73 protein-coding genes (1 of these 73 cut by a window edge) are annotated in these 55024 nt (G+C 38.9%); 30 read left to right on the top strand and 43 right to left on the bottom strand.

The window, feature by feature from the left end; genetic code table 11:
* The 20 genes from RFX69_RS17830 to RFX69_RS17740 form a co-directional block, all read right to left on the bottom strand.
* Window positions 1-444, bottom strand: partial view of a hypothetical protein gene (locus tag RFX69_RS17830; RefSeq protein WP_289332343.1) — the 5' portion only. 21 nt of this gene lie to the left of the window's left edge; the window shows 444 of its 465 coding nt (coding positions 1-444); it begins with the start codon at window positions 442-444; the stop codon falls past the left edge of the window.
* A gap of 54 nt (window positions 445-498) precedes the next feature.
* Window positions 499-777 carry a hypothetical protein gene (locus RFX69_RS17825; protein WP_309169540.1) on the bottom strand — a complete coding sequence of 93 codons (279 nt, stop codon included), beginning with the start codon at window positions 775-777 and terminating at the stop codon, window positions 499-501.
* A complete protein-coding gene (locus tag RFX69_RS19440; protein ID WP_130631291.1) occupies window positions 728-931 on the bottom strand; it encodes a hypothetical protein in 204 nt (67 codons plus the stop codon). The genes RFX69_RS17825 and RFX69_RS19440 overlap by 50 nt, the downstream gene beginning before the upstream one ends.
* Before the next feature lie 2 nt (window positions 932-933).
* Window positions 934-1179, bottom strand: a complete 246-nt coding sequence (locus RFX69_RS17820; RefSeq protein WP_001080486.1) for a hypothetical protein — start codon at window positions 1177-1179, stop codon at window positions 934-936.
* Window positions 1180-1241: 62 nt separating this feature from the next.
* Entirely contained in the window at window positions 1242-1517 is a 276-nt protein-coding gene (locus tag RFX69_RS17815; protein WP_000780218.1) for a hypothetical protein, read from the bottom strand.
* A 212-nt stretch (window positions 1518-1729) separates the two neighbouring features.
* Entirely contained in the window at window positions 1730-2032 is a 303-nt protein-coding gene (locus tag RFX69_RS17810; RefSeq protein WP_309169539.1) for a hypothetical protein, read from the bottom strand.
* Between the two features lie 199 nt (window positions 2033-2231).
* Window positions 2232-2693: a hypothetical protein gene (locus RFX69_RS17805; RefSeq protein WP_000990565.1), complete on the bottom strand. Its 462-nt coding sequence runs from the start codon at window positions 2691-2693 to the stop codon at window positions 2232-2234.
* A 10-nt stretch (window positions 2694-2703) separates the two neighbouring features.
* A complete protein-coding gene (locus RFX69_RS17800) occupies window positions 2704-3378 on the bottom strand; it encodes a metallophosphoesterase (RefSeq protein WP_272384303.1) in 675 nt (224 codons plus the stop codon).
* Window positions 3378-3830 carry a hypothetical protein gene (locus tag RFX69_RS17795; protein ID WP_309169538.1) on the bottom strand — a complete coding sequence of 151 codons (453 nt, stop codon included), beginning with the start codon at window positions 3828-3830 and terminating at the stop codon, window positions 3378-3380. Before RFX69_RS17795 ends, RFX69_RS17800 begins: the two co-directional genes overlap by 1 nt.
* Window positions 3827-4339: a hypothetical protein gene (locus RFX69_RS17790; protein ID WP_309169537.1), complete on the bottom strand. Its 513-nt coding sequence runs from the start codon at window positions 4337-4339 to the stop codon at window positions 3827-3829. The genes RFX69_RS17795 and RFX69_RS17790 overlap by 4 nt, the downstream gene beginning before the upstream one ends.
* Window position 4340: 1 nt before the next feature.
* Window positions 4341-4706 carry a hypothetical protein gene (locus RFX69_RS17785; RefSeq protein ID WP_309169536.1) on the bottom strand — a complete coding sequence of 122 codons (366 nt, stop codon included), beginning with the start codon at window positions 4704-4706 and terminating at the stop codon, window positions 4341-4343.
* A gap of 10 nt (window positions 4707-4716) precedes the next feature.
* Window positions 4717-4971, bottom strand: coding sequence for a hypothetical protein (locus tag RFX69_RS17780; protein WP_309169534.1), 255 nt, complete (start codon window positions 4969-4971; stop codon window positions 4717-4719).
* Window positions 4968-5423 (bottom strand): DNA N-6-adenine-methyltransferase, encoded by a 456-nt coding sequence (locus RFX69_RS17775; RefSeq protein ID WP_375143712.1) that lies wholly within the window; start codon window positions 5421-5423, stop codon window positions 4968-4970. The genes RFX69_RS17780 and RFX69_RS17775 overlap by 4 nt, the downstream gene beginning before the upstream one ends.
* The gene (locus tag RFX69_RS17770; RefSeq protein ID WP_309169530.1) at window positions 5386-5934 is read right to left on the bottom strand and encodes a hypothetical protein; all 549 of its coding nucleotides are present in this window, start codon (window positions 5932-5934) and stop codon (window positions 5386-5388) included. Before RFX69_RS17770 ends, RFX69_RS17775 begins: the two co-directional genes overlap by 38 nt.
* Window positions 5921-6307 (bottom strand): hypothetical protein, encoded by a 387-nt coding sequence (locus RFX69_RS17765; protein ID WP_309169527.1) that lies wholly within the window; start codon window positions 6305-6307, stop codon window positions 5921-5923. Before RFX69_RS17765 ends, RFX69_RS17770 begins: the two co-directional genes overlap by 14 nt.
* On the bottom strand, window positions 6304-6600 hold the full coding sequence (locus RFX69_RS17760; protein ID WP_106465402.1) for a winged helix-turn-helix domain-containing protein: 297 nt from the start codon (window positions 6598-6600) through the stop codon (window positions 6304-6306). Before RFX69_RS17760 ends, RFX69_RS17765 begins: the two co-directional genes overlap by 4 nt.
* Entirely contained in the window at window positions 6597-7388 is a 792-nt protein-coding gene (locus RFX69_RS17755) for a hypothetical protein (protein WP_228202684.1), read from the bottom strand. Before RFX69_RS17755 ends, RFX69_RS17760 begins: the two co-directional genes overlap by 4 nt.
* Window positions 7369-8427: a hypothetical protein gene (locus tag RFX69_RS17750; RefSeq protein ID WP_120754950.1), complete on the bottom strand. Its 1059-nt coding sequence runs from the start codon at window positions 8425-8427 to the stop codon at window positions 7369-7371. The genes RFX69_RS17755 and RFX69_RS17750 overlap by 20 nt, the downstream gene beginning before the upstream one ends.
* Before the next feature lie 57 nt (window positions 8428-8484).
* Window positions 8485-8841, bottom strand: a complete 357-nt coding sequence (locus RFX69_RS17745) for a hypothetical protein (RefSeq protein ID WP_057047854.1) — start codon at window positions 8839-8841, stop codon at window positions 8485-8487.
* A gap of 10 nt (window positions 8842-8851) precedes the next feature.
* A complete protein-coding gene (locus RFX69_RS17740) occupies window positions 8852-9037 on the bottom strand; it encodes a Cro/CI family transcriptional regulator (protein ID WP_017725177.1) in 186 nt (61 codons plus the stop codon).
* Between the two features lie 77 nt (window positions 9038-9114).
* Here RFX69_RS17740 and RFX69_RS17735 point away from each other — a divergent pair, with 77 nt between their 5' ends.
* From RFX69_RS17735 to RFX69_RS17675, 13 genes are all read left to right on the top strand, one after another.
* Entirely contained in the window at window positions 9115-9879 is a 765-nt protein-coding gene (locus RFX69_RS17735) for a LexA family transcriptional regulator (protein WP_038405699.1), read from the top strand.
* A gap of 14 nt (window positions 9880-9893) precedes the next feature.
* Window positions 9894-10109: a hypothetical protein gene (locus RFX69_RS17730; RefSeq protein WP_000370479.1), complete on the top strand. Its 216-nt coding sequence runs from the start codon at window positions 9894-9896 to the stop codon at window positions 10107-10109.
* Between the two features lie 102 nt (window positions 10110-10211).
* Window positions 10212-11153 (top strand): hypothetical protein, encoded by a 942-nt coding sequence (locus RFX69_RS17725; RefSeq protein ID WP_140987276.1) that lies wholly within the window; start codon window positions 10212-10214, stop codon window positions 11151-11153.
* A 202-nt stretch (window positions 11154-11355) separates the two neighbouring features.
* Window positions 11356-11547, top strand: a complete 192-nt coding sequence (locus RFX69_RS17720; protein ID WP_309169522.1) for a hypothetical protein — start codon at window positions 11356-11358, stop codon at window positions 11545-11547.
* Window positions 11547-11774 carry a hypothetical protein gene (locus tag RFX69_RS17715; RefSeq protein ID WP_000380112.1) on the top strand — a complete coding sequence of 76 codons (228 nt, stop codon included), beginning with the start codon at window positions 11547-11549 and terminating at the stop codon, window positions 11772-11774. Before RFX69_RS17720 ends, RFX69_RS17715 begins: the two co-directional genes overlap by 1 nt.
* A gap of 69 nt (window positions 11775-11843) precedes the next feature.
* Entirely contained in the window at window positions 11844-12227 is a 384-nt protein-coding gene (locus tag RFX69_RS17710) for a hypothetical protein (RefSeq protein ID WP_031983586.1), read from the top strand.
* Window positions 12227-12823, top strand: a complete 597-nt coding sequence (locus RFX69_RS17705) for a hypothetical protein (protein ID WP_289333173.1) — start codon at window positions 12227-12229, stop codon at window positions 12821-12823. The genes RFX69_RS17710 and RFX69_RS17705 overlap by 1 nt, the downstream gene beginning before the upstream one ends.
* A gap of 9 nt (window positions 12824-12832) precedes the next feature.
* A complete protein-coding gene (locus RFX69_RS17700) occupies window positions 12833-13684 on the top strand; it encodes a PD-(D/E)XK nuclease-like domain-containing protein (protein ID WP_289333174.1) in 852 nt (283 codons plus the stop codon).
* A gap of 2 nt (window positions 13685-13686) precedes the next feature.
* Window positions 13687-14586, top strand: coding sequence for a hypothetical protein (locus RFX69_RS17695; protein WP_289333175.1), 900 nt, complete (start codon window positions 13687-13689; stop codon window positions 14584-14586).
* Between the two features lie 9 nt (window positions 14587-14595).
* The gene (locus RFX69_RS17690) at window positions 14596-15000 is read left to right on the top strand and encodes a hypothetical protein (RefSeq protein WP_289333176.1); all 405 of its coding nucleotides are present in this window, start codon (window positions 14596-14598) and stop codon (window positions 14998-15000) included.
* The gene (locus RFX69_RS17685) at window positions 14997-15188 is read left to right on the top strand and encodes a hypothetical protein (RefSeq protein WP_001288762.1); all 192 of its coding nucleotides are present in this window, start codon (window positions 14997-14999) and stop codon (window positions 15186-15188) included. The genes RFX69_RS17690 and RFX69_RS17685 overlap by 4 nt, the downstream gene beginning before the upstream one ends.
* A gap of 1 nt (window position 15189) precedes the next feature.
* On the top strand, window positions 15190-15459 hold the full coding sequence (locus tag RFX69_RS17680) for a hypothetical protein (RefSeq protein ID WP_000927770.1): 270 nt from the start codon (window positions 15190-15192) through the stop codon (window positions 15457-15459).
* Complete coding sequence (locus tag RFX69_RS17675) at window positions 15460-15750, top strand: hypothetical protein (protein ID WP_034129350.1); 291 nt, start codon at window positions 15460-15462, stop codon at window positions 15748-15750. It begins immediately after the preceding gene.
* On the opposite strand, the gene RFX69_RS17670 is transcribed toward RFX69_RS17675, so the two are convergent.
* From RFX69_RS17670 to RFX69_RS17655, 4 genes are all read right to left on the bottom strand, one after another.
* Window positions 15747-16766 carry a site-specific integrase gene (locus RFX69_RS17670; protein ID WP_110958237.1) on the bottom strand — a complete coding sequence of 340 codons (1020 nt, stop codon included), beginning with the start codon at window positions 16764-16766 and terminating at the stop codon, window positions 15747-15749. The two genes, RFX69_RS17675 and RFX69_RS17670, sit on opposite strands and share 4 nt — an antisense overlap.
* Before the next feature lie 227 nt (window positions 16767-16993).
* On the bottom strand, window positions 16994-17449 hold the full coding sequence (locus tag RFX69_RS17665) for a histidine phosphatase family protein (protein WP_001177595.1): 456 nt from the start codon (window positions 17447-17449) through the stop codon (window positions 16994-16996).
* Between the two features lie 56 nt (window positions 17450-17505).
* Entirely contained in the window at window positions 17506-18579 is a 1074-nt protein-coding gene (locus tag RFX69_RS17660) for an NAD(P)H-dependent glycerol-3-phosphate dehydrogenase (RefSeq protein ID WP_000807316.1), read from the bottom strand.
* Window positions 18580-18612: 33 nt separating this feature from the next.
* The gene (locus RFX69_RS17655) at window positions 18613-19188 is read right to left on the bottom strand and encodes a nitroreductase (RefSeq protein ID WP_271055775.1); all 576 of its coding nucleotides are present in this window, start codon (window positions 19186-19188) and stop codon (window positions 18613-18615) included.
* A 203-nt stretch (window positions 19189-19391) separates the two neighbouring features.
* Here RFX69_RS17655 and RFX69_RS17650 point away from each other — a divergent pair, with 203 nt between their 5' ends.
* Window positions 19392-19772, top strand: a complete 381-nt coding sequence (locus RFX69_RS17650) for a hypothetical protein (protein ID WP_000720482.1) — start codon at window positions 19392-19394, stop codon at window positions 19770-19772.
* A 37-nt stretch (window positions 19773-19809) separates the two neighbouring features.
* On the opposite strand, the gene rhlB is transcribed toward RFX69_RS17650, so the two are convergent.
* Window positions 19810-20961 carry an ATP-dependent RNA helicase RhlB gene (gene rhlB / locus RFX69_RS17645; protein WP_000200418.1) on the bottom strand — a complete coding sequence of 384 codons (1152 nt, stop codon included), beginning with the start codon at window positions 20959-20961 and terminating at the stop codon, window positions 19810-19812.
* Between the two features lie 103 nt (window positions 20962-21064).
* Entirely contained in the window at window positions 21065-21277 is a 213-nt protein-coding gene (locus tag RFX69_RS17640) for a cold-shock protein (RefSeq protein ID WP_000126912.1), read from the bottom strand.
* 374 nt (window positions 21278-21651) lie between these two features.
* Between RFX69_RS17640 and RFX69_RS17630 the strand changes: the two genes are divergently transcribed.
* From RFX69_RS17630 to RFX69_RS17610, 5 genes are all read left to right on the top strand, one after another.
* Complete coding sequence (locus tag RFX69_RS17630) at window positions 21652-21897, top strand: sulfurtransferase TusA family protein (RefSeq protein WP_350499282.1); 246 nt, start codon at window positions 21652-21654, stop codon at window positions 21895-21897.
* Between the two features lie 133 nt (window positions 21898-22030).
* Window positions 22031-22897 carry an RNA polymerase sigma factor RpoH gene (gene rpoH / locus RFX69_RS17625; RefSeq protein WP_001285359.1) on the top strand — a complete coding sequence of 289 codons (867 nt, stop codon included), beginning with the start codon at window positions 22031-22033 and terminating at the stop codon, window positions 22895-22897.
* A gap of 110 nt (window positions 22898-23007) precedes the next feature.
* A complete protein-coding gene (locus RFX69_RS17620) occupies window positions 23008-23373 on the top strand; it encodes a DUF423 domain-containing protein (protein WP_238816255.1) in 366 nt (121 codons plus the stop codon).
* A gap of 13 nt (window positions 23374-23386) precedes the next feature.
* Window positions 23387-23584, top strand: a complete 198-nt coding sequence (thiS, locus tag RFX69_RS17615; RefSeq protein ID WP_001167820.1) for a sulfur carrier protein ThiS — start codon at window positions 23387-23389, stop codon at window positions 23582-23584.
* A 13-nt stretch (window positions 23585-23597) separates the two neighbouring features.
* Window positions 23598-24383, top strand: a complete 786-nt coding sequence (locus RFX69_RS17610; RefSeq protein WP_001154366.1) for a thiazole synthase — start codon at window positions 23598-23600, stop codon at window positions 24381-24383.
* A gap of 136 nt (window positions 24384-24519) precedes the next feature.
* Here RFX69_RS17610 and RFX69_RS17605 read toward each other — a convergent pair whose 3' ends face one another.
* Both RFX69_RS17605 and yaaA read right to left on the bottom strand, forming a co-directional pair.
* Complete coding sequence (locus RFX69_RS17605) at window positions 24520-25143, bottom strand: metal-dependent hydrolase (protein WP_000908221.1); 624 nt, start codon at window positions 25141-25143, stop codon at window positions 24520-24522.
* Between the two features lie 19 nt (window positions 25144-25162).
* A complete protein-coding gene (gene yaaA / locus RFX69_RS17600) occupies window positions 25163-25936 on the bottom strand; it encodes a peroxide stress protein YaaA (protein ID WP_000880398.1) in 774 nt (257 codons plus the stop codon).
* Between the two features lie 126 nt (window positions 25937-26062).
* On the opposite strand from yaaA, the gene RFX69_RS17595 reads away from it, so the two are divergent.
* Together RFX69_RS17595 and RFX69_RS17590 are read left to right on the top strand one after the other, a co-directional pair.
* A complete protein-coding gene (locus RFX69_RS17595; protein ID WP_271055777.1) occupies window positions 26063-26695 on the top strand; it encodes an alpha/beta hydrolase in 633 nt (210 codons plus the stop codon).
* A gap of 198 nt (window positions 26696-26893) precedes the next feature.
* Window positions 26894-27850, top strand: a complete 957-nt coding sequence (locus tag RFX69_RS17590) for a ribonuclease Z (protein ID WP_271055778.1) — start codon at window positions 26894-26896, stop codon at window positions 27848-27850.
* Between the two features lie 93 nt (window positions 27851-27943).
* On the opposite strand, the gene RFX69_RS17585 is transcribed toward RFX69_RS17590, so the two are convergent.
* From RFX69_RS17585 to pheA, 4 genes are all read right to left on the bottom strand, one after another.
* On the bottom strand, window positions 27944-29404 hold the full coding sequence (locus RFX69_RS17585; protein WP_271055779.1) for an aminoacyl-histidine dipeptidase: 1461 nt from the start codon (window positions 29402-29404) through the stop codon (window positions 27944-27946).
* 170 nt (window positions 29405-29574) lie between these two features.
* Window positions 29575-29958 (bottom strand): hypothetical protein, encoded by a 384-nt coding sequence (locus RFX69_RS17580; protein ID WP_000735997.1) that lies wholly within the window; start codon window positions 29956-29958, stop codon window positions 29575-29577.
* A 127-nt stretch (window positions 29959-30085) separates the two neighbouring features.
* Complete coding sequence (locus RFX69_RS17575) at window positions 30086-32332, bottom strand: bifunctional prephenate dehydrogenase/3-phosphoshikimate 1-carboxyvinyltransferase (protein WP_000082052.1); 2247 nt, start codon at window positions 32330-32332, stop codon at window positions 30086-30088.
* Window positions 32333-32439: 107 nt separating this feature from the next.
* On the bottom strand, window positions 32440-33549 hold the full coding sequence (pheA, locus tag RFX69_RS17570; RefSeq protein ID WP_000606364.1) for a prephenate dehydratase: 1110 nt from the start codon (window positions 33547-33549) through the stop codon (window positions 32440-32442).
* A gap of 185 nt (window positions 33550-33734) precedes the next feature.
* Here pheA and RFX69_RS17565 point away from each other — a divergent pair, with 185 nt between their 5' ends.
* The gene (locus RFX69_RS17565; protein ID WP_165353612.1) at window positions 33735-34679 is read left to right on the top strand and encodes an alpha/beta hydrolase; all 945 of its coding nucleotides are present in this window, start codon (window positions 33735-33737) and stop codon (window positions 34677-34679) included.
* A 44-nt stretch (window positions 34680-34723) separates the two neighbouring features.
* Here RFX69_RS17565 and RFX69_RS17560 read toward each other — a convergent pair whose 3' ends face one another.
* Both RFX69_RS17560 and RFX69_RS17555 read right to left on the bottom strand, forming a co-directional pair.
* Window positions 34724-35869 (bottom strand): acyl-CoA dehydrogenase family protein, encoded by a 1146-nt coding sequence (locus RFX69_RS17560; protein WP_000881868.1) that lies wholly within the window; start codon window positions 35867-35869, stop codon window positions 34724-34726.
* Window positions 35870-36032: 163 nt separating this feature from the next.
* Window positions 36033-37391, bottom strand: a complete 1359-nt coding sequence (locus RFX69_RS17555; RefSeq protein ID WP_001085436.1) for a dicarboxylate/amino acid:cation symporter — start codon at window positions 37389-37391, stop codon at window positions 36033-36035.
* A 498-nt stretch (window positions 37392-37889) separates the two neighbouring features.
* Here RFX69_RS17555 and RFX69_RS17550 point away from each other — a divergent pair, with 498 nt between their 5' ends.
* Complete coding sequence (locus RFX69_RS17550) at window positions 37890-38900, top strand: glycosyl transferase family protein (RefSeq protein ID WP_289332341.1); 1011 nt, start codon at window positions 37890-37892, stop codon at window positions 38898-38900.
* 205 nt (window positions 38901-39105) lie between these two features.
* Here RFX69_RS17550 and RFX69_RS17545 read toward each other — a convergent pair whose 3' ends face one another.
* Both RFX69_RS17545 and RFX69_RS17540 read right to left on the bottom strand, forming a co-directional pair.
* Window positions 39106-39378, bottom strand: coding sequence for a YeaC family protein (locus RFX69_RS17545; RefSeq protein ID WP_024439862.1), 273 nt, complete (start codon window positions 39376-39378; stop codon window positions 39106-39108).
* Entirely contained in the window at window positions 39375-40283 is a 909-nt protein-coding gene (locus RFX69_RS17540; RefSeq protein WP_001167242.1) for an NAD(+) kinase, read from the bottom strand. Before RFX69_RS17540 ends, RFX69_RS17545 begins: the two co-directional genes overlap by 4 nt.
* A 185-nt stretch (window positions 40284-40468) precedes the next feature.
* Between RFX69_RS17540 and mrcB the strand changes: the two genes are divergently transcribed.
* Both mrcB and RFX69_RS17530 read left to right on the top strand, forming a co-directional pair.
* Complete coding sequence (mrcB, locus tag RFX69_RS17535) at window positions 40469-42865, top strand: penicillin-binding protein 1B (protein ID WP_272276328.1); 2397 nt, start codon at window positions 40469-40471, stop codon at window positions 42863-42865.
* Between the two features lie 20 nt (window positions 42866-42885).
* Window positions 42886-43437: a tetratricopeptide repeat protein gene (locus RFX69_RS17530; RefSeq protein ID WP_000913439.1), complete on the top strand. Its 552-nt coding sequence runs from the start codon at window positions 42886-42888 to the stop codon at window positions 43435-43437.
* Between the two features lie 21 nt (window positions 43438-43458).
* Here RFX69_RS17530 and RFX69_RS17525 read toward each other — a convergent pair whose 3' ends face one another.
* Window positions 43459-44358: an NUDIX domain-containing protein gene (locus RFX69_RS17525; protein WP_289332340.1), complete on the bottom strand. Its 900-nt coding sequence runs from the start codon at window positions 44356-44358 to the stop codon at window positions 43459-43461.
* 136 nt (window positions 44359-44494) lie between these two features.
* Between RFX69_RS17525 and hemP the strand changes: the two genes are divergently transcribed.
* Entirely contained in the window at window positions 44495-44665 is a 171-nt protein-coding gene (gene hemP / locus RFX69_RS17520; protein ID WP_000993415.1) for a hemin uptake protein HemP, read from the top strand.
* Window positions 44666-44730: 65 nt separating this feature from the next.
* Here hemP and RFX69_RS17515 read toward each other — a convergent pair whose 3' ends face one another.
* The 4 genes from RFX69_RS17515 to RFX69_RS17500 form a co-directional block, all read right to left on the bottom strand.
* Complete coding sequence (locus RFX69_RS17515; protein ID WP_001257353.1) at window positions 44731-46089, bottom strand: cell wall metabolism sensor histidine kinase WalK; 1359 nt, start codon at window positions 46087-46089, stop codon at window positions 44731-44733.
* Window positions 46086-46748: a response regulator transcription factor gene (locus RFX69_RS17510; RefSeq protein WP_001221449.1), complete on the bottom strand. Its 663-nt coding sequence runs from the start codon at window positions 46746-46748 to the stop codon at window positions 46086-46088. The genes RFX69_RS17515 and RFX69_RS17510 overlap by 4 nt, the downstream gene beginning before the upstream one ends.
* A gap of 107 nt (window positions 46749-46855) precedes the next feature.
* Entirely contained in the window at window positions 46856-47215 is a 360-nt protein-coding gene (locus RFX69_RS17505; protein ID WP_000783090.1) for a NirD/YgiW/YdeI family stress tolerance protein, read from the bottom strand.
* A gap of 81 nt (window positions 47216-47296) precedes the next feature.
* On the bottom strand, window positions 47297-49054 hold the full coding sequence (locus tag RFX69_RS17500) for a GspE/PulE family protein (protein ID WP_289332339.1): 1758 nt from the start codon (window positions 49052-49054) through the stop codon (window positions 47297-47299).
* Between the two features lie 287 nt (window positions 49055-49341).
* Between RFX69_RS17500 and RFX69_RS17495 the strand changes: the two genes are divergently transcribed.
* Entirely contained in the window at window positions 49342-50610 is a 1269-nt protein-coding gene (locus RFX69_RS17495; RefSeq protein WP_272429852.1) for a DUF4010 domain-containing protein, read from the top strand.
* Window positions 50611-50619: 9 nt separating this feature from the next.
* Here the strand turns inward: RFX69_RS17495 and tsaA are convergent, their stop codons facing one another.
* A complete protein-coding gene (gene tsaA / locus RFX69_RS17490) occupies window positions 50620-51348 on the bottom strand; it encodes a tRNA (N6-threonylcarbamoyladenosine(37)-N6)-methyltransferase TrmO (RefSeq protein WP_001985377.1) in 729 nt (242 codons plus the stop codon).
* A gap of 104 nt (window positions 51349-51452) precedes the next feature.
* Here tsaA and RFX69_RS17485 point away from each other — a divergent pair, with 104 nt between their 5' ends.
* Window positions 51453-52232: a ferredoxin--NADP reductase gene (locus tag RFX69_RS17485; protein ID WP_000718711.1), complete on the top strand. Its 780-nt coding sequence runs from the start codon at window positions 51453-51455 to the stop codon at window positions 52230-52232.
* Between the two features lie 54 nt (window positions 52233-52286).
* On the opposite strand, the gene RFX69_RS17480 is transcribed toward RFX69_RS17485, so the two are convergent.
* Window positions 52287-53156 (bottom strand): PhzF family phenazine biosynthesis protein, encoded by an 870-nt coding sequence (locus RFX69_RS17480; protein WP_005131231.1) that lies wholly within the window; start codon window positions 53154-53156, stop codon window positions 52287-52289.
* Between the two features lie 229 nt (window positions 53157-53385).
* On the opposite strand from RFX69_RS17480, the gene RFX69_RS17475 reads away from it, so the two are divergent.
* Together RFX69_RS17475 and RFX69_RS17470 are read left to right on the top strand one after the other, a co-directional pair.
* On the top strand, window positions 53386-54852 hold the full coding sequence (locus RFX69_RS17475) for a PLP-dependent aminotransferase family protein (RefSeq protein WP_289332383.1): 1467 nt from the start codon (window positions 53386-53388) through the stop codon (window positions 54850-54852).
* A gap of 56 nt (window positions 54853-54908) precedes the next feature.
* On the top strand, window positions 54909-55024 hold a 116-nt coding region (locus tag RFX69_RS17470; RefSeq protein WP_309169608.1), incomplete at its 3' end, for a hypothetical protein.

The following is a 55024-nucleotide window of genomic DNA, read 5'->3' as shown; positions in this document are numbered from 1 at the left end:
ATCACTTCTTGATGTATAGACCTGTGCTATATGACGCAAAGCAGCTTCTTCAGTATCAAACATCATTGAGAATGTTTTAAATTGAATCTTTTTGCCATTTGAAAGAACTTGATATGTGTATTCATATTCTTCGAACTTGCGACCTGTTCTCTTTTCAAAATCCTGAAGGAAATAACTTAATTTTTCACCAAACCGGTAAATTTGATTCTCTGGAATGAAGCGCAGTCGATCCCGTATTAACTCACGACAAAACGGATGTCGAACATGCTGATGGTTAGAGTTAATAATCCATTCAATCTCATCAAGGCGTTGCAGATATTCAATTAAACGACCAATTTCTTTAACTTCTTGTATGTCACTAAACTCACCAATTGGCGTTCTATATAGTGTTGGAGTATCAATCCAATCAAACTCTGGCACATCAATTTCTAGGCTAATTTTCATTAGAATTTACCATTGATTTATAGAGTTAAATTATACCATAACCACATGATTTAATTAGAAAACATCTGAATTTGTATCTATTTTTAACATTAATTCGGTCTTTTCTAACCACTGATCAAACAATGCTTCCGATTCTTGTCTTGTGCCTAATTGGTATGTGTCAAATAGGAAATGACACTTGTAGCATAACGGAACTGTAAACTCATCACTGGCTTTGATTCCTCTACCCTTACCATGCTTCGAGCTATTTGAATGAGCGGCTTGACTAGGACTCTGACCACATCTAACGCAGGGTAGCGCTCTTATTTCGCTTAGCCTCTTTTTCGAACGCATTTTCTAGATTCTCTATTCTGGTTCTGAGAGTATTTACTTCACGCTGACATTCAGTCTTAAACGTATGGCTGCTGAATAAATGGTTATAGTTTTCTAACCGGCTAAGATTACGTTTATAGATTTCTAAATTCTTCTTCGCTTCGATTGTGTCCATGTTCACCCCAAGAAATGCCAGAATATCCAAATTATTGCAGCACAGAATGCAAGCCAAATGCCGACCTTAAAGCCCTTAATGAACTGAGGCTCTTCAAAACCTTCCATGAATTCTTCATGCAGTTCATTGTGAGCAGTGTTCCACTCATAAATGTCTTGCTTCTCTTTTGGAGTCATATAGATCTGAGCTTGCTTTTTTGTATGTGCCTTGGCAACCAATCGTTTTGCTTTCTTTTGTTTTCGATTCATAAATACCCCAAAAAAGAAAACCCCATCAAACGACAGGGCTGTAAATAAATTCAGTTTAATTTTTAACTTTGCAGATGAGCATCTAATGCTTTTTCAAGACTTGGGATTTCTGTGCCATCTACTCTGCCATGGTAGCCTTTTAAATAAATTAAATATCTCGTGTCATCTCTATCTAAATGATGATAGTAAATAGAATCTACATTAACCTTACCTGATGCAACATCAACACCATCGTCATTGATAGTATTTGGATAAGATGGCGTAAATCCATCCTCATTAAATTGCAATTCAAATGAACCATCATTAAGTCTAATTGTTTCTAAACGAACTAGTTTCATACCACACCATTAATAAAGTAATTTGATTAATAATGCGGCATGTTAATTGGAAATACAACGACTTGATTTAATATAAGTCATTGTATTCTCAATAGTTAATTATATTTAATCTTTCCACACTTTCTGCATTCTTTCTGATTGAACATGTCGGGTTCATATTCCCAAACATGTATGCAAAAGACCTGCTTAATTATTCGGAGCATGTGAACCTCCTACAATCTGGTATTCCAGATCTTAACTGCAAGATTTACAACTTCCCTTTCATTTTCCCAGTCCACATAAATGCTTTCTTCACTTAAAGGATGATTGGGCCAGTTTGTAATATGCGTGCTAGGGCTTTGCGAACCGCACTCATGACAAAATGCACGAGCAGACCAAATCACACCATGTTCTTTCAAGTCGTGAGAATCTGAATCTACAGCTAAGCCATGTGCGTATCCACAAAATGGACATGGTAAGCCTTCAATGTCAGGGCGCATATTATTGTCTTGATCAGCATGCCAAGTATTGCCCATTTCAAATGCTCCAAAAAGCAAAAAGCCCTACGTTTAAGCATCGACTAGAAATCCAGTCCAGCACATCGGAATCCGATGTTCTAAGCTTGTAGGGCATAAAAGCAAAAAGCCCACGATTAAGTGAGCTTTTTAAATAAGGCAGTGAACCACATACACTACGGTCACTATAACATGAATATATCAAAGTACACCCTGACTTTCAAGCTCCTATTATGCGACTTTTGAATTGATATTTAGTAGCCAAGCGAACCATGCCTAACATTTTGTCGCGAGCTACTGAGAATTCAGACACTCCAAGCTTCTTAGCAATTGTCTCCTCTGACTTGAATTCAACATAAAACATTATGACAATTCTCATCCATTGCTTTGTTTTAGTTGTTTCATTCTGCATTAAGTGAGTAAGCATATCTGCCACTGCATCGGCATGCTCATCATTGATTTTACATAGTGGGGCAACACGTTGACGACGATCAACTACAACACCATTAGCAGTATCAATCAAATGACCTAGTACACTTGATTCACCAAGACTAAAATAATGATCATCCAACAATAACCATGACCCATATTGCTCTAGATGCCATTCAATTGGCTTCTCATGCCAGTTGATTGCCACTGAGAAATGTTTTCTTTTCAATTGTGTATTCACTGCCGCATTCATGCCGTCACCCTCAAATAGTTTCTAAATCTAAGATTGTTATAGTTCCCCAATGAACTGCACCGGTATCAATCCAATAGCAGTTGTCACGCTTACATGGTTTTTGAGTTACTGTATGCCCCATAATCACTGCATCTACACCATTTACATGCGTGTATTGCTGATTGTCAGTATCAAGACGCTCACGACCCCACATAGCTAAATCTGATGGAGCACGGTTTTTAGATGGCTGACTAAACGAGTCCTTAAACTCATTCCAATCATTCTGTTCGATATGCCCATGCACAATTCCAAACTTCTTGCCTTTGTGGTTTATCTCTAAAACAATTGGTAATTCAGAGAATACTTTTGCAATGTTGTACATAGCTTGCCCATCAAGCATGTAGAACCACTCACCTCCATTGTCTATGTGGCAACGCTTGTATGATTGATCATGCAGACCACCAATGCATAGATCCTCATGATTGCCACGAACTGATGTGAACCACGGCTTAGAAAGCAACTCGATACATTCAAGATTCTGAGCACCACGATCAACTAGATCACCAACAGCAACAAGAAGATCATTCTCAAAGTCAAAGCCAATTTCTTTGAGGCGATTCATCAACAAGTTGTAGCAGCCGTGAATATCTCCAACTGCATATAACTTGCCTTTAATGTCCTTTTCCCAAACCTTCACCAATCCCATCACGTCACCTTCTTTCCGTTCATTCCCCAAATCAACATGCCTGCATCACGCTGCTCTTGATTTGTACGACCTTGCCAACCTGTAATCTTGTTAAACTGCTCTGCATTGAGCTTTGATTTAGTAGGCTTCACCAGTAAAACTGCTAAGCCCAATGCCTGTGCTATCTCAGCCAATAAGATGCCAGTCGCGTGATTCATCCCAACGCGTCTAGCAATCTGCTCATTCACTTGTCTTGAGTGACCACCACCTACTCTGAAGTTAGCCTTCTTATTTTCCCAACCTGCTTCGATCACAACCTTTTTGATGCTGTCTTGTTCATTTCTGAATAGCTCAACAGTTTCAGGAAACGTCATATTTTTTAGTTGAAGATCATTCCCAAGAATGGCAACTCCCGACTTTTCCAAGTCAGGATCAATGCCAATGATGATTTGAGCCTCTTTGAATGTTGTCATAGCTCAATCCTATGGTTGGTTAGGCTTGCACCTTTTGAGATGGCCTCTTCTGCTTTCTTGCGATGTTCATCGTATTGATCCCCCTTGAGCGCTTGCTCTATCTCTGCTGCAATATTAAGCCCCGCGTTTCTTCCTGATTCTGTATAGTATTCGCCATGTCTTGCTCTTCTAGCGATACCAGCAATCTCTCTAAGCTTTAGTTCTAAAGCATCCACCCGCTTTTGCAGCTCTCCATTTTTCTTACTCTCAAGATCAATTACGTTATGCAAAATTCGACTATCTTCACTGATCTTTAATTGCAGCTCCTCCACTTTCGCTTGCTGGTGCTGCCATGAACCAAAAGCAATTTTCAAAACCTTTGCAGCATTTCCAGAATCAGGGTTATATGAACACTTCGATAAGAAAGTGTTTTTCTCTACATCAAAGTAAGTTAGATCTAGATAGTCCTTACATTCTGGATAGCTATCTATGAACCACCCTTTAAACATTAGTAGTTGTTGATTATCCATCTCAAACATCCTTTGATTTACACAGCGGGCTGATGTGGTTTTCTATGGGGTGGTCGTCGCCTAGGTCGTGTGTAATATCTCTGCCCGGGTCAAAACCCATAGTCACAACACCTAGATCATTTAGTTGGATGCCGTAGGTCACTTGGATCTTTATATCGTCAAGTCGCTTTCCTGCTTCGATTTCTTCCTTAGTTGCTAAGCGAATTTCGCGTTTATGAACTGGACCACAAAGCTTGGTAGTTATGATCTTCACCCGATAGACGTCATCGGAGTATTTGTGGTCAATAACTTGAAGCAAGTCATCTGACGTGCCAGCCTCCACAAGAACAACGTAATCGCCTGTTTGAAACTCTTTAAACTCACTCATGGCTGGCTCCTTAAAGATCGACATATTTAAAGAAGAAGGTTGTTCCATCTTCTTGCTTAATTAAGATGTTTTCGCCACTCTCTAAATCACTGATTTGCTTATCAGTTAAAATCTTCCCAGCTCCTTTCATGAACTCAATCTTGTCGTTATATTTCGATTTGCTATAAATGTTCTTTCCATCTTCCTGCCAGTGTTCAAACAGCCAGTACTTGCCTCTTGAATAAAAAAACTGATCAATATCTTGAGCAAAGTTTTCTAGTTTCATTGTGCACCCCACTGAACATCTTTAAGGCTTGGACGGAATACGACAACACAACAACCGAATGGCGCATTAGATGACGAACCACCAAACTTTAAGCGTCCACGAATAAAGTGAATTTCCCTGCCTAAACAGTAATCTTGAAACCAGCGCGCATCAGTTCTAACCGGAACCAATGCAACAACTGTATGACCCTGATTTGCTGTTTGAACTGCCTTGTCAATCCATAAGGTAATCTCGCGCCCATATGGAGGATTCATCCAACAAGTGCCAGCCCATTCTTGCTTTAAACCATCAATTTCAGGTGTGAAAAAGCGTTCGCATTTGGCGTTTTCTGGTAGAGCACAAACATCTAAATCAAAGTTAAAAACTCGATCTAATTTTTCGAAAAAGTCTTGAGGCGTAGCCCATACATCTGTTCTATTTTCTGCAAGACCAAACAGCTTGCTTTGTGCCATTGTGTTCACTCACCGCCTCCTCGTAACGTCTAGTCATGGTTTTAGCTACGTTTCCTTTGTGCAAACAATTAGCCACTGCCCAAGCATCAAGACATGTATCGCCCTTGAACTCTTCATCCATCATTGATAACCATTCTTCCTTAGCGCCTTTCCATCCTTTGGTTTTAAGGCCATGCCCTTTGTTCACATAGCAATCTGAATAACCATTGATGAACTCTGATAGCTTCATTGGTGTATCGATACGGAAGCCACGCTCTACAATTCCTTCCTCTCCTGAATCCTTCTTGATCTTTGCGTAGAAAGTCACACCGTAAGTCTGATGATTCGGAATAGTTCCAAACTGCAAAGCTGTGAGTAACGAACCTTGATAGATCTTCATAAGCACTGGTAAAGGCAACTGACCGCTTGTATCACCTGTTTGCTTCTCGTATTGCTCTACGATGTCAACTGCATTGAATACATTCCAAGTGAGCTGATAGTGTTGAGCTTTGTTTGGTTTACGCTTGCGCATGCATACGCTCCTTGTATCGACGGTTGCACTCATTCACGCAGTGCAGACATTTGTTAGATGAGACATAGCGCTTAGTAGACTTACATCTGTTACAAACCATTCCGTCATAGTGCAGTAGACCAGCCTGCTTAGCCTCAAAACGGGCTTTAAGGTACGGGTTTTCTTTCTGAGCCTTAGCCTGTGCAACTGAGTTAGACATCATGCGTCTCATGACATCCTGTGCAGTCTTTTTAGTCGCATTGTTGAATGCTTTGTTATGCGTGCTCTCACCATGACCTAGGACAGTAATTTGATTACCTTGAGCAACCCATGCAGCAATCTCTGCGCTAAAGTCTTGCTTGATGTACATACTTGGAGTCATTGATTCGATCATGCTGCACCACCCAATAATTCATTAACTTTTTCTGTTGGATACAAACGGGTTCCCATTGGATCTTTCTTCTCGTGACGTTTGAGATAACCCGCGTCAATTAGTTCTTTGATGTATCGCTGCACTGATCTACGGCTTAGATCAGGCAATGCTTTTTTTTGAACTTCTCTGGTTGTCGCTACTGGAGTAGTTCTTACAACTTGAATCACCTTTGCAAAGCGTTCGAAGATAGCGATATGGCTTTTAAACTCTTCATCACACCAATCGACTGTTTGATTATCTAGAGGATGTTTCACGCTGCACCTCTCTCTTCTTCCCAGACAAGAGAATTAAGCTTCTGAGATATCAACTCGTACAAAGCTTTGTCATATGCAAAAATATTGTTTCTATCCTGATGCTCTTTGACTTCTGCTCTAGTAATCGAGAAGAATTGTTCTTTAGCGATTCCTGCTGCACTTGCAGAATATGCATGCACTCCATCTGTGCTGTTTAAGTAATCTTGGGCATAACTAACCATTCGTTTAACTTTGGAGCTAATTGCTTTTGGTGCTGTCCAGATGCCTTGCTGTTCTCCTTTTGCGACTAGTTCTTTAACCACTTCCACATAATTTTCTTTAAATGCGTCATATGCTAAATATGCAGCTTTATCAGAGTTGTAAGCCCACTCAATTGCATTGAACATCTCATAACAACGGTCATATGCTTCTTTTTCAGCGTTTGTGATTGGTGCTGATTGATCTGCACGCCATCTAAGAATGTTTGCTAGTGCTGCGTTCTTACCCTTGTATGAGTCAATCGCTCTTTGTTGCTCAGATCCAAAGCCCTCAATCCCTAAGCACCATTTGCGAAACATTGCAGGATCTGGACAGTAGCCGTTATCACGGACCATTGATAAGCCTTTGTTCACTTGCTCATGAGTAAGGCCATCAAGACAGATCTTCATTGCATGATTGATTTGCTCTGTTGCAATTCCTTCAAAAGTTTTCTCAAATGAGCGAGGTGCAATCGCTTTGAAGATTCCAACAACTTTTGCTGAATTGATATGTGCTACTGCATTTTGATTGTTAGAAACCATACTGTTCATTGCCTGCCTCCTCTTTTGCGATTAACTCTTGAATTTCAGACATGCGAGTTGCAGCTTGGCTGTGATTAGCGAACCCATGCGTTTGTTGTTTTGGGGCGAATAGACCTTGATAATTGCCAGTGATTGAGGTTTTCAAAGACTGGTTAGAGCCTTCATAACCCCATTCAATGAAATCTTTGTAGATTGCGTTGAGAGCATTCTTAGTTAATTTGGTTTTAGCTTGTTGAGAACGGTTAGCTACGTACTGTTCCCAAAGTTCAAGATCACAAAGGTTTGCAAAAGTGTTTTTAGTAAGTTTGATAACTTCATCAAAACTTAACTTGCGTACTTTGTCTTTGCGTTCTTTTTCAGCTTTTGCTTTCTCTTCAGCTTCTAGTTTTTGTTGTTCAAGAATGATCTGTTTTTGAGTTTCTTGATAAACATAAAAATGAGCTTCAAGTGGTTTGTTTGAGCGAAGCGAGTTAATAAATATATTTCTAAAAGAATCTATAAAAAGAAACTCTATTGATGCACCACTAGTCGAAGCACCTTCCGCACCACTAACTGAAGCGGACTGCACCACTAACTGAAGCGCTTCACTAATCGAAGCGCATCGGTTATTGATGCGGAGTGCTTTAATTTCTGAAGCACTAAATTTCTCAAAAGCCTCTACTAAAGACACTTCATTAATCTGGTATTTGTTGCCTAATTTGTTATTACGCTCAACAACTGTAATAACCTCAAACCAAGTTAATTCTTTTAGACCATTGGTTACTGTGCCAGAGCTAAGCTTGTTAGATCCTTTAAGCTTTCCACCCTGTAATTGACGATGTGAGATATGGTCAGAAGGTTTATTAAATCCGTTAGTAAACCCCATAATCGCTGAATATACGTTCTTAGCTGCATCAGAAATGAACGGCTCTACCTCATAATGGTAAAGACGGCTTTTCATGATGAAGCCTTTTGAAAGTTGATCCGACATAGCATTACGCTCTTTCTTCGGAAAGTGAACCAACTCACCTTGTGGAATTGGTGGCTCTTGTGCTAAATTTGTTTTCATTCATTGCTCCTGTAATGAATAACTGACCGCTAACCTGTTCGCGCAGGAAGCGGTTTTTTAATATCCAAGCTCTGATAAACGCTTAGATAAATCTGTGTGTTGGTAATCGTTGATGTCCGAAGCACGCGCCATAGAAAGACGTGCTAAAAAGAAAATTGACTCAACAAACTGACGGTCATAACACTCATAATTTTCAGGAATAACTTTTAATCCAAGCGCATCCAATAATGCACAAGCGTTCTCAATTTCACTCAAGCCATTGGATTTCTTATCATTTTTCATTCTTGATAAGGTGCTCGCATCTACTCCGAGTCTGTCCGCAATTTCGCCATTATTTTTTGATGCAAGAGCCTGCATAACTAAAGCTCTTGTGTTTCTGGCTCTTGCAGTAAGGTCATTAGATAATTTGCTCATGGTTTAGTTCCTAAGCGGTTGCATTAGTTCGTTTAATTGGCTCTTTGCCACTTGCTAAGTCTCTGATTTGGTATTCGCGAGCTAAAGGGATTTTTTCATTAGGCCACTGATAAACAGCAGGTGGCTCAATTCCTAATAACTTTGCTAAGCCAACACCATTCACACCAAGCAACTTATAAGCTTCCTGTTTGGTCATTTGCTCAACCTCAAAAATAAGATTTCTTAGTATTAAAACAAAGATAACTTATTTTTGCAAGATGTAAGATAACTTATATGAAGAAACTAGAAACTATGGGTCAGCGTATTCGCGCCTTACGAAGAGAAAAGAAATTAACTCAAGGCGATTTGGCAAAAATCGTCGGGGTTAGTGCGCCTAATGTCACTGGTTGGGAGAAAGATGCATATGCACCTAAAGCTGATCCTTTAAGTAAAATGGCCGCTTATTTTGGTGTGTCCACTTCGTATATTACAAATGGTGATGAAAGTGGTCCTCAATTGGACAACAATGCTGTTCAATTAAATGTTCTAGATATCGAAGCGTTTAAGAAAAAATACAATATTCCAGATAGTGAAGATGCTGTTAAGTTTGTTCAAACATCAGATAAGCCATTCCCTATTCAAAAAAGATATGTCCCTGTTAAAGCCTATTCAAAGATGGGTATGGATGGGTATTTCACAGATATGGGTTACGAAGGTAACGGTGGTGATGGTTATGTTCCAACTCACTCAGCAGGACCAAGAGCCTATGGCATTAAAGGCACTGGCGACTCAATGTTTCCAGCAATTCGTAATGGCTGGTATGTTGTATGCGACCCTGATGCAGATCTTGTGCCGAATGAGTTTGTTCAGGTGTGCTTGAAGGATGGAAGATGCACAATTAAAGAATTTGTCGGCATCAATGGTGGGGTTTTAAGTTTGCTTTCTGTGAATGGTGGTGAGCGATTTTTCTTTGAAATGGACGAGGTTGAAAGTATTACCGCTATTACAGATATCGTGCCGCCAAGTCAGCACAGACAAGAACATCCTTATTCGCATTAATCACAGGAAGACTTATGGACAATTCAAAACTACCAATCAACCAAATCATTGCCCGTATCAATGATGCTGCGAAAAATAGTGAAGCTTTGGTGCTAACAGCCGAAGAAGTGAAGATTCTTTCTAAAGATATTGGCGACAAAGTCTTTATTCCTGTGCTTACTAATGAGCAGGTCGTGCAGTTGGTAAAAGAAGGAAAGCTTGGACAGAAAATTAATAACACAAAAGATTAATAAACTGTGAACCCGACACAGTACTTTATAACGGTTCGGGCAAAGTGGTGCGACAACCAATGTCAAACTCATGATGAAACTAAAAATACAGACTGTTAGACTATGACAATAACCAATACAGACCTGATTGATGATGATGCTATGAGTGAGAAATTCCATGTAGTTTATGATGGCAAAGCATTAGAAGAACACCTAATGGATGTTCGAGATCTTGCGCCTGCTATGATGGCTATAAGTGACCTCTTGACTCATGCCAATAAAGAGATCAATGGGGATAAGCTTGAAATTCAATTAAATGTCAAAGCAAACTTTAAAACAGGTTGTTTTGGAATAGAATTTGTTGAGCACCTATCTTGGGTGAATCAAATCAAAGATCTATTAGTTGGCCCTACTGCAACGGCCTTAGCAAACGCAAGTGGGATCTTGGGATTGGTTGGTTTTTTTGGGGGTGCTACTGTTGGTGTAATTCAAATCTATAAAAAACTGAAAGGCAACCCTCCTGTTAAGATAGAGGAAACTGTTGATCATGCAAAAGTCTTTTACACTGAAACTGAATATTTAGAAGTTGATAAAAGAGCGTTACGTCTTTACCGAAGCAAGGTGATTGCATCCGATATTGAAAAAATGCTAGAACCATTAAGCAAAGATGGGATTGACTCATTTTATGTTGTAAAAGAAATGCTTGATGAAAATGTTGAGCTATTTATTGACAAAAAAGAAGTTGAGTATTTTAAATTTCAGGACATTGATGATCATTTGAGCGAAAGCATCACAGAAACTTTTTTGCAAATTGAATCAATATCATTTAAGGAAAAAAACAAGTGGCGATTCAATAATGGCGGCTCAACAATTAATGCTTCTATTACTGATGAGGTGTTTCTGCAAAAGATTGATTCTGGATTGCTTCGTTTTGGTAAGGGCGACTTACTTAAGGTTAAGCTAAAGACCATCCAATTTTTAGCTCATACAAAACTTAAGACAGAGTTTGAGGTTGTGGAAGTTATTGAGCATAAGACTACCAAACAAGAAGAATTTGATTTTTAAAATACAAAATTAGCAACGCTTAACCCACCTAGTGTGGGTTTTATTTTGTCTATTAAAGCATAAAAGTAAGCTTTCTTAAATTAAAATAAGATTTCTTATTGACAATAAAACTAAGTTTTCTTATATTTATCTCATCGACAAACAAAAAAGCACACCGCCCTCCCCAGGTCCGATGTGCTTTTACTCAACGAGTGAGATAAGTATGAATCAAAGAATGGAAAAGTACAAGTTTAGCCAAGCCTTTAAGGATGGCTCGAAAGCTTTTTTAGCTTTCTGGGTTATCACCTTCATTGTATTTGCATTCTTACGAGGCTGTGCCGACGAGCAACACGTCAACGAACTCAAAGCAAAACAGAACATGTATGTGCGTGTGCAAGTGGAAGGAGATAACTAATGGATACAAAATCAGTTGCAACCGTTTCAGTTGTGGTAATTGAAGCCCTAATGATGCTTGTTGAACATGAAGGCATAGAGCTTCCAAGCATCTCATTGAAGCTTAAATCTGAAGATGGTTCAAGAATTAGTTATGAAGTTGATTTCTCACACTTAGTTGAACAAACCCTTAAAGGACTTAAAGAGCTTAGTGAGGGTGAGCAAGACAAGGAGCCCTCTCATGGATAACTACATAGCACTAGCTAGTTTCATTGGGTTCTTCAACCTCATCTTGGCGGTTCACTGGGGGATTATCTAATGAATATGTTAGTTAACAAGCCAGAGTTGCTGTGCCCTTCTTTCCCGATGCTTCAAGTGTCTGGTGAGTTTGAAGTTAAAGACAATACAGTTTCATTTGAACTGGAAAGCGGCTGTGCAACTTTGAAATGCAAGATGGTTGCCGATGTTACTAAACAAGTTCGTGTGGTTGGTTCTCTTATGAATCCAGAGGACAGTAAGGATCAATTTTACGATCAACTAGTAGTAGATGACCGCACACATGTTGAAGTTGTTGGTACTGAATATGTAGAGACTCCAATCGGCCTTCTATTTCAACTCACATCAACACAAGTGGCTGACTTAAACGAGCAGCTTAAATACTACGCCGAAGAATTGGCAGATGAAGAAGCAGGAGTGGTGTGATGGGAACTAGACATTTAATTTGTGTGCAGCACAACAATGAATACAAAGTTGCAAAATACGGTCAATGGGATGGTTATCCAAGTGGTCAAGGTGCTGGAATATTAGAGTTCTTAAAAGGAGAATTTAACAAAGCTCTTTTTATTCAGAAGCTAGACAACATCTTTGAACCTACCGATGAGCAAGTTAAAGCTTGGTACAAAGAAGCTGGCAATACTCGTGATGATGGTTATGTCGACTTTGAAGTATCTAAACGTTTTTCAGCTAAATATCCTTCTTTTTCACGTGATGCTGGATCAGATATTTTGGGAATTATCCAAAATTCTGAATCACCTATTCCGATGCGCAAATATCTTGAATTTGCTGCTGAATCGCTATTTTGCGAATGGGCGTATGTAATTGACCTAGATAAAAATACTTTTGAAGTTTTTCAGGGCTTCAACAAAAAACCATTAGATAGCAGTGAAAGGTTTGCATCTGTTACTTCCCCAGATAGTAACGAAGGATACTACCAAGTGAAATTCTTAGAGTCATTTGATTTAGATAATTTGCCATCTGAAGAAGACTTTATTGCTCAGTTAGAACGCGAAGAGGATTAGGAGAAGATTATGAATGCGCCAGTTTTGGTACATAACATGTCGAATGCAGCGTATCACGCTCATTCGGCTGTTAGTAGCTCACAGCTTAAAACCATTCTGCGTTCTCCTGCACACTTCTTTGCTGAGCACATGAGTGGTAAGGAACACAAGCAGACTACTGCAATGGCGCTTGGTACTGCGGTTCATGTTCTATTCCTTGAACCAGAAGTTTTTAACGATGAAGTTGCAATCGAACCAATCGTTAATAAGCGAACAAATGTAGGTAAAGAAGCAATAGCAAAGTTCTTACAGAACAATGCAAACAAGGCAATCATTACCGAAGAACAATATCAAGCAGCCGCGAAAGCTGCGGAAGCAATGAAACGCCACCCTATGTACAACATGATTTTATCAGGTGGTATTCGTGAAGCTTCGATCTTTTTTGATGATGAAGAAACAGGTCTTGAATGTCGTATTCGCCCTGATTGGCATGTAGCACCTGAAACAAGTGAATATTTCCCTAACGGGTTAATTGTAGACATCAAAAAGACAACGGATGCGCGTGCGAATGCATTTTCAAGAAGTTGCCAAAACTATGACTACTCACTTTCAGCAGCTATGTATATCAATGGATACAAGGCTTATTACGGTGAAGATTACAACCCTTCTTTCCTATTTTTTGCAGTAGAAGAAGACGATCCGCATGAGTCAATCATCTATTACGCATCAGATGAAATGCTGTTTATCGGTGAGCAAAAACGTCGATCTGCAATGCTAACTCTACTGCAATGCAAACAGTCAAATGAGTGGCAAGGCTACACAAAACAGATTCAACCAATTGATTTGCCTTTATGGGCTAAGAAAGAATTTCTAGGAGAATAACAATGAATATGCTTGCAACATTAAATCAAGGCATTGTTCCTCAAGCTGAAACAGCAGCAAATGTGCTTGCAGCACAAGCAAAGGCCCAAGTTGAAGCACGTTATATGATGGCTATGCATCGCCCTAGAAATTGGGATGCTGTGCGTCAAGATTTATTAAAAGAATGTCGTCGTCCTTCCTTTGCTGACAATACATCCACCTACTACAAAAAACCTGTTGGCGGTGGTTCTTCTGTGACTGGTTTGGGTATCCGCTTTGTAGAAGTGGCTATCCGCTGCATGACAAATATTCTTACTGAAACAACCATGATCTTTGAAGATGACCACAAAGAGATTCATCGTGTTTCTGTAACTGATCTTGAGTCAAACACTACATATCCTCAAGACATCAAGATCAACAAAACTGTTGAGCGTAAATCTAGCGCAGGCCGTGAAGTAGTAAGTGAACGCCTAAATAGTTCTGGTCAGAAAGTATTTGTAGTTGTTGCTACAGAAGACGAAATGCTTAACAAGCGCAATGCTGCGATTTCTAAGGCGATTCGTAATGCTGGACTTCGTATCATTCCAGGTGATCTACAGGATGAAGCAGAGCATCTAATTCTGCAAACCCGTCAAAGTGGCATCAAAGAAGATCCAGAGAAGTACCGCAAGCAAATTGTGGATTCATTCAACAACATTGGCGTTAAAGCGCAAAACCTTGTTGATTATATCGGCTGCCCTCTTGATCAGTGCTCACCTGCTCAAATTGACGAATTGCGCGCTGTATTTGGAGCAATCAAAAACGGTGAAACCACATGGCAAACAGTTATTGCTGAGAAAAATGAGCAAGAGTTATCAGAAGGTAAAAAATCCCCTTCAAATGACATTAATGCAGTAAATCAAGCAATTCAGCAACAAGGATAAGGTGGCAGCATGACAGATTTGAATAAGGAAAGAGAGGCTTTTCTAAATACCTTCCAATATTACAAAGGAAGAAGAGACATTATTTTTAGTCATGAGCATGAACTGTTTATGACTAGATCAAACAATCCTTCTGAAGTTGCTCAAAAAGAAATAAGCAACATGAATAGCCGTTGGGATGCTTGGCTTAGATGTGCAAAGCATCGTGATGCAGAGCTTGAAAAAGCCAAAGCTCAGGCGGTGCCAGAAGGCTACGTTTTAATGCCATTAGAACCTACTCAAGAAATGCTTGGCGCTGCAAACCTTGCACCAATGCCTATGGTCCATATTGACAGCATATCTGGTAGAGAAAAGCTTCGTATATCTACTCAATACAAAGCAATGGTTAATGTTTGCAAATCGGGAGCTGAGGGATGAGTGAATTTAACTTTGAGCAACTTTATCTAATGGCTCTCATGAATAGTAAAAAGCCAAAGTACGTTTTGAATTGGGTTCATGTATCCAGACATGGGCCAGGTGCGACAAAAGCTACAGAAATTTGTGAATATTTTGGGATAGATCCAGAAGGCACTGATTTTAGAAAAGCGGAAAGTAAGGAGGGGTGAAATGTTATTGACTACTGATGAAGTTGAGCTAATCAAAACATGTGATGAAAGCCCTGAACAATATATTGCAGTTTTTCAAGGTCAACAGATTGGATATCTCCGATTAAGACATGGCGAATTTAGAGTTGATTATCCTGATTGTGGTGATGAGACAATTTTGTATTCTCAAGAGCCACAAGGCGATGGGTGTTTTGAAGAAGATGAACGTGAGTACTTTTTGATGAAGGCCAAAAAAGCAATCGTTAAGAAGTTTAATGAAATGGAGGGGTGAATGGGGATTATGCAGTTTTCAATCACTTTGGAGGGTGATACCCCTCCTCAGATTTTACTTGGTCAAAATCTTGGTGGCGCTATTGTCACCAAGCTTGAGCAGGTTAAACAAGAGTTAGTAAGTGCTGCTGAATTGGCGAAGGTATATAACTTAAGTGTTACTACCATTCGAGAAAAGCTTGTCTCAATTAACCAAGGTACAGGCGGGAAACACATGTACGATCCTGAGCGAGCACGTCAAATACTAACTAAAAAAGATGCAAACAAACGTGGTAGAAAGAGAGCTAACTAGCTCTCACTACTATTAAACATTTCTACAAGGTCCTGAGCATTTGGGTTGTAGTACGTGTTAATTAAAATACCAATAGTCTTATGCCCTGTTATTTTAGCTAGTACTTCAACTGGTAATTTCCTTTCTCGAACCATTCTTGTAATTGCTTCATGTCGTGTGTCATGAAAGTTAATGTGCTTCAGATCAGCAGCATCACGAATTTTTATCCATGTCCTTTTAAAAGTCTCAGCTTTAACTGGCAGTAAAATATCACTGTTTGACGGTAGTATTGATATAAGTCTTTTAGCTTCTTTAGACAATGGCACATTCCTAGACTCGCCATTCTTCGTCATAGGAAGGTGGACAAAGCCATCTTTAATGTCCTCTCTCCGCATACCAAGTATTTCGCCTTGTCTCATTGCTGTTTCAAGTGCAAATAACATTGCCCAACATACATAATGCTTTACGAATCTTGGGGAATTATTTTTATCCCACTTGGCTTGTTGTAGAATTTTTTCTTGATCTTCAAAAGTAATACGCTGGCTTCGGCTCTTCCCCTTTTCAGGTTTAATTACGTTTTGCCAAACATTAGATTCAATTAAAAATAATTCTTTTTGAGCATAGGTAAATATTGATGAAAAAATAGAGAACTCATATAAGACGGTTCCATTCTTTACTTCAAGTACCCTTTTATTTCGCCACCTAGCTATATCGCTTGGCTTGAAGTCATATATTGATTTAGATGCCAATTCACCAACAATACGTTCCAGATTGTCCAGCTTATTTCTAATGACATGCTTTGATCTTAATTTAATTCCCTTTTCTGCATAGTATTTTTCGCAAAGCATCTTAAAAGGATAAGGTGTCTTTATCCCCTTTTCTTCTTGCACTTTTCCAGATTTCAACTCAAGCAGCTTCATAGCTGCCCATTGCTCACATTCTTTTTCTGTGTCTCTGGTGCATGAATATCTTTTGTTTTCGTAGGTCACAGTAATACGGTACGTTTGCCCACGCTTAATAGGTTTAGGTAATTTCATTCTTGGTGCAGATTTGGTGCAGATTACTTTTTATTTTACTCATTTTATAAAAAAAATAGTCAAAATAATCACTATATGGTGCAAATATAGGTGACTAAAACAGGTCAATTTAACCCACAGATACAATATAAATTATTGATATTTAACAAGTCTAAAATTATTAGAATAATTTTTAACTCAACTTTATCAACAATATATACAGCATGTGGGCTAAATAACCTTTTTAATTATATTGTGGGTATAAAACTATTTTTTTGTGTTGATAAACCATTTGCAATAACAGCTTGATCATAAATTCTAGCTTCAGCAAGTGCAAATGGATTGAAATTTTCATGAGTAAGTAACTCTGCAATATGCCCTACCACATTCATATGGCAAACAACCACAATCGACTCATAAGGAATTTGAGATAGCCATTCAATCGCTTCTTTTGCATCATCGTCAGGCTTAATTTTGTCGCATAACAACACTGGCACATCTTTAAAATAGGTCTGGATATGCGCCAACGTTTCCTGAGCACGCAGCAAAGGACTAACAACAAAAATATCTGGTTTTACAATATCTTTTAAAAAGGTTGCCGTTTGCTCAGCCTGTGCATGTCCACGCGCAGTAAGGGGACGTTTAATATCATTACCATTTACTGGCGGAGCAGCTTCCCCATGACGAACTAATGTCAGTTGCATAAAATTTCCTTGTAAACAATTCTTGCATTATAACCACAATTTATGACATTTATTCGTCAGACTTCATGATGAGGTAAAACAAACTCGACATCACTACGGTGTCCATTTTTCATAAGAGAAAGTGCAATATTTAATGGTGGAGCGCCTTCAAAAATGACCTCATATAAAGCATTGGTAATTGGCATATATACGTCTAGTTCTTGTGCCTTGCCACGCACCTGAACAATCGTGTTAATACCTTCTGCAGTTTGACCTAATTCTTTACTCGCTTGTTCAAGCGTTTTACCAGAACCTAGCGCATAACCAATTTGATAATTACGGCTTAATGGACTATTACAAGTCGCAAATAAATCACCTACTCCAGATAAACCTAAGAACGTAAGTGGGTTTGCACCTTGTTTTACCGCGAAACGGCTCATTTCAGCCAAAGCACGCGTTAAAATCATACTCTTGGTATTTTCACCAATTTTATATGCTGCCCCAATTCCCATAGCAACGGCATAAATATTCTTAAGGGCACCGCCTAACTCAACTCCATGTACATCATCGCTACCAAAAACACGGAATAACGCACTATGAAGTGCATGCTGTACGGCATAACGGACGAGTTCAGAATCACTTGCAATTACAGTACCAGAAGGCATACCTGCCATAATTTCTTTAGCAAGATTTGGTCCTGACAATACGCCATACGGCACTTCTGGTAATTCTTCACGAATAATATCACTCATGAAGCTAAATGTTTTAGCTTCAACACCTTTGGTTAAAGACACCACAGCTTGTGCAGTAATATAAGGCGCTATTTGTTTTAAAACGTCACGGAATGAGTGGCTTGGAATTGCAACTAAAATAATATCTCGATCACATACCGCTTGCTCAAGATCAGAAACTGCACGTAATGAAGATTCTAAAGTGAAGTCTGGTAAATAACGTTTATTAATATGGGTTTTATTAATTTCTTCTGCTGTTTCGGCATCACGAATCCAGATCATGGTATCGCAGCCATTACGAGCAGCTAAATTTGCCATGGCTGTACCAAAGCTACCGCCCCCTAAAACGGTAATACGTAATGCCGTTTTTTTATCGACCGCAACAGGTTCCACCAAATCTGTAAACTTAAATTCAGCCATGCTTTATTATCCTATTTCTTACTTTTACAGACGTTAAGCCTGCCAAACTTTTACGAATTCTTTACTATCAATATCTGCACGCGGTGCAATTGCTTTAGCTGCTGTGCCGACATAAATAATACCTGAAATCAAATCATGCGGTTGCAGACCTAAATGCTGTTTTAACCAGTTTGATTCGACAACGGCACCACTACGCCACATGGTCGAGAACCCTTGAGCTTGTAAAGATAACAAAAGATTTTGTACTGCTGCGCCTGTACTCAAAATTTGTTCGAAGTGTGGAACTTTCGGATGATCTTGTAATTGCGTAAGAGCTAAAATAAGTAGCGGAGCTCGAAAAGGATGTTGCTTCACTCGTTCAAGCTGTGCAGGATCAGACTCACCCAAATCGACCAATGCTTTTGCCAGAACTTCACCAAAAGCAGCACGTTGGTCACCTGACACCATTACAAAACGTGTTGGCTTAAGTCTATGATGATCTGGAGCTGTTAAAGCTGCCTGAAAAGCCAACTCTAACTGGTCTGTATTTGGGGCTGGCTCAACTAATTGGCCAATAGACTGACGCTGATGAATATTTTGGTGAATTATTTGTATTGCTGAATCCGTCATTAATATTAATCTAACTCAAAAATTCGAAATAGATTAGCATAATCTACCGTTAATCCACCATTGAATCTAGCTTATAAACTTAGTGAATTCATAGTTTGACATTTTTTAATACAAAACATCAAAACTCATACAACGTCTTCAAAATCAATTAGAAAACTTATGTTCAAATAACCCTATCTTTTGGTGATTAACTTAGGTGCATTATGAAAAAAATAATTTTAGCGAGCGCAATGAGCGGTGTTGTTTTATTACTAGGTGCTTGTGCAACCACGCCTAAAAACACTTTAGCGATTCAAAAAGAAAATAATCAGTTTGAAGTGACTGGAATTGGCAAAACCAATTTAATTGCAAAGAATAATGCGGTTACTGCGGCACAAAAAACATGCTCTAAGAGCACAACGCCAGTTATTGTTGATGAAAAAACGTCTTACCATGGGGTTTTAAAAGATGTGGTAAGTGAAAAGACTGGTCAAATGGTAGAAGCTGCTGCGGGTGTCATCGGTACTTTAACGGGTAAAAATGCATCTTTAGCAAAAGATGATGACTATCAAACAACGCTTACCTTCTATTGTAAAATAAATTAATCAAAAAAAATCCCAATCAAATGATTGGGATTTTTTATTAGCAATAACCATCTAGTCGGGTTAGAGGCAATTTCTTACCAATTGCTTTTTCAATTTCGGGTAAATAGAAAGCATCATCTTCAGATAAGAAACTAATACTTACCCCTTGTGCCCCTGCACGACCTGTACGACCAATACGATGGACATAATCATCAGACTGCTCAGGCAATGTAAAATTCACTACATGTGATACGCCGTCTACATGAATACCACGACCAGCAACATCGGTTGCGATCATGATGTTATGCTTGCCTTGCTTAAACTGCTCCAACATTTTTAAACGTTTATCTTGAGCAATTTCACCAGATAGCATCCCCACTTTGTATCCATCTTTTTTCAAATGGTCGTAAAGACGACGTACCTGATCACGGCGATTGGCAAAGATCATAACTTTATCAATTGGCTCTTCACGTAAAATATCTTGTAAAAGACGATATTTATCTTGTTTAGCCACAACGTAAACACGTTGTTCGACATCATTATTGGTCTTTTGTTCAGGTTCAATTTCAACAGTTACTGGTTCAAATAACCACTGTCTTGCCAAGTTCAAGACATCATAACTAAATGTTGCAGAGAACATTAAGGTTTGACGTTGTTCCTTACGTGGTGAATAACGCACAATACGTTTTACCGAAGGAATAAAGCCCATATCCAATAAACGGTCAGCTTCATCAATCACTAAAAATTCAATTTGATCGAGCCAAACTTCTTTTTGTTCTACAAAATCAATTAAACGCCCTGGTGTGGCAACCATGATATCGACAAAATTAGCATCAAGTTGCTTCTTCTGCTTATCGAAATCAACGCCACCTAATAGGGTCACTAGGTGTAAATTAGAAAATTTTGTGAGAGATTTTGCATCACTTTCAATCTGCAATGCCAACTCACGAGTAGGTGCTAAGATTAAAGCACGAGGCTCACCACGGAAGCGTTGCTCCTGAACCGGATTATTGAGCAAATCATTAATTACACTAATCAGAAAGGCAGCAGTTTTACCTGTTCCTGTCTGTGCTCGCCCAATTGCATCATGCCCGGCTAATGTATATTTTAAAACCTTTTGCTGAATTGGGGTCATTTGAGTAAACCCTAAAGCATCAATCGCCTTTTTAAGTTGCGGATGTAAATTCAAGGTTTCAAAACCAGATGTCATAAATACGCGCTCTAACAAACAATCTCTCGAATGAGAAGATCATTATAAACAAAAACGCCCCAATTCAAAAATTGGAGCGTCCATGATTCATCAAAAAGATGAATTAGTCTAAAGGCTGAACGTTTTCAGCTTGAAAACCTTTTTGACCTTGTACAACGCTAAATTCTACACGTTGACCGTCACGTAGAGAACGGTGACCGTCACCTACGATTGCACGGAAGTGAACGAATACATCGTCGCCGCCGTTACGTTGAATAAAACCAAAGCCTTTAGTGTCATTAAACCACTTTACTACGCCTTGTTCACGAGCTGTCATAAGTCAATCCTCAGATGATGAAAAAAGGACCTTCCGGTGTTGCAAACAGCAGAGCAAACAAGGTTTTAAAATTTTTATAATCTTAAAGCTTGTAATCATTCTGTAAAACTATCAACAATTTCCGGTTACATCCATTTGTTATAGGGTTATTAAAACAATTTAACTGTGTGGTAATTCCTAAAACGGTTCGAGCTTAACACGGGTTTATGACAATTAATAGAATTTTTTTCATTTATTTCCCCTATTTTTAGCTGTTTTTTTAAACAGCTTATTACAATAATTTTTATCAGTATTGATTAGTTGTTCTTTATATAAAGTTATGTAGGGTTTACAAAAATTTGTTAAAATAATTTTTTTAGTTGTTTTGATGATGAATGAGCACTACTTCTTCCGCTACGACGCCTATTGAAATTAATGCCCTTGGCCAACCTTGTCCAATGCCATTATTAATGTTGAAACGTGAACTTAAAAAATTATCGGGAAAACAACTATTCTTATTAAAATCATCTGACACGCATAGTGAAATTGATGTAACACGTTATTGCCAATTACATCATTTTACGTGTCAAACCATGCAGATTTCAGAAAGAGAATTTCACTATTTAATTGAAACTCAATAATTCTTTGCTAAACTAAAAGATTAGAAACTGCATAAAATTTTACATTTCTATACCCAATTTTCCTTAATTATGAAGCCGATTCAAATTAAGATGAACTTATTGGTTAATCCATCCTATCCTATAAGGAGAACTCATGAGTGACAGCAGCAATCAATTGATGCCCCTGTCATTGTCTGCGCCCGGTGTAAACCTTGGTGCATATATCAGTACTGTCAATCAGATTCCTATTTTAACGGCTGAGCAAGAAAAAGAGCTTGCTGAGCGTTATTATTATGACCAAGATCTTGATGCCGCAAAAATGCTGGTAATGTCGCATTTACGCTTCGTCGTTCACATTGCGCGCAGCTATGCAGGTTATGGCCTACCTCAAGGTGACCTTATTCAAGAAGGTAACTTAGGCTTAATGAAAGCCGTAAAACGTTTTGACCCAAATATGGGCGTACGTCTTGTATCTTTTGCCGTCCACTGGATTAAGGCAGAAATTCACGAATATGTTATTCGTAACTGGCGTATTGTAAAAATTGCAACAACCAAAGCTCAGCGTAAACTTTTCTTCAATTTACGCAGCTTAAAAAAATCGAGTAAAAAGCTCACATTAGAAGAAGCACAATCTATTGCAAACGACTTAAATGTTACTCCAGAACAAGTTTTGGAAATGGAAGGTCGTTTAACAGCATATGATGCTGCTTTTGAAGCTCAAGGCGATGACGATGATGACACCCCGCACACTGCGCCAGTGTTATATCTTGAAGATAATCGTTATGACCCTGCTCGTTTAGTAGAAAATGAGGATTGGGAAGAACAAAGTACATCTGCTTTGCATGACGCAATGAACCAGCTAGATGACCGTTCACGTAATATTTTGCAGCGCCGTTGGTTAGATGACGATAAATCTACCCTCCATGAGCTTGCCGCTGAATATAATGTTTCTGCCGAACGTATTCGTCAGCTTGAAAAGAATGCGATGGAAAAAATTAAAGTCGCAATGTCTGCAAGCTAAAGAAAATGAAAAAATAAAAGGGCGATAAGCCCTTTTGTTTTATCTGGCTATGTTTAGCCAACCTATTCTATGGTAACGTTGCCTTTCATTATTCAGTTGCGTTTTTTGTTATGTGGATTGCCATTTCAGCCCTTAATCTTGCTTTCGCAGTCATGTTGGGTGCTTTTGGAGCACATGGTCTTAAAGCTCACGCGAGCCCTGAACAACTTGCTTGGTGGCAGACTGCAACCGACTACTTTTTTTATCATGCGCTTGGATTGTTAGCGCTTGGTATTTTAAGCAAGGTTCTTCCTCATTTCCCAATCAAGTTATCTTTCTTGCTTATTCAGATTGGCATTCTGTTCTTTTGTGGTTCGCTTTATATCATGGCATTGGGTTTACCGCGGATATTAGGCGCAATTACGCCAATAGGTGGAGCTTTGATGATTGCCGGATGGCTAATCTTGACTTGGAATGCTTTCAAATACGCAAAATAATCGGAATGTGATCATGCAAATTTATTTAAATGGCGAATTAACGGACACGCCTAGCCAAAACCTGTTGCAACTCATTCAGGAACTGGCACTTGAAGGAAAACGTTTTGCTGTTGAACACAATCAGCAAATCGTGCCTAAAAGCAAATTAGAGCAAATTACGATTGCTCAACATGACCGTATCGAAATTATTCACGCTGTTGGCGGCGGCTAAGTCGGAGTTATCCATGCAAGACACCCCTCTCATTATTGGTTCACGTTCTTTTCAATCTCGTTTATTGGTAGGAACAGGGAAATATAAAGACTTAAATGAAACGGATTTAGCCATTCAAGCTAGTGGTGCAGAAATCGTAACTGTCGCAATCCGCCGTGTGAATATTGGACAAAATCCAGATCAACCGAATTTACTTTCTGTCATTCCACCAGAAAAATATACAATCTTGCCAAATACTGCAGGTTGTTTTGACGCTGACAGCGCAGTACGCACGTGTATGCTAGCGCGCGAGCTACTTGATGGTCATAACCTAGTAAAACTTGAAGTGTTGGGTGATGAAAAAACTTTATATCCAAATGTAACCGAGACTTTAAAAGCCGCTCGCACTTTGATTGATGACGGTTTTGAGATTATGGTCTATACCTCTGACGACCCAATCATTGCTCAAGAACTTGAAAGTATGGGCTGTGTTGCAATTATGCCTTTAGGTAGTTTGATTGGTTCAGGCTTAGGTATTTTAAACCCGCATACCATTTCAATTATTAAAGAAAATGCCAAAGTACCGGTTTTAGTAGATGCAGGTGTTGGTACAGCAAGTGACGCTGCTATTGCGATGGAACTTGGTTGTGATGGCGTATTGATGAACACAGCGATTGCAGCGGCTCAAAATCCTATTTTGATGGCTTCTGCAATGAAGAAAGCTGTTGAAGCAGGACGTGAAGCATTTTTAGCTGGGCGTATGCCACGCAAACGCATGGCAAATGCAAGTTCACCAGAAACAGGTTATTTCTTTAAATAATTTATTTCTAAGGAATCACTGCTTTTTTCAGTGGTTCCTCTCTCCTCTCATGTAACCATTTTCGCTTTTCAAAAAAGATTAAAAATCTATATCACTTTATTCAATCAACAGATCTAAATTTTATATTCAGCTTAGGCTATTCCAATATTTTCTTTAAATTTTGCTTGGCGTTTAACTCAAAATTCTTTTGGAAATATGCAGTTTGATAAAGCGGCTCAGACTGATAAAAATTCATTAAAACTTCTTTTCGCTTAATTGAATATACTTCTGAATCAACCCAAGAATACTCCTGCTGAATTTGCTGTTCATACTGGATAAAACGTTCAGGTGTTGCTGCCAAAATAGCTAAATCGATATCTAACAAAAATTGCAAATCTGTTTCACCGGTTGGTGCATGCTTTTGAGTCGCAAGAATCCAACGCTTTATTTTCTGTATTGTATCGAGCTGTAAATCTTGAGCCATTAATTGCTCAAATAACTCGGCACTTTTAAGTTCATTATCTAGCGCTTGAGGTTCGTAGACTACATCATGGAACCAGAGAGCCAATGCAACAGCATACGGATCATTTAATTCGGACTGAATCGTCTCAATTAAACTCAAACATTCATATAAATGTTGTACGGTGTGGTAGGCACGCTGCTTTTCACTATAAGCAGCAATAAGTTCATTTAAAATTTTCTGCGGTTCAGAAAAATGATAATGCTGATGCAGCTCAAACCAAAAAAGTTCCAGTTTTAATAAGTAAAGCTGTATCAGCATCTATTAACCACGCTTAGGATTATTGTTCATCACGCTTAAACACCAACTCTTTTGCCGATGAGTTATCAGCATCAAAGTAGTAACCCTCGGTATTAAACGCTTTGATGTCTTCAGCTTTATTTAATTGGTTTTCAATAATAAAACGAGCCATTAAACCACGTGCTTTTTTCGCATAGAAACTAATGACTTTATATTTGCCATTTTTCTGGTCAAGGAAAATAGGCTTCACAATTTCAGCCTTAATTTTCTTTTCATTGACAGATTTGTAATATTCATCTGAAGCCAAATTTACCAGCAATTCTGATTTAATTGCCGCTAAATCTTCATTAATCTGGTTAGTGATGATGTCATCCCAAAATTCATACAAATTATGACCGCGCGTATTTTTTAATTTAGTGCCCATCTCTAAACGATAAGGCATCATTAAATCTAAAGGACGCAATAAACCATATAAACCAGAGAGCATACGCAAATGCTGCTGAGCAAAATCAATATCTTTATCTTTTAAGTGATAAGCATCTAAACCAGTATAAACATCTCCTTTAAATGCATAAATTGCCTGACGAGCATTTGAAAAATCAAATTCTGGCTTCCAGTCCCTAAAACGATCAGCATTAAGTGTGGCAATTTTTTCACTGACACTCATTAGACTCGCAATTTCCGACGCAGAAAGTTTGCGGCAAACATCAATTAATTGTGCGGAGTGTTCTAACAAGCGTGGCTGAGTAAACTCATCTGTAGGTAACGCTGTTTCATAATCTAAAGTTTTTGCAGGAGAAATTAAAGCAAGCATAGACAACCTGAAAAAATTATTATTAATGCCAACTATAACAGTAGATATTTTTTAATGCTAACTCGTGTTTTCAATGACGACTATCGGTAAAATAGCACTTACGTATTGTTATTTAGCGGTTCTTCTATGTCTGAGCAAATTTTCATCCAGGGTCCAGTAGGTAAAATTGAACTTTTTGTTGACCACCCTGAAGGTGAAATCAAAGGCTTTGCAGTTGTTTGTCACCCTCACCCATTACAAGGTGGAACCCCTCAACATAAAGTCCCTGCTCTTTTAACCCAAATCTTTAATGAATATGGCTGTATTGTTTACCGTCCTAGTTTCCGTGGTTTAGGCGGCAGTGAAGGTGTTCATGATGAAGGTCATGGAGAAACTGAAGATATTTTAGCTGTGATTGAGCATGTCCGTAAGCTTCATGCAGGTTTGCCATTTTATGCAGGTGGCTTTAGCTTTGGCTCACATGTTTTGGCAAAATGTCATGCGCAGCTTAGCCCTGAATTACAGCCAGTACAGTTAATTTTATGTGGTTTACCAACAGCTACTGTTGTGGGCTTACGTCACTATAAAACACCTGAAATTCAAGGTGATATTCTACTCATTCATGGTGAGCAAGATGACATTACCTTACTTTCAGATGCAATTGAGTGGGCAAAACCACAAAAGCATCCAATTACGATTTTGCCGGGCGCCAACCACTTCTTTACAGGTTATTTAAAACAGCTTCGCCAAATCATTACACGTTTTATTATTATGAAATAAACGGTAACCTGATGGGCATAGATTGAGTCTATGCCCATCATTTTTAAGCCATGTCATTATTGAAAATTATTCCAACTCAATCCAAAACGCGCTAAATATTTTTTTACTCGGTCGCTACCATGCACCATAATTTTTATAAAATTTTAATAAGTGTCTATAATATAAAAATTACGCATTTGACTAAAAAATTCCAAGAATATGCTTCATTTTACCTTTTTAGGCACATCATCAGGTGTACCCACGCTTTCACGCAATGTTTCAGGATTAGCTGTTCGTAACAGTAAAAATAAGGACTGGATTTTAGTTGATACTGGTGAGGGTACACAGCATCGTATTCAGCAAGCTAGACTCTCACTACAAAACTTAATTGCCATTTGTATTACACACGTTCACGGCGATCATTGTTATGGCCTAGTTGGTTTACTGGCAAGTGCAGGCATGAATGCCCGTACAAAACCATTAATCGTGATTGCGCCCAAAGAAATTCAACAATGGTTTGAAATCACTGCTCAACTTACAGACTTACATTTGCCTTATTCAATAAAATTTATTGATGTTAATGAAGCAACTCGGCCACAGCAGCTCACCGATGAGCTCTTTATTCAAGCACATCCACTAAGTCATCGTGTTCCGAGTTTTGCATTTAGTATTTATATAAAATCCACCCAGAAGAAGATAGATATTCAAGCTTTAACTCAGCTTGGCGTACCTAAAGGCGATATTTGGGGGCATTTAAAACGAGGCTACGATGTTGAGTTTGAGGGGCGAATTTTAAAATCTCAAGAATTTATTAAAATTCAAAATCAGCAGATTCATGCAATTATAGGTGGTGATAATGATCGGCCAGAATTATTAGCGGATGCTTGTAAGGATGCTCAATTACTTATTCATGAAGCAACTTATTTGCAAACAGTCTTAGATAAAGTAGGTAAAGGACCAATGCACAGCTCAGCAAAAATGGTGGCTGAATTTGCTGAGCAGCAATCTCTAGACAATTTAATTCTGACACACTTTAGCCCTAGACATCAGGATAAAACTGGGCAGCAAGCTATTACCGAAGAAGTTCGCCAGTTTTATAAAGGTCATTTTTATTTAGCGAATGATTTTGATGAATTTACTTTAAGTGAAACAGGACAACTTTTAAAAATCGAGTAAAAATTATATTTGTTGTGAGATCGAATTAGCTACATATCATTTCTATATAAAAGTTTAAGAAGCTCATAATTGAGCTTCTTATCTCTTAAAAAATTACTCTACAGATGCTAAAGCGGTTACCAGTAGCTTCCAGCATTTCTCTACAGTATCAACTTTAACTCGTTCGCCCGGTGCATGTGCCCCTTGAATATCTGGTCCAAACGAAACCATCTGTAAATGTGGGTAATGCTCGGCAATAATCCCACATTCTAAGCCTGCATGAATTACTTTTAGATTTGGCTCAATATTAAATGCATTTTGATAGGCCTGCTGTAAGCACTTTAGAGCAGCCGAATCTGGATTTGGTGTCCAACCCGACACTAACGGCGTAAGTGTAGAGCCGATATTAAATTGGCTGAAATGGGCCTGAATTTTTTCGGCAAAATCTTGAGCTTCTTGGTTCACCATTGAACGGACCATTAAAACAGCTTTTCCACCTTCTCGATTTAGTCTCACCACCCCAATGTTATTTGAGGTTTCAACTACATCTGGTAGAACCTGACTCATACTTTCAACGCCATAAGGACTTGTTGCCAAAGCTTGCAACCATTCATTTTGCTGTTGTTGAGTAATCACTTCGGTCACTTCAACACCAGTGGATTGAATACTTAATTGCAAGTTGTCATCAATACCCTTTAGCTGTTCTTTCCATACCGTTTGATATTCAGCAAGTAACTTTTCTAGGCTTGATAACTGATTAGGCGAAATTGCAATAGTTGCCACAGCTTCTCGCGGTAAAGCATTACGGGCCGTACCACCTGTAAACTCAACAAGATGCCCACCTAGAGAGGCTAAATATTGATTTAAAAAGCGAGCCAAAATAACGTTGGCATTGCCACGTCCTAAATGGATATCTACGCCAGAGTGACCACCTTTAAGACCAGCCACCTGAATATTCACAACATTCAAATTTTCAGGGATTGGTTCATAACTAAGCGGCTGCTCTACCTCAACATCAATACTACCAGCACATCCTAAATACAACTCACCCCACTCTTCCGTATCAATATTAAATAGCCATTTTCCTTTTAGCACACCTGTCTCTAAAAGCCGCGCACCACTCATCCCTGCTTCTTCATCGACTGTTAAAAGAACTTCTATTGGGCCATGAGCAATATCATTTGAATCTAAAACAGCTAATGCCAAAGCTACCCCAATACCATTATCAGCACCTAAAGTAGTGTCTTTGGCAATTAACCAGCCATCCTCAAGAACTGGACGAATCGGGTCTTTAAAGAAGTCATGTACCGTGCCAGTATTGGCTTGTGTAACCATATCTAAATGGCCCTGAAGAATAACGCCAGGCACATGTTCTTTACCCAGAGTCGCATTTTTACGGATAATCAAATTACCAACTTCATCTACATAAGTTTCTAAATTCCGACTTTCGGCCCAGTTTTGTAAAAACTCACGAAGTTGCTGTTCATGCTTTGACGGACGAGGAATAGTACAAAGTGTTTGAAAATGCTGCCAAACGACTTGAGGAGATAATGCGGCAATATCAACTTGTGTCATGAAAACTACACTCTAATTATGTAAATATCTTAATAATTTCAATATACACAAAGCATTAAAGATAGGTAGCGATTTCGGGAAAGATTTTGTATTTTTATATTTAATTTAAAGAAATTGTACGACTTTTCTAAAAAGCCGTACTTCACAAATAAGTCTTAACAATAATATGTTTAGCTTTTCCACTCAAATGCTGAAAAGCTATGATCGGCTTTCAAGCTATTTTCAACAGCCTGTGCAAGCTGACGAATAATACTTTGTGTTTCGATTTTCTCAAACCAGTCTTGTTCTTCATCAGGATTGGCAGAGATTTCACACATTAAATGCCCATCATGGTCTGTTTGCTGGCAAGTAATAGACAATGGTAAAAGGTGATTATCAATACTTACTTCCACCTTTTCATGTTCATGCACAATATGCTGTGCATCAAAACCATAATTCCCCAGTTGTTTAAACAGTAAAGCCGCTACATATTCTTGAGTGATATGGCATTCATTTGGTGGATGATCAAGCACCCCATGTTGTGGGCAACTGGCAATAAATTGTAATTTTTTCATCCTTTGTCCTAACACTTTTATCATTATCTGCACTTAGCATAAGCAATAAACAAACAGCAGCCAAGCCTTTAGCTCGCTGCTGCCGTTGCTATTGTGTTAGCAATTATAAAATGTGTTAGGTAAAAAGTTATTGGCTAACTTCAATCGTTAAGCCTGCACGATTCGCCAACTCAGTAAAAGTTGGGAAACTTGTAGCAACAGTCTCAGTACCGTGAATTGTAATCGGACCAGAAGTACGAAGACCTGCCATACTAAAACTCATGGCAATACGGTGGTCATGGTGTGATTCAATTTCACCACCAGCAAAGATTGGTGACCAATCACCAGATTTGCCTTTACCTTCGATAATGATGCCATCTTCAGTAGGTGTGCAATCAATGCCCATGATTTTTAAACCATCTGCCATAACTTGAATACGGTCAGATTCTTTCACGCGAAGCTCTGCTGCACCTGTTAATACTGTTTGGCCTTCGGCACAAGCCGCTGCAATAAATAAGGCTGGGAATTCATCAATTGCTAAAGGTACTTGGTCTTCAGGCATGTGAATGCCTTTAAGCGTGCGTGAACCTTTAATATGAATATCAGCAATAGGCTCTCCACCAGCGATACGCTCATTTTCAACAGTCAGGTCAGCACCCATCTGTTTTAAAATTTCAATTACGCCAGTACGTGTTGGATTAATACCTACCGCTTCAAGTACAACGTCTGCACCTTCAGTAATTGCAGCGCCCACCATGAAGAAAGCAGCAGATGAAATATCAGATGGTACCTGAATATTAGTACCCACTAACTTACCGCCGCCCACAAGGGAAATTTTATTGCCTTCAGTTTTAACATCATAGCCAAATGCACGAAGCATACGCTCTGTATGATCGCGTGTTGGTTCCGGCTCAGTGACCGAAGTTTCACCTTCAGCCCACAAACCAGCTAGTAAAATACCCGACTTCACCTGAGCAGATGCCATAGGTAAATCGTATTGAATACCTTTTAATTGCTGACCACCAGTAATGCTTACAGGTGGTGTACCTTTCTCACCTGTCGTTTGGATTTGCGCACCCATTAAACGTAATGGTTTAGCAATACGCTCCATTGGACGTTTAGAAAGTGACGCATCACCTGTCATAACAGAATCAAACTTTTGTGCAGAAAGCATACCTGAAAGCAAACGCATGCTTGTTCCAGAGTTACCCATATACAATGCACTTGCTGGTGCTTTTAAACCATGCATGCCCACGCCATGAATGGTCACTTCACCATTCTTAGGGCCTTCAATGCTTACACCCATATCACGGAAAGCTTGTAAAGTTGCTAAAGCATCTTCACCTTCAAGGAAGCCTGTTACATGCGTAGTGCCTTCTGCAATAGCACCAAACATAATGGAGCGATGTGACACAGATTTGTCACCCGGTACGGTAAATTTACCTTTAAAAGCCTTATTTCCCGGTAAGATACTGAATTGCTGTGTCACCTTATTTTTCTCCATTAAAGGTTTTTTGGCTAACATATGATTGAAATGCTGACGTGCTGCCTGAGCATGGCCGAGTAAACCCATTAATGCATGAGAATCTTCGTTTTCAATCAATTTTCTAAGTACGGTAAGTTGTTTCTCGAAGCCATCTACAGCATTTAATATGGCTGTTTTATTGGCAAAGAAAATGTCATGCCACATTTGAGGATCACTGGCAGCAATTCGTGAAAAGTCACGAAAACCACCGGCTGCATAACGGAAAATATCAAGGTTATCTTCACGGTTTGCAAGTTGCTCGACCAGATTAAATGCCATTAAGTGCGGTAAATGACTGGTATGCGCCAAAACCTCATCATGTTTGGCAACATCCATACATATCACTTCAGCTTTAGCAGCTGACCAAAGTTGAATCAATTTCTCAACTGCCCATTCTGCACTGGTTGGTAATGGCGTCAAAATCACTTTGTGATTTGCAAAGAGATCGACCTTACCTGCGTGGACACCCGTGTGTTCACTTCCCGCAATCGGATGCCCGGGAACAAACCCTGCTGGTAAATCTTCACCAAATACAGCTTTTGCTGCATCTACGACATTACCTTTTGTACTTCCCACGTCAGTTACAATTGTGGTTTCTGACAAATAAGGTTTAATTTGCTCAAGCACTTTTTGAGTGGCACGCACTGGCAAGGCTAAAACAACTAAATCCGCCCCTTTCACGGCTTCAACAGGATCGGAAAACCCTTCTTGTATTAAGCCAAGTGATTTTGCATCTTCTAAAGTTTTCTGTGAACGTGTAGATGCCACAATAGTTGTGGCCAACTTTTCTGCAACAATAACGCGAGCCAAACTCGACCCAATGAGTCCTAAACCAATAAATGCAACTTTTTTAAATAGGGGTTGTGACATAACTTCAACTTTACTTTTGCTCAAAGTGATTTAAACCTTTGAGCAATTTGTTTTTAAGTATAATGACATGCCCATCTTGATACATGTCATTATTCCAACATGAGTGATTAAAGAACGGCAGCAGGATAAGAACCTAAAATACGAAGTTCTTTTACCATTGGACGAATCTCATTAATTGCCGCAGCCACATTTTCCTGATCGATATGACCTTCTAAGTCAATAAAGAATACATATGCCCATTTTTCAGGTAGTGCTGGGCGAGTTTCAATACTCGTTAAGCTGATATTATGTTTTGCAAACGGCGCTAAAATTTCTAATAAAGCGCCTGCACGGTCATGCGCTGAAATTAATAATGAAGTTTTGTCATTGCCACTTTGTGGAATTTTTTCACGGCCAATCACTAAGAAGCGAGTGGTATTTTCTGGATTATCTTCAATATTACTATGCAAGATTTCAAGGTTATACATACCTGCTGCAATATCAGACGCAATCGCTGCTGAATGCCATTCATTGCGAATACGGCGTGCAGCTTCTGCATTTGAGTTTAAGGCAACACGCTCAACACCTGGATAATGTGCGTCTAACCACTGACGACATTGAGCCAAAGTTTGCTGATGCGCATAAATCTGCTTAATACTGTCTTTACGTGTATTTTCAGAAACAAGGAATTGATGATGAATACGCAATTCAACTTCACCAATCACATTTAAATTCGAAGTTTTAAAACAATCTAAAGTATGGTTTACGATACCTTCAGATGAGTTTTCAACCGGAACTACACCATAATGCGCACTACCCGCTTCTACTTCACGGAACACTTCATCAATAGTTGGTAGCGGACGAACAACCGCATCTTTACCAAAATGTTTAAGTACGGCAGATTGAGTAAAAGTACCTTCTGGGCCTAAAAATGCAATACTTTGCGGAGCTTCTAAAGCAAGGCAAGCAGACATAATTTCACGGAACAAACGGGCCATAGTTACATCAGATAAAGGCCCTTGATTGCGCTCCATAACTTTACGTAAAACTTGTGCTTCACGTTCAGGACGATAAAACAAAGGATTCTCTTCAGAAGCAAATTTAGCTTTCGCAACAGCTTCAGCAAGGCTTGCGCGGCGATTTAATAACTCTTGAATCTGTTGATCTACGCTATCAATATCTTCGCGAATTTGTTCTAAACTAAGAGAAGTCGTTTTGTTTTGATCATCGTTGATCATTGGAAGGCAGCCTCAGCAAAATCATCTTTTAAACGAGAGTATAACAATAGTCGGCTTTGTTTTGTTAGGCAATATGGGTGTATGGGCTTTTTTCATTAATCCGGCTCGAACCTTTGTATAAGATCACTTTATTTGATAATGATTTTCATTTATTATTTGACTTATAACATTTTCTTAACTTTATTATGCTTAAATCTTTTTTCTTTTTATCTTGTAATTTCTTTCTAGGCTCTTTAATAAGTAGTTCCGTTTTGGCTCAAGCCCCTGTAAAAAATCAATCAAAAATCGATTTTCACAACAATCAGGCCCAGTTCCAAATCAAATCTAAAAATACTGGACATGAATACCTTATTCAAATTTATAAACCACCTGTTGCCCCACCCCAACATGGTTATCCGGTACTTTATATATTAGATGGTAATGCAACATTTCCAAGCGCAATGAATATTGCCCAGTCGATTGGATCAGGCTCTGCAAAATTAGGTTTAGATCCGCTCATTATTGTAGCTGTAGGCTATCCTCAGCAAAAAACCTTTGATGTGCAAAAACGCGCTTATGATTACACCCCAAAACCTTCTGCCGAGTTTCAAGCACAAGGTAAATATAAATATGGTGGTGCTGACCAGTTTATTGCTTTTTTAAATAATGAGCTTAAGCCTGAAATTGCTAAACAGTTTCCAATTAATAGCCAACAGCAAAGTCTCTATGGGCATTCTTTTGGAGGGTTGTTTGTGCTTTATCATTTTTTTCAAAAACCTACTGACTTCCAACGTTACTTTGCTGCAAGCCCTTCTCTCTGGTTTGATCAAGGCATGTTATTTCGAGAATTAGAACAATGGCAAAGTCAAAAGCAAACCGTGTTCCCAATGCTGATGACGACAGTCGGTACACATGAACAAGGTGGGCCACATACCCAGTTTAATCAAAGAATTAATAAAGACGATTTCTTTAAAGTCTTAGAAAATAAACGTTCAGACCAATTTACTTATTGGCATTTCAATAATCCTGCTGAACAGCATATCACCAATTTGTATGCGAGCTTACCTAAAGCGCTTATGTTTGCTTCATGCCAAAATCTAGAAAGCTGTAAATCTTTATTCGATGAACCATCGCAGAAAACAGCTAAATAATAAAAAAAAGCCTACTCAAAGGTAGGCTTTTTTTGAAACTATTATTAAGCTTTGCCGATTAATCCACGTGCTACGATTTCTTTCATAATTTCATTTGTACCGCCGTAAATACGTTGAATACGGGCATCTACAAAGAAGCGTGAAATTGGATATTCAGTCATATAACCATAACCACCAAATAGTTGTAATAGGTTATCCGCAACTTTCATTTGCATATCTGTACTAAAACTTTTCAGTGCTGCAGCCGTCTCAACATCAAGTTTACCTTCTTGATATAAAGCAACATTTCGCTCATAGAAAGCTGTTGTCGCAAGCTCATCAATTTTTGCTTGTGCTAAAACAAAACGAGTATTTTGGAACTGTGAAATAGGTTGACCAAATGCATGACGTTCTTTTACATAAGCGGTTGCCAAATCAATTGCACCACGAATAGCGCCAACCGCTGTCGATGCGATAGCCGTACGTTCGCGCGGTAATTCTTGCATTAAATAAGCAAAACCTTGTCCAGCTTGTCCGAGTAACTGATTTTTAGGAACCTTAACATTGTCAAAAAATAGCTCAGATGTGTCTTGAGAATGCAATCCGATTTTGTCGAGGTTAGTTCCTTTTTTGAAACCTTCTAGGTGAGTATCCACCAATAATAACGATACACCTTTCGCACGCGCTTGCGGATCGGTTTTTACTGCAAGCACTACAAGGTCAGCATGTTGTCCATTTGAAATAAACGTTTTAGAACCATTTAGCAAATAATGGTCATCTTGCAAAATGGCACTGGTACGCATTGACTGTAAGTCTGAACCGGCACCCGGTTCTGTCATACCAATTGCTCCGACTACTTCACCTGTTACCATTTTCGGTAACCAGTATTGTTTTTGTTCTTCGGTCCCAATATGTAAAATATAAGGCGCCGCAATCTCAGAGTGACAAGAAATAGCAGTTGATAATGCGCAAAATCCAGCACGAGCCGATTCTTCAACTAACATTAATGAATAATACGTTGGGACGCCATAACCACCATATTCTTCTGGGACATCCACACATAAAAAGCCATTTTCGCCCAGTTGAGACCAAACTGAACGTGGCATAATTCCTTCACGTTCCCATTGGTCATAATGTGGAGCAATATGCTCATTCATAAAACGTTTAAAATTATCACGGAATAATTCTAAATCTGCATCATATGCCAACATAATATTTTCCTTCGGCTTTATTGTTTTATCGAATCTCATTGCTGTGCATGCTAATCATTTTTTACACAACTGTCATGGCTTAGCTGCTCATTTAAACTGTACTTTTCAGTCAGCCAATAAAAAAGGAAGCCAAAGCTTCCTTTTTTATATAGGTAGATCTGAATTAATCTAAACCTTCTGCAACCTGAGGATTTTTTGGAGCCAACATTTTTCTGTCAACTTCATCTGGGTTGTTTAAAGCATCATTGAGCTTATCTTTGTCTAAAGCACCCACCCATTTTGCAACTACAATCGTTGCCAAAGAGTTACCAACAAGATTGGTTAAAGCACGTGCTTCTGACATGAAGCGGTCAATACCTAAAATCAATGCCAAACCAGCTACCGGAATATGTCCTACTGCAGATAAAGTTGCTGCCATAACAATAAAGCCAGAGCCTGTTACACCCGCTGCACCCTTAGATGAAATTAAGAGTACCAACAACAAAGTAATTTGATGTTGAATATCAAGCTGTGTATTCGTTGCCTGAGCAATAAAGATTGCAGCCATAGTCAAATAGATTGACGTACCATCAAGGTTAAATGAATAACCTGTTGGAATAACTAAACCAACAACCGACTTTTCACAACCTGCAATTTCGAGTTTACGTAACATGCGAGGCAAAACAGATTCAGAAGAAGATGTACCAAGTACAATTAATAGTTCTTCACGAATCAGGCGAATCATTTTCAGAATACTGAATCCACTAATGCGGCTGATTGTACCCAAAATTAAGAAAATAAAGAGTAAACACGTAATATAGAAGCAGATAATGAGCTGGCCTAACTGTACCAGTGAACCTACACCATATTTACCGATAGTAAACGCCATTGCCCCAAATGCACCAATTGGCGCAAGCTTCATAATCATGTTCACAATGTTAAAGAACACGTGTGCAATTTGATCAATTAACTTTAAAACTGGGCGTCCTGCATCACCTAACTTATGAAGCGCAAAACCAAATAGTATTGCAAAAAGAAGGACCTGTAAGATTTCACCATTTGCAAATGCACCAACCACCGTATCCGGGATGATGTGCATCAAGAAATCAATGGTAGATTGTGACTCACCAGAAGTGACGTATTTTTGGATACCTGAAGTGTCCAGAGTTGCTGGATCAACATTCATTCCTACGCCCGGCTTTGCAATGTTAATCACCACAAGGCCAATCAGAAGCGCGATTGTTGAAACGATCTCGAAGTATAACAACGCAACACCGCCAGTTTTACCAACTGACTTCATGCTTTCCATACCAGCAATACCACTTACTACTGTACAGAAAATAACAGGTGCGATGATCATTTTAATCAAACGAATAAAAGCATCACCTAATGGCTTGAGTTGCTCACCTAAACCTGGAATATGTTGTTCAACACCATTAACAATTTGCGTTGTACTTGGTGAGAAATGCCCTACCAAAACACCCGCAATAATCGCAATAATCACTTGAAAATAAAGTGATTTATAAATCGGTTTTTTAGCCATAACTTTACTTCAATCTATATTTCCAAGTCCGTTGGAAATATCAAAATGAAACGTCTATTCTTTACGAATACACAGCCCTAACCTTTCACATGAACACCGCAAAAGGGAAACGGTTTTTTAGAAACAAAAACCTTCCTACTACCTCAATGAAAACAAAAAACTGTTTTCTAAAACAGGAGAATACCTGAAGTTTCTAACTACTTTGAGTAGCTAGAAATAACCTCTTACTTTTTCAATAAAAAGCTGAAGATATAGGAGAATCACAGAAAATTATGATATGAGTGCTCAAAAAAGCACATGAAGTTTACTCGAATTAAATAACGATTCGATTAAAATTTTGGCTAATACGCACAAAAAATACTCATGCAGCCCTAAGACTTTAGTATGAGAAACACTTTTGATATTTTTTCATCAGTTTTTTATGTCATATTGATAAGTCCTTGTAGACATTTCATTTTGAGCTGCCTACTCCCCTTATTTTTACTGTTTTGAATTGCCATGAATACTAAACGTAATATCTATAAAGATGCTGAACATCCCTTTGCTCAATATGTCCGTATTTTAGGTAAGGGGAAAACCGGATCTCGCTCACTGAGTTATGAAGAGGCCTATCAGGCTTTTACTATGATTTTAAAAGGCGAAGTTCTTGACGTTCAGTTGGGTGCTTTTTTAATGCTGCTACGTGTTAAAGAAGAATCAATTGATGAACTTGCAGGTTTTGTACAAGCCACTAAAGACCAGCTTCATTTTGCACCTTTAGAAGTTGACTTAGATTGGTCATCTTATGCTGGTAAACGTAAACATTATCCTTGGTTTTTATTAGCGGCTCTTACCCTTGCTCATCACGGTTATAAAATCGTAATGCATGGCGCTTCCGGACATACCATTAACCGAGTTTATACCGAACAAGTTTTGGGATATTTAGATTATAAAATTTGCCATTCTGAACAAGAAGTTCGCACCCAATTGGCAGAACAAAATTTCGCTTACTTACCGCTAGATGTGATTTCACCGGTTTTAAACGAATTAATATCTCTAAGAAATGTCATGGGATTGCGTTCACCTATTCATACTTTAGCCCGTTTAATTAATCCTTTTAACGCTAAGGCCACCTTACAAGCCATATTCCATCCTGCTTACAGAACTTCACATCAGCATAGTGCACTTCGCTTAGGCTATCAAAATAGCGCAGTTATTAAGGGCGAAGGCGGCGAATTCGAGCGAAACCCAGACGCGAAAACACTCATTTGCGGTATTAAAAATGGTGAACTCTATGAGCATGAATTGCCAAAGCTTACACCTGAACGTAGCCCAATTGAAGAAGAGTTAGACTTAGCAACCTTTAAAGCTGTCTGGCTTGGTCAACAGCATCATGAATATGGGGAAATGGCCGTAACAGAAACCATGGGTATTGCGTTATATACCATGGGTGTGGTTTCTAATTTCGAGGAAGCGATGCAAAAAGCAAAAGTATTATGGAAAACACGAAATACAAACTCAGAAGGCTAAATATAGTCCATACAGCCTTATATAGCATGTTTTTCTTATATTGCTACATATAGGCAATACTTACTTTTCAAAGATGAAAAGTAACAAAAATCTTTTGTTGAGCAAACAGTACTTCCATGTACTGTTGCCCAACTGGCGACATCCATGTCGCCGACGCGATAGCAAATGCTAATTAGGATTTATTCTTTTGTTTTAAAATACGGTTTTAAACAAAACGAATCGGTTTAAATTCAGGCTCATGCTTCTGATGATCATCTTCACAAACCTCACCCTCTTCTTTTGTACCACGGTCAATATAACCACTACGCTGTTCTTCTGGTAAGTTCTTTAACTCCCAAGCAATAACAGCTTGCATACATGTTTCACGCTGTTCTTTCGTTAAAGCAACACCATTTGGCCATTTACCAATTTCTACTGCTGTTTTTAAACGCTCTACAATCTCAGGGTTTAAAACAGATAGCATTTGTTCAATATTCATGATTCATCTCTTTGAAAAGATTCAAAATCTTGGTTCCAACCCAATTTGGTACGACAAGCCATATAGAAATCATAACCAGGTGGGTGTAATAAACTTAATTTAAATGGGTGTTTGCGGATGTGCAAACTATCACCGACATTGAGAGAGACACTATGTTGTCCATCTGCACTTACCATCGGTAATACCCGATTTTCGCGAATGACGATTTTAATTTCACTTTGCCCACCAACTACGATCGGGCGTGAAGATAATGTATGGGGATGCATAGGAACTAATGCGATAGCATCCATACTTGGATGTAAAATTGGACCACCACCTGACAAAGCATAAGCAGTTGAACCGGTTGGTGTCGAAACAATTAAACCATCACTGTGCTGGCGATAAACATATTGACCATCGATATTGAGCTCAAAATCGATCATATGTACCGACTTACCAGAGTGTAGTACGACGTCATTTAAAGCAATTGCATCATAAATGACTTCACCATTGGTACGTACTTCCATTTCAAGCAAGAAACGGCGATCAAGTTGGAAATGACCTTGTAAAACCTGATCAAGCTTAAAAATAGCTTCCGAAGGCTTAATATCGGTTAAAAAACCTAAACGTCCACGGTTAATCCCGATTACAGGCGTATTGTAGCGCACTAAAGCTCTGGCTGCATGAAGCAATGAACCGTCACCACCTACAACAATCACCAGATCAGCGACTTCACCTAATAAGTGACGACTAACGACTTGCGCATGATCATAGGGCACTAATTCGGCAGTTTCCTGATCAAAAATGGGGTTTAGGCCTAAACTTAGCAAATGGTCATGAATTAAACATAGTGTTTCTACAACTGATGATTTATCTGGTCGACCAATTAACCCGACGTTTCTGAAGGACTTATGTGAAATTTGCACGAATGAGTAAGCTCCGCTGCGATTCTACGCTATCATAACATTAACCAGATTAATTTAAAAAAACATAACAACAAGATACTGTAAAATTCAATCTAAGTTTTCCATTTATTCACAGTTTTATCATTGCAAATTGATGACAAGCTATCGCATCATTAACGCATTGTTTAGGGTTTTATCTCATTTATATGAAGTTTGAACGTGGTATCGGTTTCTTCGCGCTAATTTTTTCCATTTTGGTGATTGGTGCTTTTATTGCTCTTAGTATCTATCTGATTCGTTTAGATAATATTATACGTGAAAAATTTGAAGGACAGCGCTGGGACATTCCGGCCAAGGTGTTTGCTCGACCTTTGGAAATTTATAATAATGCGCCAATTACTCAAGCAAATTTCACCCAAGAATTGAAATTACTAGGTTACAAAACTTCAAGTAATTATGACAAGTCTGGAACCTATGTTGCTCAAGGCAGCAACATGTATGTCCATACACGTGGTTTCGACTATGGCGACAGCGTAGAGCCTGAACAGGTTTTAGAATTGAGTTTTGCAAATGACCAAATTGTAGAAGTTCGCAGTACAAAACCTTCATCAACTGGGGTTGCCCGTTTAGAACCTTTATTAATTGGGGGCATTTATCCTCAACATAATGAAGACCGCGTTTTGATTAAGCTTAATAGTGTTCCTAAACCACTTATTGAAGCTTTAATTTCTACAGAAGACCGTAACTTTTATCATCACCACGGTATTTCGATTCGTGGTACAGCACGTGCTTTGGTAAGTAATGTAACTGGAGGACGTCGCCAAGGTGGTTCGACCCTCACCCAACAGTTAGTCAAAAACTTCTATCTAACCCCTGAACGCACACTTAAACGTAAAGTTAATGAAGCATTAATGGCTTTACTTATTGAGTTGCATTACAGCAAAGATGAAATTTTAGAAGCATATTTAAATGAAGTGAATTTAGGTCAAAACGGTAACTATTCAATCAATGGTTATGGATTGGCCTCTCAGTTTTATTTCGGTTTACCACTACGTGAGCTTAATGTTGCACAACAAGCTTATTTAGTCGGTTTGGTTCAAGGTCCATCTTTATATAACCCTTGGAAAAACCCTGAAGGGGCAAAAAATCGTCGCGATACAGTATTAAATAACATGCGTGTCATGGGGTATTTAACTCAAGCAGAGTATGAAACTGAAATTGCGCGTCCTTTAAATGTTCTAAGCAAACCAAGCCTAGGTCCAGCAAAATTCCCTGACTTTTTAGATATTGTGCGTCGTCAATTACGTACCGAATATCAGGAAAGTGATTTAACCAATCAAGGACTACGTATTTTTACGACCTTGGACCCAATTGCTCAAACACAAGTTCAAAACGCCTTTAAAGCTTCTGTAGAGCGCTTAGCTAATAGCAACCCTGCTCGCTTGAAAAACCTGCAAGGGGCTGTACTGATTGCCCATCCTGAAAATGGCGAATTAATTGCAGCTGTCGGGTCAACACAAGACTTTACCGGCTTTAACCGTGCCTTAGATGCAAAACGCCAAGTCGGTTCTTTATTGAAACCTGTCATTTATTTGAGCGCAATTGAATCTGGACGTTATAACTGGGCAAGCCAGATTGAAGACGCTCCAATTAGCGTTCCAGTAGACGGCGGTAAAAGCTGGACACCGAAGAACTATAGCGGCGGTGGACATGGAATTGTGAGTTTAAGTGAAGCCTTAGCAAATTCTTATAACCTTTCTGCTGTGCGCTTAGGTCAAGAGTTCGGGTTATCTACATTTACCAACAACTTAAGAAAATTTGGTGTTGAATCGACAATCCCGGCCTACCCTTCTATTTTCCTTGGTGCAGTTAATATGTCACCAATGGAAGTACTTGGTATTTATGAAAACTTTGCTACAGGCGGTTTCAAATATCCGACTCGTGCAATTCGTTCTGTTGTAGATGCAAATGGACGTTTACTTGATCGTTATGGTCTAAACGTACAACAAACCATTGATCCATCTGTCGGTTATATCATGAACTATGGTTTACAACAGGTCATGTCATCAGGTACAGGACGTGCAGCCTATAACAGCTTATCTCCAGCTTTAAAATTAGCGGGTAAATCAGGTACGACTAACGATACACGTGACTCATGGTTTGCCGGCTATTCAGGTAATCATGTTGCAGTAGTATGGTTAGGTTTAGATGACAATAAAGTAACTGGTTTAACAGGTTCATCTGGTGCATTACCAGTATGGATTAATGTGATGAAACAATTACGCCAGACACCAGTAAACTTACGTCAACCAGACTCTGTACAGTGGCAATGGATTGACCGTGCATCGGGTGACTTATCGGCACAAGCTTGTGATGGTGCCATGTATATTCCAATGCTAGCGCATACAGTCCCACATCGTGCTACGCCATGTGGAGCACCGTATTATCAAGTTGATCCAACATATACGCCACAAAGTGATAACACAATTCCTGAGCCTCAGGATGATAATACCGACAGTTATATTCGTGAAAGTGAAAACCAGATGGAACAAGATCTGTCGAATAACACACGAATCATTTCAAGTGGTAGTTATAACAACTAAGCGTTAACAGGAAACAGGATATGTTAAAGAAAGGTGTTTTTTATATTGGTGCTGTACTTATGGTCGGCTGTACAACTTTACCAGATCATTCAGCTCCAAAAGAGAAAACACCTCCTGTTTCTGAAAAGAAGAAGTCCGAGTCCTCATCTGGTGTAAAAATTACACCTTATGATCATCCGGAAATTCAACGTAAAAGCTTACAAGTGATTGTTCCTCAGCAGAAAAAGCCGCAACGCTTTAATGATGATGGAAGCCAGTTACCCGCTTTTAAAACTTTAATGCAAAAAACCGAGCAGGCTTACAAAAACCAACAATGGTCCGAGGCTGAGCGCTACGCTCTTCAAGCACAGCGTTTAGCGCCACAGGCAGCCGAGACCTATTTATTTCTGGCATTAACTGCAAATCATAAACAGCAATATTCTAACGCTGAGTCTCTTGCAAGACGTGGTTTAAGCTTTGCGCAGAGTCAAGCCATGAAAAAACAACTTTGGTTGGTCATTTTAAAAGCTGGACAACAGCGCAATAACCCAAAAACTGTTCAAGAAGCACAACAAGCATTGAAAGCTTTCTAGCTTTTAATGCTTTATTCCTTATTAAAAATTACGAATACCCGCCAAGCCATATGCACCATGTTGTTGTGCTGTGGCTAAATCATCAGGACTCATGCCTCCCAAAGCAAATACGGGAATTTGGCACTTCTCGATTAAATCAGCAAAACGATCCCATCCTAATGCACTAACGTCCGGATGAGTAGCCGTCACTTTTACAGGACTAACAAAAACGGCATCACAGCCAATTTGCTGAGCATGTTGTAAAGAAACTGCATCGTGACAAGCAGCAATAAAACGTATTCCTACCTCTAAGTCACCTTTATGTAAACTCATGAGCTGAGATTGTTTTAAATGAACAGTCTTGATCTGTTTTTTTAATTCGGAGCTCAATTGCTGCCAAATATCTACATTTATAATTAAATTTGATCGTTGCCCTTCATCTAAGGCCGTTAATTGTTCTACTTCTCGCGGGCCAAATTCATCTTCTATACGCCAATATAATAAAGCATCACTATTCTCTACAGATGTAAGTGTATGGCTAATTTTAATAAAATGAGGCCAATATAATCTTTTAATAATGTCTTTATTAGCTTTCGGGAAGTTTAGGTGAAGTAGCTGTTCACGTGTGTACCATGTCCAAGGCTGATGGATAAGATTTAATAACTCATCAGGTACATAACTATGGAACAAATGAAGGTTGACAATAATGTCATCATATTCATGGTGAATATAATCAAATTGATGCCAATCTTTTAAACCAATACCGACTTCTTCATAAATTTCACGGCGGCAGGCTTCTTCAGGCGTTTCACCCTGCTCTACCTTTCCACCAGGAAGCTCATGCTTTCCACCTTGATGCTGCTGTTCACCACGCCATCCCACTAATATTTTTCCACGATGAATTAAGATAGCTATTGCGACATCGACAATCGGTTTGGGCATTTTTCTACTCACTAAAATTTTTCACAAGTGTAAGCAAATTTTATCAATTTATAAAATCTTTAAAATCTCATTGACAGATCTATTCGATAATGATTATCATTTAAATCGTTCAAGAATATACCACGGAGCACAACAAATGAACGCACCTTTTAGCTTATTTACACGCAATACAGATTCAGCTCATGCCTTACCAATGCTGCATTCTAACAACCTATTCGCCTTAGGTCGTGAAATTCGAATTATGCATGCTGGCGAGGAATATCGTTTACGCCTTACTCGCAATAACCGTCTCATTTTAACTAAATAAGAACGATCCTCGCGTTTCAATAATATTCGTGGGAAAACAAAAAATGGATAGCATGGGCAACCATGCTATTTTTGTATTTCACGGTTAAAAGGCAGTATTACTTCAACTTTTAAGCCACCTTGGCTTGCATGCATAAAATGTAATTCCCCACCATGGAGTTGAATAATTTTTTTAGTAATTGATAACCCTAACCCTGAGCCTTGTTGCTTTGTCCCTAATACACGAAAAAAACGCTGTCCTAAACGCCTTAAGACTTCATCATCCACACCATTCCCAGTATCTTCTATAGAAATCTTCAGCTTTTGCTGGTACTGGCTTAGCTCAACATGAATAGCACCCAAAGCCGGACTATAACGAATAGCGTTATCAAATAGATTTCTAAAAGCAATAAACATGAGCTCTTCATTTGCAAATGTTTTGGTTTCATTTGACAGAATGTTTGTCTCAATTACCATGTGTTTGGCTTGTGCATCAATATTTACTGTATCTATCACTCTAGCTAATACATGATTTAAATCAACGACACTCTTAGAGAGTTCTAATTGCTCTGTTTCATTAGGTTCCAAGCGAGCGAGTAACAATAAATTTTCCAGTATTTTTGTACTTCTTGAAACGTCTTCTTGAATACGCTCAAAATCATGATCAAGCTCTGGAATATGCTGATATTTCCGTTGCAACACCTGAAGACGCATTTGTATGGCTGATAAAGGTGAACGTAGTTCATGTGAAGCATCTGCAGTAAAACGCTGTTCAGCAACCAGTGCCCTTTGTAGCCTTGCAAGTAGCTGATTTAAAGCATCAATCACAGGCTGAATTTCTGTAATAACATCTGGTTCTTGAATTGGCTCTAAGTTTGAGGCAGTTTTTTGAGCAATACGTTTAGAGAGTAAATTCAGCGCAGCCAATTGTTGTTCGGTACGCCAACTTACAATAACCCACTGTAGTAACCAGAACAGCACCATAAGGCCACTATATCCAGCAAGTGCTTTTAATACTTCTTCAATACGTGTACTAATGGGCTGAAAAACTTCAACTTGTAGCTCTGAATCTTCTTGTTGTGCAGCCAGACTACGCCATAATTGGCCATCAAACCAAAAATATGAAAAACCTTCTGATAAATTACCTTTTTCAAAAAGTTCATGCTGATAGGTATGAGAATGGGTAAGCACCTGACCTGTATCTAATAACTCATATTGAATATCAAATTCATCACTCAGCTCATCAAACTGCTTCATCGAGTGTTTAGAAAGGTCAGAAACCAGTAAGGTATCTGAAATTTCGTCCATGATTTCATCTTGTACTGACATGTTGTGATAAATCGAAAATATGGTGAGTAAACTTAATGCCAGTAGCCCCACCACAATACTGCTCCACATGGTGGTTTTAACCAGTTGTGACTGCAAGGATGAACGATTTGATCTCATTTTAAGTCTCCCATACGGTAGCCTAGCCCCCGTATGGTTTTAATACTGCTGCTTCCGATTTTCTTTCGAAGTTGATAAATAAATACTTCGATCGCGTTACTCTCGATTTCCTCGCCCCATGCATAGAGTGCTTCTTCTAATTGATCACGGGTAATAATATGCTCAGGATGAACCATAAGTTTACGTAATATTTGAAATTCTTTTGCTGTTAAATCGATAGTCTTACCAGCACATAATACAACTTTCGCTTGTGTATCAAGTTGCAAATCACCCCACGTTAAAATCGATTGCTGACTCAGAGTTTGTTTACGTAATTGAGCGCGGATGCGAGCCGATAATTCTTCTAGGCTAAATGGTTTAACCAAATAATCATTTGCACCTAAATCAAGCCCTTCTACTCGGTCATGAATGCTGTCACGTGCGGTAATAAAAATCACGGGAACGTTTTTTTGTTTGTGGCGGATGGTTGTTAAAACTTTTTCACCAGCCAGTTGGGGCAAGCCCCGATCAAGCAAAATACAGTCATAATCATGCTGCTCAATTGCTGTAAGGGCATAATCACCACGTTCTACCCAGTCTACTTGATAACCGTCTAATTCTAACCATGATTGAATACTTTCAGCTTGAGAGCGATCATCTTCTGCAAGCAAAATTCTCATCTGTTTTTCCTGTTATATCCTGTTTGGATGTTGCCAAGACTTTATAAAAAAAGCAAAGCCGCATGATTTAAATGCGGCTAAAAGGAATAAATGTAGAAATTAATTTATTAGAACTGGACCTGATCTACATCAATTTCTACACGTTTTAAAGGCTTATAATCTATGTCTACTTCACCAATTAAAGTCACATTTGTATTGGCTGAAACAGGACGTCCTTGCCAAAGCTCATCATCTACATCAATTGTAATGCTACCGCTCTTATCGCGGAATTGATATTTTTCATCACCTAAAGATTTTACGACCTGACCATGTAATTTTACAGGTGTATTATCTTTTGATGCTAAAGCTTGTTTCACTGTAGTAACTGTCGCTGGAGCAATAGCTGCCTGATTCACAGGTGTATTTGCTACAACCACACCCGCAGTTGCCATACCCGCAGTCATCAAAATTACTTTAAGCATTTTCATAAAATTACCCTCTGTTATTTGGTTTACCCTTGGAATAAAACAATTACACCATCGATAGATGAGGTGAATCTTAAGAAAAATTTAATTTAATGGAACAACCCGCAATACCTCTTCCAAGGTGGTCAAACCTTCAATAACTTTGCGAGCTCCTGCAATTCTTAAAGGCTCTACACTTTCTTTTTTAGTTTGGCTTCTTAATTCATTTAATGTCGCATGACTGCTAATAAGATGCTTAAGCTCAAGACTAACTGGCATAAACTCATAAATGCCGATTCGACCTTTATAACCCGTATGCCGGCACTCTTCACAACCTACTGCCCGATAAACTTTTTCTGGCATTTCCATAATGTAGTCAAATGTTAGGTGCTGCCATTCATCTTCATTAATATGAGTTTGTTGTTTGCAGTTTGGGCAAAGCTTACGCACTAAGCGCTGTGCCAATACACCTAAAATAGTCGCGGCTGTTAAAAATGGTTGTACACCTAAATCATGTAAACGGGTCAAACTAGACGGCGCATCATTGGTGTGTAAAGTTGATAATACCAAGTGGCCTGTGAGTGCAGCCTGAATGGCCATATTCGCAGTATCTTGGTCACGAATTTCCCCAATCATAATAATGTCTGGGTCTTGTCGCATAAGCGCACGCACACCATCTGCAAAGCCCAGTTCAATTGCATGATTGACCTGCATTTGGTTAAAACTAGGCTCTAGCATTTCAATCGGATCTTCAATGGTACAGACATTGACCTGCTCGGTTGCAAGCTGTTTTAAAGAAGAATATAACGTTGTAGTTTTACCAGAACCTGTTGGCCCCGTAACTAAAATAATGCCGTGACTATTTTGCGTAATACGCTGCCATTGCTGTAATAAAGAGTGGTCAAAACCCAATTGCTGAAAGGAACGTACTAACACATCTGGATCAAAAATACGCATAACCAGTTTTTCACCAAACGCTGTTGGTAAGGTAGATAGACGTAGTTCGGTTTCTTGTCCTTTCGGCGTACGTGTTTTTAATCGACCATCTTGCGGTTTTCGCTTTTCTGCTACATTTAGCCGCCCTAAAATTTTAATCCGAGAAATCACGGCGGTCAGGGTATTTGAAGGCATGTTATAAATGGTATGTAAAACACCATCGATACGAAACCGAACTTTGCCATTGTCTTTACGCGGTTCCATGTGAATGTCACTGGCGCTCTGTTCAAATGCAAATTGCAAAATCCAGTCTACCAATTTCACAATATGCTGATCATTGGCATCAGGGTTTTGGCTATCGCCAAGTTGTAAAAGCGCTTCTACACCTTTGTTATCACGGTCATGAGCTACGTCTTTCTGCGCTGAGTTTACTGCACGGCTAACTTGATAATATTCTCGTAAATAACGTTGTAATTGCTCGGGGTTGAGAAATACCCGTTCAATTTTTTTGGGTGCTAAACTCTTCTCTAAATTATTTAGCCAGTCTGTTTGAAAAGGCTGGTCTGTTCCTATCACAATTCGGTCCGCATGGACTTCTACAGCTAAAATATGATTACGGATCGCAAACTCTTGCGACATGACTTGAGTTAAAGCACTCACATCTGCCTTTAAAGGATCAATCACAAATAAAGGTAATTGCGCCCGATCTGCAAACCATTGGCACAGACGGTTTAAACTTAAATGTGCTTGTACATGATGTTGGTCTTTTAAATTAAAATGCGCAATCCACTGTAATGGATGCCATTTCAACTGATCTTTTTGCCTATTTGTGGTTTGTACAAGTAACTTATCTCGTTCAGTGATACGGCCTTCTTGTAATAGTTGTTCTAGACACCAATGTGTGTCTATTTCTACATGTATATTCATGTGTTTTCCCCAATATATTTTTATAATATATCAGAGAAGTTTTAGATTTAGCCCGTCTAAAAAACCCAAGTTTAGCTTTTAAATATCTTTGAACTTCAAATAATTAATACAATTCTCAACTTAGTATTTTTTTGTGTCGTAGATCATATTTATAAAGATGCTTATTGTGATAGTTTGATTAAAAAAGAGACTAGGCTCAATACAAGAAAAAGCATAAACTGAAATGGAATACATGATTTTTAAATAGCTGACATCTACATATAACAATAAACCAAAGAGGAAGTATTATGAATCTTCCAATGACAATGTCATTACAAACCGTATCTTTTGAAGAGTTTATTACCACCATTGCGGCTGCATTAGGCTGCGGCTTATTAGTAGGTCTAGAGCGCGAACGAAGTAAGTTAAAACACGAATATAAAACTTTCGCGGGTTTTCGTTCTTTTGCAATTAGTTCCCTACTTGGAGCAATTTGTTTTTTATTTGGTACCGCAATTGGGATTGTAGGCGCTCTACTTATAGGTGCGATCAGTATCGTATCTCTTAAAAATCAGCCAAATGATCCCGGTGTCACTACAGAACTTGCCTTTATTATGACTTACTTCATTGGGGCACTTTGTATCTGGAATATTTCGTTAGCTGCGGGACTCGCCGTCATCATGACGATTATTTTATTAGCAAAACAATCAATGCACGGCATTGCCAGTCAATGGATTACCGAATCGGAATTGCGCGACGGGATTTTTTTACTTGCTCTACTTCTAATTGCTTTACCTTTAGTTCCCAATAAACCTTTTTGGGGACCCGTTCTAAACCCTCATGTGATTTTAAAGTTACTGACGTTGATTTTATTTGTACAAGCCCTTGCACATATTGCAAAACGGCTTTTATCCTCTAAAAATGCCTTATTACTTTCTTCTTTAGCCTCGGGTTTTGTTTCAAGTACTGCCACCATCGCGAGTCTAGGCTTAGAAGTACGCTCTGGTCGCGCGAATGCAAAAACAAATGCAGGTGCAGCATTAATGTCATGCGTTTCCACATTGGTACAAACCTTAATTATTGTCATCGGTATAAGTTTGGCATGGTTCAAACTCATTATATTTCCAACGCTCATTGCATTGGCTTTTTTAGCGGTATGGGCCTTCATTTTATTACGTAAGGCAGAACCAAGTATGTCTTCATCCGAACTCGATACCAGAATGTTCAGCTTAAAAGAAGCGATTATTATTGCTGGGACACTTACGCTCATTCAGGCAGGGGTTTATGGTCTAAGCCTATATTTAGGTAATGCAGGCTTAATCGCAGGGACACTACTTGCCTCATTATTCGAAATACATGCCGCTATTGCGGCAGTGATTGTACAAGGTGAACCAAATAACTCTCAGACGTCGTTATTAATCGCGTTCATGGGTGGCTTTGCTGTTCATGCAATTGCCAAGAGCATTAACTCTGCCATTTCGGGTGGACTGCATTATGCCCTTGCTTTCATACCTGCCCAAATTTTGCATATGACAATATTTATTAGCTTGCTCTGGATGAACATACATTGGTTTTAAATAGCTTTATTACACAAGCGATGTGTCTTTCACCATATCAACAACTGTAATGACATTGCCATTAACTTTAAAATGAATATCAAAATTCGAAAATTTCATTTTATAGACTCGTTCAGGGTCTTCTTGATAGGCAGGTCTAGGATCTAATGACAATACTTGTTCTAATTCATCAAGATATTGTGCATTAATTTCTTTATTTTTAAAAAGAGACTGCTGGGTAGACAATGCATTTTCAGACCATAAGACCGATTTTCGTTCTGGTTCGGCCTGCGCATAACCACTTTGAGCATCAACGATTGCATCTGAATATTGAATATAAGGCTTAATATCTAAAATTGGCGTGCCATTTAATAAATCACTGCCAGTAACATAAACTCTTAATGATTTACCGACTTTTTCAACCTTGTTTAAACGTACTACAGATAAGCCTATAGGCGCCGGACGATACATACTACGTGTTGCAAACACACCTATTTTTTCATTGCCCCCTAGACGTGGTGGGCGAACTTGAGGCCGAAACTTAGTTGCAGTCTCCTGATTTTTATTGTCATGAAACTGCCAGATGAGCCAAAGATGACTAAATTGTTCGATTCCCTCAAAAGCTAATAAGTCATTATAAGGTTCTACCATTTCGATATAAGACTCGATATTGACCAAATTAGGCTGACGTGGAATACCAAATTTTTCTCGAAAAGGTGAGCACATGTGCCCGACTATTGGGAGGGTGACAGAATTCATCATCACTTTTTCTTATAAACACAATTAAATATATTCAGTTTATCGGGAATGAAATTAGATTAGAATAGCAACCTGTTTTCTTTTAATCGTGATCGAGACCTTTAATGGCTGCTTTTAACGTTGAACGCATTACTCATGTGCACCACTGGAATGACACCCTTTTCAGTTTTAAAACTACACGCGACGCTAGCTTACGTTTTAAAAATGGTCAGTTCGTGATGATCGGACTTGAAGTGAATGGCAAACCGTTAATGCGTGCATATTCGATTGCAAGTGCGAACTACGAAGAAGAGTTAGAATTCTTCTCGATTAAAGTACAAGACGGTCCTTTAACTTCGATTTTGCAAAAAGTACAAGTTGGCGACGAAATTTTAGTTTCTAAAAAACCAACAGGTACATTGGTTCATGATGACCTTTTACCTGGTAAAAACTTGTATCTATTATCTTCTGGTACTGGTCTTGCTCCATTCTTGTCAATTATTCGTGACCCAGAAACTTACGAACGCTTTGAAAAAGTAATCGTGGTTCACGGTACACGTTATATTTCTGAATTAGCTTATCAAGACCTAATCTTGAACGAATTACCAAACAATGAGTTCTTTGAAGAATTAGGTATTAAAGACAAACTTGTTTACTACCCTACCGTTACTCGTGAACCTTTCCATACTCAAGGCCGTGTAACAACTGCAATTGAAACTGGTGCTTTATTTGAAAAAATTGGTTTACCACGTTTCAACCGTGAAACTGACCGCGCAATGCTTTGTGGTAGCCCTGCATTCTTGAAAGATGTTGCTGCGTTACTTGACCAACACGGTTTAGTTGAATCACCTCGTATGGGTGAAATGGGCGACTATGTCATTGAACGTGCGTTCGTAGAAAAATAAGATTTTTTCTAATTAAAAAACCGAGGCAAAGTCCTCGGTTTTTTATTTCTGTTTTTACAACTTAATCGTACCGTCGATACAAGTAACAGCAGCTCCACCCACTAAAATTTTATCTTGATGTAATTCAAGTTGAAGCTGTCCTTCACGCCCTAAAGCTTGCCCCTGAGAAGAAAGCACCACATCATTTTGCGCAGGCAAAATACCATGGTAACGAATGAAAGATGCCACGCTACCATTACCGCTACCACAAACAGGATCTTCGTAAACTCCATATGCCGGAGCAAATGAACGAACTTCTATGCGCTTTTGCTCATTACTTTCTTCATAAAATCCATAAATTGTAGAGCCTGTTACTTTCATCTCTAAACTAAATTGCTTTAAAGCATTTAGATCAGGCTGACTTGCCAAAACAGCCTCAGCATTAACAGCTTGCAATACAACCCAGCGGGCTCCGACATCTACCAATGCGGCATTCCATTGAGTATTAATTTTACATTTTAAAATCTGGGCCAACTTCTCGGTTTGCAGTGCATCTAATGGTGTAATTTTAGGTGTAGGTAACTCAAAGGAAATATGATTTGAGTCATTCACGGTCAATGTCACCAAACCAGCAGCGCACTGCTGTACCAGCTGACCTTCTTTCGCTTTAATTAGACCTGCCTCAAGCAAAGCATAGGCTGTACCAATGGTAGGATGTCCTGCAAACGGCAACTCGCTTTGTGGAGTAAAGATTCGAACCTGATAGTCAGCTTGTGAATCAGTGGCTGGCAATACAAATGTGGTTTCAGAAAGATTGGTCCAGTTCGCAATGGCTTGCATCTGCTCAGATGTTAAGGTACTGGCGTCCATAATGACTGCAACAGGATTACCTTTAAATGCTTGTGAAGTAAAAACATCGACTTGTTTAAATGCAACAACAGACATAGACCACTCCTACTGATTTTGTAATTTAAAATATGGCTTTAAATCCTCACCATTTTTTGATCTTACTGTTTTATTTTTAATGGTCACAGTATCAGTTAATATGAAAAATAATAGACACAGTTTTTGAAACTCATCCCTCCATTAAAAGCATTAATCTAAATTAATCACAATGTTTGAGATAAATATGAGATCATTATAAAGTGTATCCATTGCTTTTGCTTTTTAATAAATTGATATGTACAAATATAAAAAAGTGAGTGATGACCTTACTCTTCAAATTCAGAATGGCAGGCAACCTGTGGGTTCTCGGTTGCCATCAATTCGAGACTGTGCCCAACATTATCAAGTTAGTATTAACACCGTAAAAGAAGCTTATCGGCAGCTTGAAGACCAGGGTTTAATTTCTGTTCGCCCACAGTCTGGCTACTATGTTTGTCATGCACCTTCAAACTTGCCAGATCTTGAGGAGCGTTATATCAGTGAAGAAAAAGTGCCTCTTTCAGGAATTAGCTGTTTTCTCGCGCAAATTGTTAAAAAGCAGATGGACCCCGACTATGTCAATTTGGCCCTAGCTTGCCCATCTGGTGAAAACTTCTACCCGATTGAACGCTTAAAACGTTTAACTGCTCAGGTTTTACGAACACAGCCGGATATTTTTAAAAGCTATACTTTACCGCCCGGCTCTATACGTTTACGTACTCAAATTGCGAGGCGAAGTTTACAGCTTGGCATGTTTCTATCCGCAGATGACATTGTGCTGACTCATGGCACTATGGAGGCTTTAAGTCTCGCGATTATGGCTACCACCCAAGCAGGTGACAGCATAGCACTTGAGATTCCTACTTTTCATAACTTATATCCACTTCTTCAGAATTTAGGACGAAAAATTGTAGAAGTGCCTACTTCGCCGCATACAGGGATGTGTCTAGACGCACTTGAAGAACTCTTAAAATCTCAAAGCGCACAAGCCATATTAACTATTCCAACAGGACATAATCCTCTTGGTTTTAGCATGCCTGAAAGTAACCGACGTCGTTTAGCAGAGCTCGCTAATCAATTCCAAATTCCTGTTATTGAAGATGCGATGTATGCCGAATTACAACTCACCGAACCTCTACTACCCAACATTAAGGCATTTGACCAAAATGGATGGGTTTTGGTTTGTGGCAGCTACACCAAAACTGTGGCACCCGACTATCGAATTGGTTGGCTAGAAGCTGGACGCTTCCGTAATATTGTGCAGCAGCTTAAATTTACAACCACTGTTGCCGAGCCAGCTTTACTCACAGAAACGTTGGGACTTTTTTTAGAAAATGGCGGATATGATCTACATTTACGTCAGCTCCAAAAACGCTATCAACAACAAATTGACACCATCAAATCTTATATTTGTCGTTATTTTCCAGTCGGTACTCGAGTCAGTCGTCCACAAGCGGGATTTATTTTATGGTTAGAGCTATCCGAATCAATTGATACCCTAGAACTGTTTCATCAGGCCATGGATGAAAAAATCTTATGTATGCCGGGAATTTTGTGCTCGGCTGATAAACGTTTTAGTCATTGTTTACGTATTGCAGCTTGTTTTGAGTTAAATCCTAAAATGTTAAATGCTTTGATGCGTTTAGGAGAGTTAGCAAAAAATATGCTACCTGTACAAAAAGCTATAGATCAAATCCCTACTAATTCAGTAGGTTGAATCGAAAATATAGAGTTAATAAAATAAAACCATATATTTTTTATGCCTTTTATTTTATGAAAACCGAACTTCTCTCTCCCGCAGGTTCACTTAAAAACATGCGCTATGCATTTGCCTATGGTGCAGATGCCGTATATGCAGGACAACCACGTTATAGTCAAATCATTATAAA

The organism is Acinetobacter sp. 148 (assembly GCF_031196675.1).
GTDB lineage: Bacteria > Pseudomonadota > Gammaproteobacteria > Pseudomonadales > Moraxellaceae > Acinetobacter > Acinetobacter baumannii.
The sequence above is the reverse complement of the archived record's forward strand: the minus strand, read 5'-3'. Positions and strand labels throughout refer to the sequence as shown.

Coding starts and splice junctions, on each gene's coding strand:
- RFX69_RS17825 (WP_309169540.1), bottom strand. CDS start 777: ATGCGTTCGAAAAAGAGGCTAAGCGAAATAAGAGCGCTACCCTGCGTT.
- RFX69_RS19440 (WP_130631291.1), bottom strand. CDS start 931: ATGGACACAATCGAAGCGAAGAAGAATTTAGAAATCTATAAACGTAAT.
- RFX69_RS17820 (WP_001080486.1), bottom strand. CDS start 1,179: ATGAATCGAAAACAAAAGAAAGCAAAACGATTGGTTGCCAAGGCACAT.
- RFX69_RS17815 (WP_000780218.1), bottom strand. CDS start 1,517: ATGAAACTAGTTCGTTTAGAAACAATTAGACTTAATGATGGTTCATTT.
- RFX69_RS17810 (WP_309169539.1), bottom strand. CDS start 2,032: ATGGGCAATACTTGGCATGCTGATCAAGACAATAATATGCGCCCTGAC.
- RFX69_RS17805 (WP_000990565.1), bottom strand. CDS start 2,693: ATGAATGCGGCAGTGAATACACAATTGAAAAGAAAACATTTCTCAGTG.
- RFX69_RS17800 (WP_272384303.1), bottom strand. CDS start 3,378: ATGGGATTGGTGAAGGTTTGGGAAAAGGACATTAAAGGCAAGTTATAT.
- RFX69_RS17795 (WP_309169538.1), bottom strand. CDS start 3,830: ATGACAACATTCAAAGAGGCTCAAATCATCATTGGCATTGATCCTGAC.
- RFX69_RS17790 (WP_309169537.1), bottom strand. CDS start 4,339: ATGGATAATCAACAACTACTAATGTTTAAAGGGTGGTTCATAGATAGC.
- RFX69_RS17785 (WP_309169536.1), bottom strand. CDS start 4,706: ATGAGTGAGTTTAAAGAGTTTCAAACAGGCGATTACGTTGTTCTTGTG.
- RFX69_RS17780 (WP_309169534.1), bottom strand. CDS start 4,971: ATGAAACTAGAAAACTTTGCTCAAGATATTGATCAGTTTTTTTATTCA.
- RFX69_RS17775 (WP_375143712.1), bottom strand. CDS start 5,423: ATGGCACAAAGCAAGCTGTTTGGTCTTGCAGAAAATAGAACAGATGTA.
- RFX69_RS17770 (WP_309169530.1), bottom strand. CDS start 5,934: ATGCGCAAGCGTAAACCAAACAAAGCTCAACACTATCAGCTCACTTGG.
- RFX69_RS17765 (WP_309169527.1), bottom strand. CDS start 6,307: ATGATCGAATCAATGACTCCAAGTATGTACATCAAGCAAGACTTTAGC.
- RFX69_RS17755 (WP_228202684.1), bottom strand. CDS start 7,388: ATGAACAGTATGGTTTCTAACAATCAAAATGCAGTAGCACATATCAAT.
- RFX69_RS17750 (WP_120754950.1), bottom strand. CDS start 8,427: ATGAAAACAAATTTAGCACAAGAGCCACCAATTCCACAAGGTGAGTTG.
- RFX69_RS17745 (WP_057047854.1), bottom strand. CDS start 8,841: ATGAGCAAATTATCTAATGACCTTACTGCAAGAGCCAGAAACACAAGA.
- RFX69_RS17740 (WP_017725177.1), bottom strand. CDS start 9,037: ATGACCAAACAGGAAGCTTATAAGTTGCTTGGTGTGAATGGTGTTGGC.
- RFX69_RS17735 (WP_038405699.1), top strand. CDS start 9,115: ATGAAGAAACTAGAAACTATGGGTCAGCGTATTCGCGCCTTACGAAGA.
- RFX69_RS17730 (WP_000370479.1), top strand. CDS start 9,894: ATGGACAATTCAAAACTACCAATCAACCAAATCATTGCCCGTATCAAT.
- RFX69_RS17725 (WP_140987276.1), top strand. CDS start 10,212: ATGACAATAACCAATACAGACCTGATTGATGATGATGCTATGAGTGAG.
- RFX69_RS17720 (WP_309169522.1), top strand. CDS start 11,356: ATGAATCAAAGAATGGAAAAGTACAAGTTTAGCCAAGCCTTTAAGGAT.
- RFX69_RS17715 (WP_000380112.1), top strand. CDS start 11,547: ATGGATACAAAATCAGTTGCAACCGTTTCAGTTGTGGTAATTGAAGCC.
- RFX69_RS17710 (WP_031983586.1), top strand. CDS start 11,844: ATGAATATGTTAGTTAACAAGCCAGAGTTGCTGTGCCCTTCTTTCCCG.
- RFX69_RS17705 (WP_289333173.1), top strand. CDS start 12,227: ATGGGAACTAGACATTTAATTTGTGTGCAGCACAACAATGAATACAAA.
- RFX69_RS17700 (WP_289333174.1), top strand. CDS start 12,833: ATGAATGCGCCAGTTTTGGTACATAACATGTCGAATGCAGCGTATCAC.
- RFX69_RS17695 (WP_289333175.1), top strand. CDS start 13,687: ATGAATATGCTTGCAACATTAAATCAAGGCATTGTTCCTCAAGCTGAA.
- RFX69_RS17690 (WP_289333176.1), top strand. CDS start 14,596: ATGACAGATTTGAATAAGGAAAGAGAGGCTTTTCTAAATACCTTCCAA.
- RFX69_RS17685 (WP_001288762.1), top strand. CDS start 14,997: ATGAGTGAATTTAACTTTGAGCAACTTTATCTAATGGCTCTCATGAAT.
- RFX69_RS17680 (WP_000927770.1), top strand. CDS start 15,190: ATGTTATTGACTACTGATGAAGTTGAGCTAATCAAAACATGTGATGAA.
- RFX69_RS17675 (WP_034129350.1), top strand. CDS start 15,460: ATGGGGATTATGCAGTTTTCAATCACTTTGGAGGGTGATACCCCTCCT.
- RFX69_RS17670 (WP_110958237.1), bottom strand. CDS start 16,766: ATGAAATTACCTAAACCTATTAAGCGTGGGCAAACGTACCGTATTACT.
- RFX69_RS17665 (WP_001177595.1), bottom strand. CDS start 17,449: ATGCAACTGACATTAGTTCGTCATGGGGAAGCTGCTCCGCCAGTAAAT.
- RFX69_RS17660 (WP_000807316.1), bottom strand. CDS start 18,579: ATGGCTGAATTTAAGTTTACAGATTTGGTGGAACCTGTTGCGGTCGAT.
- RFX69_RS17655 (WP_271055775.1), bottom strand. CDS start 19,188: ATGACGGATTCAGCAATACAAATAATTCACCAAAATATTCATCAGCGT.
- RFX69_RS17650 (WP_000720482.1), top strand. CDS start 19,392: ATGAAAAAAATAATTTTAGCGAGCGCAATGAGCGGTGTTGTTTTATTA.
- rhlB (WP_000200418.1), bottom strand. CDS start 20,961: ATGACATCTGGTTTTGAAACCTTGAATTTACATCCGCAACTTAAAAAG.
- RFX69_RS17640 (WP_000126912.1), bottom strand. CDS start 21,277: ATGACAGCTCGTGAACAAGGCGTAGTAAAGTGGTTTAATGACACTAAA.
- RFX69_RS17630 (WP_350499282.1), top strand. CDS start 21,652: ATGAGCACTACTTCTTCCGCTACGACGCCTATTGAAATTAATGCCCTT.
- rpoH (WP_001285359.1), top strand. CDS start 22,031: ATGAGTGACAGCAGCAATCAATTGATGCCCCTGTCATTGTCTGCGCCC.
- RFX69_RS17620 (WP_238816255.1), top strand. CDS start 23,008: ATGTGGATTGCCATTTCAGCCCTTAATCTTGCTTTCGCAGTCATGTTG.
- thiS (WP_001167820.1), top strand. CDS start 23,387: ATGCAAATTTATTTAAATGGCGAATTAACGGACACGCCTAGCCAAAAC.
- RFX69_RS17610 (WP_001154366.1), top strand. CDS start 23,598: ATGCAAGACACCCCTCTCATTATTGGTTCACGTTCTTTTCAATCTCGT.
- RFX69_RS17605 (WP_000908221.1), bottom strand. CDS start 25,143: ATGCTGATACAGCTTTACTTATTAAAACTGGAACTTTTTTGGTTTGAG.
- yaaA (WP_000880398.1), bottom strand. CDS start 25,936: ATGCTTGCTTTAATTTCTCCTGCAAAAACTTTAGATTATGAAACAGCG.
- RFX69_RS17595 (WP_271055777.1), top strand. CDS start 26,063: ATGTCTGAGCAAATTTTCATCCAGGGTCCAGTAGGTAAAATTGAACTT.
- RFX69_RS17590 (WP_271055778.1), top strand. CDS start 26,894: ATGCTTCATTTTACCTTTTTAGGCACATCATCAGGTGTACCCACGCTT.
- RFX69_RS17585 (WP_271055779.1), bottom strand. CDS start 29,404: ATGACACAAGTTGATATTGCCGCATTATCTCCTCAAGTCGTTTGGCAG.
- RFX69_RS17580 (WP_000735997.1), bottom strand. CDS start 29,958: ATGAAAAAATTACAATTTATTGCCAGTTGCCCACAACATGGGGTGCTT.
- RFX69_RS17575 (WP_000082052.1), bottom strand. CDS start 32,332: ATGTCACAACCCCTATTTAAAAAAGTTGCATTTATTGGTTTAGGACTC.
- pheA (WP_000606364.1), bottom strand. CDS start 33,549: ATGATCAACGATGATCAAAACAAAACGACTTCTCTTAGTTTAGAACAA.
- RFX69_RS17565 (WP_165353612.1), top strand. CDS start 33,735: ATGCTTAAATCTTTTTTCTTTTTATCTTGTAATTTCTTTCTAGGCTCT.
- RFX69_RS17560 (WP_000881868.1), bottom strand. CDS start 35,869: ATGTTGGCATATGATGCAGATTTAGAATTATTCCGTGATAATTTTAAA.
- RFX69_RS17555 (WP_001085436.1), bottom strand. CDS start 37,391: ATGGCTAAAAAACCGATTTATAAATCACTTTATTTTCAAGTGATTATT.
- RFX69_RS17550 (WP_289332341.1), top strand. CDS start 37,890: ATGAATACTAAACGTAATATCTATAAAGATGCTGAACATCCCTTTGCT.
- RFX69_RS17545 (WP_024439862.1), bottom strand. CDS start 39,378: ATGAATATTGAACAAATGCTATCTGTTTTAAACCCTGAGATTGTAGAG.
- mrcB (WP_272276328.1), top strand. CDS start 40,469: ATGAAGTTTGAACGTGGTATCGGTTTCTTCGCGCTAATTTTTTCCATT.
- RFX69_RS17530 (WP_000913439.1), top strand. CDS start 42,886: ATGTTAAAGAAAGGTGTTTTTTATATTGGTGCTGTACTTATGGTCGGC.
- RFX69_RS17525 (WP_289332340.1), bottom strand. CDS start 44,358: ATGCCCAAACCGATTGTCGATGTCGCAATAGCTATCTTAATTCATCGT.
- hemP (WP_000993415.1), top strand. CDS start 44,495: ATGAACGCACCTTTTAGCTTATTTACACGCAATACAGATTCAGCTCAT.
- RFX69_RS17515 (WP_001257353.1), bottom strand. CDS start 46,089: ATGAGATCAAATCGTTCATCCTTGCAGTCACAACTGGTTAAAACCACC.
- RFX69_RS17510 (WP_001221449.1), bottom strand. CDS start 46,748: ATGAGAATTTTGCTTGCAGAAGATGATCGCTCTCAAGCTGAAAGTATT.
- RFX69_RS17505 (WP_000783090.1), bottom strand. CDS start 47,215: ATGAAAATGCTTAAAGTAATTTTGATGACTGCGGGTATGGCAACTGCG.
- RFX69_RS17500 (WP_289332339.1), bottom strand. CDS start 49,054: ATGAATATACATGTAGAAATAGACACACATTGGTGTCTAGAACAACTA.
- RFX69_RS17495 (WP_272429852.1), top strand. CDS start 49,342: ATGAATCTTCCAATGACAATGTCATTACAAACCGTATCTTTTGAAGAG.
- tsaA (WP_001985377.1), bottom strand. CDS start 51,348: ATGAATTCTGTCACCCTCCCAATAGTCGGGCACATGTGCTCACCTTTT.
- RFX69_RS17485 (WP_000718711.1), top strand. CDS start 51,453: ATGGCTGCTTTTAACGTTGAACGCATTACTCATGTGCACCACTGGAAT.
- RFX69_RS17480 (WP_005131231.1), bottom strand. CDS start 53,156: ATGTCTGTTGTTGCATTTAAACAAGTCGATGTTTTTACTTCACAAGCA.